This window comes from Nitrincola lacisaponensis (assembly GCF_000691225.1).
GTDB classification, from domain to species: domain Bacteria; phylum Pseudomonadota; class Gammaproteobacteria; order Pseudomonadales; family Balneatricaceae; genus Nitrincola; species Nitrincola lacisaponensis.
The window spans coordinates 402,788-460,458 of sequence record NZ_JMSZ01000032.1 but is presented as its reverse complement, the minus strand read 5'-3'; the positions used below and the strand labels follow the sequence as shown (position 1 = coordinate 460,458).

Here is a 57,671-nt window from a genome sequence, read left to right as displayed (position 1 = left end):
TGAAGTTGATCTGTTAGGCGTGCTGTCGGCCTGCCCTGGCGGTGATTGCAGCAGTGAGCACTCCAGTGACCTCGCAACCTGCTATCCGCTCGAAGTACAGCTGCTGCAGCCTGAGCCGGGTATTTTGAAAGACTGGCGCTCTCCTGAAGTCTCCGGTTACCACCACCCGGATTAACGCAAGCGCTGATGGCGGCTGATCAGCTTATCCAGCTGTGCCGCAAAAGCCTGACGGTCACGCGCATGCAAAGGTGCCGGACCGCCGGTATGCTCACCACTGCTGCGCAGCGTTTCGAGAAAATCACGCATATTCAATCGCGAGCCAATTGAATCACGTGTAAACAACTCACCTCGAGGGCTCAGGGCATGCGCCCCTTTTGCAATCACTTCAGCAGCCAGGGGAATATCACTGGTAATCACCAGATCTCCGGCACTCGCCTGTCGTACGATCTCATTATCTGCCACATCAAAACCTGATCCAACGCGCAAACTGCTGATCCACTCCGAAGGCGGGACGCGGATAAATTGGTTGGCAACCAGAATCAATGGCAACTCAGCCCGCACCGCAGCCTTGAAGAGTATGTCCTTAATCACCACCGGACAGGCATCGGCATCCACCCAGATTTTCATAAATGTTCCTTACCCGTCACTCTGCCAAACTGTGCATGGGTCAACGCTTGCAGCCTGTCCGGAGCCAAACTGATCTCCAACCCACGCCGCCCTGCACTGACATACACCAGCTCAAAAGACTGCGCCGAAGCATCAATCACTGTCGGCAAACGTTTCTTTTGCCCAAGTGGGCTGATTCCGCCCAGAATGTAGCCAGTAGATTTTTCAACCTCAGCCTGATCTGCCATTTCAGCCTTCTTGGCACCCAACGCTTTGGCGGCCTGTTTCAGGTTCAAACGCTCCGACACAGGCAGCACGGCGACTGCCAACTGTCGACCATCAAGCGACACCACCAGTGTTTTGAAGACCTGCTCGGCTGGCAACCCCATTTTTTCGGCGGCCTCCAAACCATAGGAGGACGCCTGCGGATCATGCTGGTAACTATGAACCTGGTGCGGCACACCTGTTTTACGGAGTAGATTGATCGCGGGAGTCATGGCTCGTAAGACGCTCCATCGAATAGCCTGAAATGAAGTCAGCATGGTAAACCCTAACCTGCAGCATTTCACCCTCCCCTGTGGCCCTTCGAAAAATTTTCTGAAAAAACGCTTAGAAAACAGTTGCAGCGAGAACCAAAGCCTATATAATACGCGCCACAATATAGGACTATAGCTCAGTTGGTTAGAGCACCACCTTGACATGGTGGGGGTCGCTGGTTCGAGTCCAGTTAGTCCTACCAAATTCTGAAAAAGCCGCTCAGGGTAACCTGAAGCGGCTTTTTTGTGGATGCTGTCAATCTAATCTCTTGGCTCATACACCACAAACCGCTTAAGCGTCGTTTCGACCACTTCCCAGGTTCCCTGGAAGCCTCGTGGAATCACAAACTCATCACCGGCTTTTAGGGTAGTTGCATGACCTGCACTATCCGTCACAATGCTGATGCCTTCACGTATACAGCAATATTCTTCTTCCGTGTAATGAACCCGCCATTTACCCGGCTCACTTTTCCATAAACCGGAAAAGAACACTTCATGCGCATCACTGTAGTGCATCCACAGTGTTTGCAGAGGATTACCGCTGATCAGTTTTTCTTCAGCCAGATAATAGGTTTCAGGCTGCACATCAGGCTGGTTTAACAGTTTCAGGGTCGCTACGGTCATCATCAGACTCCAGTACACAAGGTCATGCGTTATTGTCGATCAATTCAACGCGGCTCTCAACTGATACACCCCATGCCCAAGCCACTCATGTAGTCCCTGAGCACTCTGACGGTAATAATAGGCTGTGGGAATCCAGCGTACCCAGCCTTCCGGCGGGGGTGTCGAAAACTGTATCGGTGCGGCAATCACCTCTAATCCCTGTTGCTCAAACACGGGGACGGCACGTCGCAAGTGCCAGGCCTGACTGATCAGCAGTACACGCTGAACGCCATCGGCCTGAAGCATACGCGCGCTGTAAAAAGCATTTTCATAGGTGGTGCGACTGCGATCCTCGACCCAGGTTGCCTGCAGTGCAAAGCTGGCCTGAAGTACCTGCTGCATTAATTCGGCTTCGCTCTGGGCTTCGTTATGTACCCGTCCGCCACTCACCAACACAGGCAAGCCCGTCTGTCGATGCAGAAAGGCTGCATAATTCAATCGACTCAGTGTCTGTTCACTGGGTGCATCCAGCCAGCCAAACTCTGCACCATCAAATGCTCGCCCACCACCCAATACCACAATCGCATCGGCATCCAGCGAATCCAGACTCACCGCGGGATAGATCTCCAGCGAGCGCTGCAGCTGATGACTGACCAAAGGCAGCCCCAGTATCCAGAGTGATACAGCAGCAAGCAGCACCATGCAGGTTCCGCTGCCGCGTCGTCCAAACATCCAGAGCAGAACACCCACTAACAGCATCAATACCTGAATACCCGGTGGCAACGCAAAGTACTTCAGCAAGCTCACGCAGATCTCCTGTGATAAAGAAGCAGAGTTTTCCGGATCTGCCTATAAGTTTTTCTTATGGATTTAAGGGTACAGTCTTGATACTACCTGTTGGTTCAGCTTTGATTCAACGCGTAGAATCGCTTTTTTGTATATTGGATATCTGCTCATGTCTGTTAGTCAGCGACCAACCACCTCATGGTTGATGATTTTTTTACCCTTCGCATTGGGCTATTACCTGTCCTATCTGCTGCGAACTGTAAATGCGGTCATTTCGCCTGACCTGACAGCAGACCTGGGTCTTTCTGCCTCAGACCTGGGGCTGCTCACCAGCGTATATTTTCTCACCTTCGGTATTGCACAGATTCCGTTGGGCATTGCACTGGATCGCTATGGCCCTAAACGGGTACTGGGTACATTGTTGCTGCTGGCTGCAGCCGGTTCTGCCGCGTTTGCACTCGGAGAGACCCGTAGTCAGCTTACCCTGGCACGCGGGCTGATCGGTTTCGGCGTATCCGCCTGCTTGATGGCTGGTTTAAAAGGGTTCGCGCTCTGGTATCCCCCTGAGCGGCAAAGCTCGATGACCGGCTTCATTATGGCTGCGGGTGCGCTTGGTGCCCTCACAGCCAGCACCCCCATGGAAGCCCTGTTGCCTGTATTGGGATGGCGTGGTGTATTCTGGCTGATTGCGGGATTGTCTCTGGCATTATCACTGGCGGTATTCAATACCCTGCCGGGTGATGCCGCACACACATCGAATGAATCGTTGGGACAAACACTGAAATCCGTTGCACAGATTTTCCTGTCCCCTGCTTTTTTACGCTTTGCCGGTTCTGCAACCTTTTTCACGGGGGGCTTCATGGCGATGCAGAGCCTTTGGGCAATTCCCTGGCTCATGCAGGTAAATGGTTTCTCCATCAGCCATGCAGCTCAATACCTGATGATACTCAACCTGGGCATGCTGACCGGACAGCTCTCTATTGGCCTGTTCGGCACACGGCTCAGCCAGCGGGGTATCACCCCCTTGAACTTCCTGCAATTTGGCTATGGCACCATGCTGGTGGTGCAATTGCTGATCCTGACACAAACAGGACCCGCCCTGCCTCTCTGGTTTATGCTGGGCATCCTGTCTGCAGCCAATGCGCAAACCTATATAGCAACGGCAACCCAGTTTCCGAAGTCAGCTTTTGGTCGTGTCAGTACAGCCATTAATCTGATGGCTTTTGCCGGTGCCTTTATCGTGCAATGGGGTATGGGAATTGCCCTGGATATACTTCAATTCCATGAGTACTCTATGGTTATAGCATTAAAAATAGCCTTTGCTGGGCTAATTGCTATACAAGTACTGTGCTATGTGCCTTTATTTATGAAAAATAAATCCAGACAATAAAGAATAATATTGAGTTTAAGATATAGACTCATTCATCTATAATGCTACAATTTTTACGGCATCCACTATTATTCAAATTAATAGTCGCATAAAGACAATTTCTAGTCGCATTGATACCATTTTATTTTAAGTGTCACGGTAGTCTGAAGGTGGACATTCACCTGAAGGACATTATCATGACTGATAGTTATATTTCTTTCACCCGCTCAAACATCAAGAAAACCTTAATTAGCTCTTTTGTTTTCGGAGCCTGTTTATTCTCCGGAGCACTCCATGCTCAGACAGTCAGCATGGATTTTTCCAATGAATATAATGCCAACTCAATACACGCACAGGGCGATAGCTACTTTATCGAACGTGTGCGTGAGCTGACTGATGGCAGTGTTAATATCACATTGCATACCGGCGGCGCACTGGGATTTAACTCTGGCGATCACTTCTATGCGGTGGCGGATGGGGCCGTTGAAATTGCGGACACCCTTTCCGGTACAATGAGTGGTATTGATCCCATCTTCCTACTCTCGTCCCTACCCTTTATCGTCGATGGTGTTGACGATGCACGCCGCCTGTATGAGATAGCCAAGCCTCATTACGAAGCAGTTTTTGAAGATAACGATCAGATTCTGCTGTATGCATCGCCCTGGCCAGCCAGTGGTGTCTGGTCAAAAACAGCCATCAATAGCCAGGCTGATCTACGCAACCTCAGAATACGGACGTTTGACCGTAATGGCACCGAAACTTTCCGCAATGTAGGCGCGGCACCTGTCAGCTTATCCTGGGGAGATGTCGTCCCACAGCTGGCTACCGGAGGTATCACGGCTGTACTCACCTCAGCGGAAGCCGGTGCAAACGGCAGCTTCTGGGAGCATCAGGATCACTTCGCAGCGATTCAATATGCGATCCCACTGAATATGGTGCATATGAACAAGCGTGCTTTTGATCGCCTGGATGCTGCACAGCAAAGCGCGGTGCTTGAAGCCGCTCGTCTGACTGACCTGCACAACTGGAAGGCGGTTGAGACCCGTACAGAAGAAAATTATCAAACACTGAATCAGCATAATGTCACGATCAACGACCCGGTATCATCTGAGCTGTTCGATGCCCTGTCACAAGCCGCATCCAGCGTTGTTGAAAACTGGCTGAATTCGACCGGTGACAGAGGTCAGGCAATTTTTGCTGAATTCAGAGGTGAATAATGATTCTGTTACGTTTAGCTGAACGACTGTCAATGCTGCTCAACCGACTGGGCGCCTTGATTGCCATTGTGCTGATCATCTATATGCTGGGACATATTCTGCTTGAGATCCTGATGAGATCACTGGGAAAGTCCACCTTCATTATGGATGAGTACATAGGTTACGCCGTTGCAGCCATGACGTTTCTGGGTCTGCCTTATGTCTTGGAGAAGGGAGGCCTTATCCGGGTCTCCCTGATCCTGGATCGCATCCCCAAGAAATATCTCTGGCCGCTGGAATTGTTCAGCAGTCTGATCACCGCAAGCTGCTTTATCTGGATATCGATCTTCTGGTTTCGCAATGTACAACGCAGCTACAGCCGTGGTGTCATCAGCGAAACCCTGGCTGAAACACCTATCTGGATACCGGAAGGGGCTGTTTTACTGGGTATGTGGTTGATTTCTTTGTCGCTAGTCGTTAGAGCACTGAAGATTCTGTGTCTCCGCTCCCATTATCTATCGGAATCCAATAAACCCTAACCGACAAGGTACATGTCATGGATATACTCTGGGTTGCAGTTGGCGTTGCTGTGCTGCTGCTGTTTTTTCTATCGATGGGCACCTGGATTTTTGCATCCATGCTGGCCGTCTCGATCGGCTCACTCTGGTTACTGGGAGACTTTAATCCGGACCGGATAGGACTGATTTTTTCCCGTATTCTCTATCGTGCCAGTAACAGCTGGGAACTTTCAGCCATCCCGCTGTTTATACTGATGGGGGAATTAATTTTCCGTTCCAATCTTTCTGAACGCCTGTTTAAAGGACTGGTCCCCATTACCAGCCGTTTCCCTGGCGGGATTTTGCATACTAACGTACTGGGATGCACCTTGTTTGCAGCCGTCAGTGGCTCCAGTGCAGCGACAACAGCAACGATTGGCAAAATCACCACACAAGAGCTCAAAGCTCGAGGGTATAACCGGAATCTGTCCATCGGCTCTCTGGCAGGCGCAGGCAGCCTTGGCTTGCTGATCCCGCCTTCAATCGTGATGATTGTATATGGTGTTCAGGCTGAAGTGTCGATCAGCCAGCTGTTCATGGCAGGCGTGATACCGGGTCTGCTGATTGCAGCGCTATACAGCGGGTTTATTATGTTTAAAGCCTGGATGAACCCTGCACTGGCACCCAAACAGGAGATCCCGGGACAGACAATACTCCAGTCGCTGCAACTGCTGTTTCCCATCTTACTGCTGATTTTTATTGTTATCGGCTCTATCTACAGCGGTATCGCCACACCATCAGAAGCAGCTGCCGTAGGTGTTGCAGCCACACTGGTTTTACTCATTCTGGAACGTCAGATCAGTATCCCCTTACTGATACAGGCATTTCGTGGCACCCTCATCACCACCATCATGGTCTGCAGCCTGCTGGTCACTGCCATGCTGCTGTCAACCGCGATGGGATACCTGCACCTGCCTCGTGAACTGGCAGGCTGGATTGCCGCGCAAAACCTGAGTCCAATGATGTTGCTAATGGCACTGGCATTGTTCTATATCGTTTTGGGGCTGTTTCTGGACGGCATATCCATCACAGTGATGAGCTTGCCCATCACCCTGCCGATAGTTCTGCTGGCTGGTTTTGATCCGATCTGGTTCGGTATTTTCCTGATCATCATGATAGAACTCGGTCAGATCACACCACCTGTTGGATTTAACCTGTTTGTATTGCAAAGCCTGACAGGCGAAAGTATCAGTCGTGTTGCCTGGGCATCTCTGCCCTTCTTCCTGCTGATGTGTTTTGCGGCCTTACTGGTCAGCATCTGGCCAGAGATCGTACTCTGGTTACCTCAGGTGATGACGCGCTAATCCTCCCTGCAAAAAAAAGAGGGAACCTTAACCAGGTTCCCTCTTCCGCACCACCTCTGGATTGCCCCCCTTAACTTAACGAGTAATCCATAGAATAATCTCTGGATACATCGTAAACACCGCCACCGAACCAAGCAGGATTAACCAGTAAGGCAGAGATGCTTTGGCTGCATCAGTAATATTCACTTCATTGTTTGAGATGGAAGACAAGACAAACAGATTCAAGCCAACGGGTGGAGTAATCATCCCTATTTCAATCAGCAGTGTCACAATGATACCGAACCAGATCGGATCGAAGCCCAGGCTGGTTACCATCGGGAATGTAATAGGTAACGTCATCAACAGCAGTGAGATACCATCAAAGAAGCAACCCAGAACAATGTACACGATGACAATCATTAACAGTACGCCGTAGGGCCCGAAGCCAAGACTGCCGATTGCATCCACCGCAGCTCTGGGAATACCCAGAATACTGACAGCCTGTGACAGAATCACCGTACCTACCAGAATCATGCCTATCGCCGCGAACATGAAGGATGCACGCTGAAAAGCGATCCACAGGCGTTTCATGGAAAGGTCGCCCCAGGTAAAGCCAATCAGAATACTGGCCATCACACCCAATGCAGCAGACTCAGTCGGTGTCGCGATACCCAGATAAATCGTACCCAGTACAAAGAATATCAGAATGGGTAACGGCCAAATCTGCAAAATACCACGCCCGACTTCTCCCCAATCCATAGGATCTTTATGCACCGGAGTGACAGGCTCACCCACCTTGGAACGAATCATAATCCAGACGGAAAAACTCAGCGCAATTAACAAGCCAGGCAACATTCCGGCAAGAAACAGCTGACCAATTGAAACGCTCTGAGTAGCACCATAAATAATCAGTGCCAGACTGGGTGGAATCAGCAATCCCAGCGTGCCTCCGGCAGCCAGAGAGCCAACCACAATACTGGGCTTGTAGCCCCGGCGCCGTAATTCAGGGTAGCCAACTGAGCCGATAGCCGCAGCTGTAGATGTACTGGAACCACTGACAGCACCAAAGATGGTGCAGACCGCAATATTGGTATGTAACAGCTGTCCTGGTACTCGCTTGAACAAAGGTGTTAATCCGTTATAAACACGCTTGGAAACACCACTGGCGAGCAGAATTTCCCCCAGGAAGATGAACAGTGGTACCGCGCTCAGGGTAAAATCCGTGAGCAGGTTCCATGTCGCCGTTATTGCCAAAGGTGTAGCGCCATTTGCCTGAAAGTGCAGCAAAATCATACCCGTGAGTCCCAAAGCTGCCCCCAGAACTGCACCGGTCGACAGCAGCACAAACAAACTGCCACTCAAAAGTAACCAGCTCATAAATAGGCATCCTCACTATCGGTCAATATGGCTACAGGCTGTCTGAAACCATGGCGCAGCTGTACTAAAAGACACAGCACCATTGAAAACGGCATGATTGCCATCCAGGGCCACAACAAAATGCCACTGATATCCGTGGTGGAATGAATCTCTCTGGAAAAATTCATAAAATCAAATGACTCATACAGGAAAATTCCACAGAAACTCACCAGCGCCAGAGTTGCCAGTAAATCGGCCAGGATGACCAGCTTTGCGGGCAGAACCTTCAGCAATATCTCGATGCGAATATGCCGCCCCTGATTGAGAATATGCGGCAAACAAAAGAAGGTCAGTGAAATAAACAAAAGTCCGGCCAGCTCATCGGAGAAGCGTACCGGGCGACCGCCGATATAACGCATCAGCGTGCTGACAAAAATCAGTAGCGTCATCAGGATTCCACTGACAACACCGACCCAGAATACTGACTGGGTCAGTCGATCAATACACTGTTTATAGAGTTGCATATACAGTCCTTACCTCTTCATGCGCGAGCACATGAAGAGGTGTTTAAGAGGCTATCAGTTCTGTAAGTGTGACGTCACTGTCTGATAATAATGCACACCATCCTCACCCGCGCTTTCAGCCATTCCCTGCCAGACTTTCCAGGCAGCAGTCACGAAGGTTTGCACATCGTCATCTGAGAAAGGCTCCAATACTGTGATTCCCAGTGTTTCACGTTCGGCTCTGGCCGCTTGCTCACGCTCAGGATCAACAGCCAAATCACGCGTGATTTCCCATACCTCCTGCGCAGCCGACTCAAGTGCCGCCCGCTGTGTATCGTTCAAACGTGCCAGACTGCGATCACTGATACCAAACTGCCAGGGTGATGCTGCCCAAGGATGCAGGTAGGCCTCATAGCGCGTTACTTCTTGAAGGGATACGGTTTTGGCCACAGTAGACAGGTAGTAAGCACAATCAACTACACCAGTTTGCAATGCCATATACATATCATTTTGAGGAATAACCTGGGCAGCAATACCCAGTTCTTCAAAGGTGTCCACCAGGTGGCGAGACCAGACTCGTACTTTTTTGCCTTTTAAACCGTCCAGTGAATTGATCGGCTCTTTACAGTGCAGACCCACATCAAATACAGGTGCCACTACACCACCAATTGTGGTGATACCCCATTTTTTATAACCTTCGTTATACAGCTCGGTAATGACAGGTAGAATTTCCAGGTGCTGTTCCGACTCGGTAATAGCCCCCTGAGCATACACAGTAGATAAAGCAGGTGCATCACGCGTGTAATACTCACCATACATCAGTGCCATATCCACCATTCCACGCTGTAACGTACGTAGAATATCGGCTTCGCGCAGACCTAAACCACCACCATGAAATACTTCAACTTTCAGCTCACCATTGGACTTTTCGGCAACCAGGCGGGCAAACTCATCAATATGCGCAGCTTCAGGACGACTTTGTGCCAAACCACTATGGAAGCGCAGGGTTGTTTCTGCAACAGCACTACCACAAAATGATAGAACACAGGCAGCTGACACTATTTTAAATAGCTTGTTCTTTAATACGACTGACATAGCTGTAACCCCAATTTAGTTAAATAACCAAATCATTAGAGGGTTTAATTAACGGGATTACAACTTTCAAAGCGACTATAAATTATACCTACACGACAGATATATTTTATACCGGCACGGAAATAAAGGTAATTATAATTAAACTAAGTTAATTTAACCAAGCCTTATAAATCTAAAAGTTTTATCAATTAAAATACATACCTGCTAAACCATATATATTATTCAGGATGAAACGGATCTATAGCTTTAAAACCTTCTGTTTCAGAATATTCCCGACGCAGTTCAAACTGCTCCAGTATTGCCTGAGGCTCCTGCTGATCCAGCTGAGTGAAATCAAGAGCTGAAAAAGCCTGACGTGAAGCGCGTACAGAAATCAGATAATCATCCTGCTCAAAACCTGTATCCGGGTTGATTCGTGGGGTATAACCGGATACAACGACCTGATCTATCGCAGGTAGACTGGCGAACAGAACACCCATCACGCGAACAAGACTGGCATGCAGATGACGGGCATATTCTCGCTGACGCTGAATGGCAGGCTTGTCCCGAACATGCAACATCTGTCCTTGAGCAGCAACCTGTGCCATTTTGGGTGAAATCAGATCGACTGTAGGCAGATCAAGATCCAGCCACACACAGCGACTGTCCAGATTCAACTGAAAATCGATCAGTGTCTGACGTGGCCAATCCAGCTGATCAAGCTCAGCCATCAACACTTCAGTCATCACACTTTCGTCATTCAGTAACAGCGTAGCGAACTGCTCAGCATAAACCTGCTGTTCAGTATCGTGAGCCAGCTTTCGTGCCTTCCAGACTGAAGCATATGCCTTGTAACGTTGACGCGCGCGATCAGACGCGGATTTTGCCTGATGTGTTTCTGCCTTCCAGCGCAGCTTCGATGTTTGCCACTCATGCACCGCCTGCTGGTGAGCACGCACCATTTGCTGCTGACGTCCAGGAACCAGTCTGTGCCAAAAACGAATTGCGGGAGGCTGCGGGTAAACAGGTTCAGCCGGGAGCTTCAGGGGGTCCGGGCGTTGTGGTTCTGGCTCGACAAAAGGCGCCGGAACATAGCTTGGCATCTGACTGTCCGGCTTCGGTGTTTCACTATGCAGTTGCAGGTACTCCGACAGCACACCATTGACCTCGGCAGCCTCCTGCTCCAGCCATAAACGCACCAGATCAGGCTGATCGGCACATAGTTTGGCAAGGTCAGCATCACTCAGCCTGTCACCTTCCGGCGTACTGATACACAACTGCCCGGCGTCACTGAAAGTTACAGACAACAGATGTGCAGGTACAGCACGTGCATTGTCCAGTTGTACGCTGGCCTCATAAGCCTGAGACTGCCATTTCTGTTGTTGCCGTAATTGAAAGGCACGATGCTGATGCGCTCGCGTATTATCAAACCGACAAACGTAATGCAGCCCGGTGGAGGGCATTGAAAGCGACACCTGTCCCTGCTGGTCATGTTCAAACAGCGCCTGAGCTCTGGCCATATCAGAAAGATTGATGCCTCTCTGCCCGGCTTTCAAGCGTACACCCGCTGCCACGCTAAAGTTGTGACGAAATCTAAATGTCAACGTTATATCCCTAATCTGACCTGCATTCAGGTCGCTAACTTTGCCAGCCAATGCGGTGATCGACAAGCCATCTGTTCACTTTTATGTTGCCACGGCTTGTTCTGGATCAATACTGAAACGCCGTATTCTGTCTAGTATTGAATGTCGATCGCCCTGTCAACCTGGAGTCACCTGATGTCTATCTTCGCGCAGTTTTCGAAGGTTCGATTCACACTACTGATCATGCTGTTCAGCCTGATATCAGCACACTCGCTTGCCACAGACACACCCGCGATTGTCAATGCAGACTGGCTACACGAAAACCTGGGACGAACTGACTTACGCATTATAGATGTCCGTGCCCCTGAGCAATTCAATCAGGGCCATATCGAAGGTGCTGTTAATATTTACTATATGCGGCTGTTTGATGAGAATTTCAACATTCCTCGCCTTGATCAGTTGCGCCAGCAATTCAGTGAAGCGGGTATAGACGCATCCACTGAAGTGATTGCACTTGATGATGGCAGCTTTATCTGGGCAGCTCGCCTCTACTGGCTACTGGAAACTCTCGGTCATCCGCGTGTCAGCATGCTCAATGTCGGCCACGGTGACTGGCCCGAAGGCCTGCTACCTGTCACTACCGAGGCCAAACAGCCTGAAATGGCCGAATTTATTCCTCAGGTAGACAACAGTCGCTTGCAAACAAAACTTGGCACACTCCTGGCCATCGACAAAAAGCCCATTCTGGATGGACGCAGCAGTCGTCATTATCTGGGACAGGAATCCACAGCAACCCGATTTGGCCATATTCCCAGCGCACAGAATTTTCCCTGCTCCCAAAATTTTGAAACACAGGGTGAGTTTACCCGGATGCGGGATTTAACTGCTCTGGCTCCTGTTTATGAAAGCTTGCCCAAAGATGAAGAGATCATTCTCTATTGCGATGGCGGTGCTGAAGCAGCGCTGAACTATGTGGTCATGCAGGCACTTGGATACCGTGTATCGGTATATGATGGTTCCTGGCTGGAATGGGGGAACGATGCTGCACTGCCGATTCACAACCCATCCGCTGAACAGGCAGGCGAATGAAAGAACCGCAGTTCAAGGGTTCTATCCGGTATCAACTCATTGTCATGATTATGCTATTGGTGACAGTGACCGGAGGCACAGGCTATACCTTGTTTCTGTACTGGTTCATGTCCAATCAGCAACAGACAGCTCACGAACAGGCAGAAACAGTCGCCAGGGTTCTCAGCCAGGACTTTGCCCGCTTGCAGCTATTAAATGATGTTACAGTCGCTGCCGATATTTCAGCCAAACTGACATCCTTTCCTGAACTGATTTCCATGGTGCTATACACACCGGCAGGACAACCCATCCATCAATACCAGCGTAGCCAGTCGCACCCCGGCACAACGGATCATCAAGTTCAGTTTCGACTGCCAGCAGCCTATCAGGGTACAGCCCTGGGAGAAGTAGACATCGTTTTTCAAGCTGCCAGTCTCAGTGAAATACTCCGACGGGACAGTCTCGCAGTGGCTCTGATCGGTCTGCTGATGCTGATTGCATCATATCTGCTCGCATTCAGCGTTGAAAAACGCTTCAGTGGACCCTTATTACGGCTGGTACAGTTTCTCGAACAGATCAGCAATCGCCACCAACTGAGTCAGCGTATCAGCACTAACCAGAACAATGAGTTTGGCAAGCTCTACTGGGAAGTCAACACCATGCTGGAACGACTCGATCTGTCGCTCAGTCAGCAAAAATCAGCTGAAGCCAAGCTGGAATACCTGTCTCTGCACGACCCATTGACGGGTCTGGGAAATCGCAAGCTCTTGCTGGATACTCTGGAACAGTCCAGGCTGTACAAATCGGCAGGAGCACTGCTGTGCTTTGATCTGAATAACTTCAAGCTGGTCAATGACTCTTTCGGCCACGAAACCGGCGATCACTTGCTGTTGCAGGTTGCACACCGGATGCGCAAGGATTTCAAAGACGCTCAGTTACTGGTCAGACTGGGTGGTGACGAGTTCGCACTCTGGTTCGACAACCTGAGCAGCGCGGCCCCCTTGGCGGCACTGGAAGCAGAAAATCTGGCTGAACGTATACTTGAACAGCTCAGCTTTCCTTTTTATTTGAATGACCGCAACATATCCTGCAGCGCCAGCGTGGGTATTGCCATCTCAACCCCGATGGAACCCGTTCTGCCAGTACAACTGATTCAGCAGGCAGATGCAGCTCTGCATCAGGCCAAACGCGATGATCATGCCCATATTGCCTTTTATGATGCCCGCGCAGAACAGATTGCCCGTGAATACATCGAACTCCATACAGCTTTACGACAAGCCCTGGATGAACAGGAGTTCCAGCTTCACTATCAACCGCAAACATTGGCTGACGGCCAGGTTGTCGGGGCAGAAGCACTGATTCGCTGGCAGCGTCCTGGTCATGGACTGATTTCACCCTTGAGCTTCATCCCGGCAGCGGAGCGGTCAGGATTGATTCTGCCCCTGGGTGAGTGGGTGTTGCAGGAGGCCTGCCGGACATTACAACGATGGCATAAATCACCGGCTACTGCCTCCCTCACACTGTCAATCAACGTCAGTACACGACAATTCCATCAGGATGATTTTATTCATCAGGTTGCTCAGGCATTACAGCTCAGCCAGGCAAACCCCAGACAGCTGAAGCTGGAGCTGACCGAATCATTACTCGCCGAAGATCTCGACAAGGTCGTCGACACCATGAAAGCACTCGCTAATCTAGGCGTACAGATTTCACTGGATGACTTTGGTACAGGCTACTCTTCACTGCAGTACTTACAACGCCTGCCCCTGCATCAGATCAAGGTGGACCAATCCTTTATTCGGGAGTTATTGAATAAAAACAGCAAGGATACCGCGATTGTTCGTACTCTATTGTCACTCGGAGAAGCCTTCGGCTTTGCGGTGCTGGCTGAGGGGGTCGAAACCCGTGAGCAACTCAACTACTTGTGCCAGTTGGGCTACACCGAATTCCAGGGCTACTATTTCAGCCCCCCCTTGCCATTGACCCAGTTTGAAACCTATTGCCAACGGCACATCGACTGATCAGCCAAATCTGTCCCAGGCAATGCCGGACCAGATCAGCACAGTGACCAGCAACGAGAACAAGACTGCCGCCGACCCCAGATCCTTGGCCAGTCCAGCCAGCGGGTTATATTCCGTACCAGCCCGATCCACCACTGCCTCAATTGCGGTATTTATCAACTCCAGTGTTAACACCCAAAGCAGCGAACTGATCAGTAACGCCAGTTGCAACCCTGTTTCGGCCAGCCAGACCGCAATAGGCAAGAGTACAATGCTAGCCCATACCTCATAGCGAAATGCCGGCTCAGTCAAGTAAGCGGAACGCAATCCTTTCCAGGAATAGCGGGTTGCATGGTAAAAGCGTGCCAAGCCACGGGCTTTACTGACCGGCATAGCCAATCCTCGGTTGTCATGATGATCACTCATAATACATTAGCGCTATGCTTCAAGCGCTCCAGTTCATCACGATAACCGGCTGCTTTTTCAAACTCCAGATTACGGGCGGCCTCATACATCTGATCTTCCAGACGCGACAGGGTACGGGCAAGCTCTTTCGGTGTCAGCGTGGCTTCATCAACACGATACTCGGCAGCAGGCTCTGCCACTTTACGTGCACCACGGGACGATTTGCGTGAACCGGGTGCCTGCGCACCTTCCATAATATCGGCAACCGACTTGAAGATACCTTTAGGCGTGATGCCCTGTGCCTCATTATGCGCCAGCTGTTTCAGGCGTCGACGCTCGGTTTCATCCATTGCCCGTTGCATTGAGCCGGTAATCCGGTCGGCATACAGGATCGCCCGGCCATTCACATTACGTGCGGCACGACCGACTGTCTGAATCATCGAGGTCTCTGAGCGCAGGAAGCCTTCTTTATCCGCATCCAGAATGGCAACAAGGGAAACTTCAGGCATATCAATACCTTCACGCAACAAATTAATCCCTACCAACACATCAAATTCACCGATTCGCAGATCACGGATAATCTCAACCCGCTCAACCGTATCGATATCGGAATGCAGATAACGGACACGTACGCCATGCTCAGCCAGATACTCGGTCAGGTCTTCTGCCATGCGCTTGGTCAACACAGTGACAACAACACGCTCACCACGCTTGGCAACCTGATGAATTTCACCTAACAGATCATCCACCTGTGTCGTAGCCGGTCGCACTTCAATTACCGGATCAACCAGACCTGTAGGACGCACTACCTGCTCCACTATCTGCTGAGCATTCGCAGCTTCGTATTTGCTGGGCGTAGCTGAAACAAAGATCATCTGGGGCGCCATCTGTTCCCACTCTTCAAACTTGAGTGGCCGGTTATCCAGTGCCGAGGGCAAGCGAAAACCATATTCGACAAGTGTTTCCTTGCGCGAACGATCGCCCCGGTACATGGCACCGATCTGCGGTACGGTGACGTGTGACTCATCAATCACCAACAAGGCATTATCCGGCAGGTAATCAAACAGTGTTGGCGGGGCCATCCCCATGTCACGCCCGGACAGGTAGCGCGAATAGTTTTCGATACCGGAGCAATAGCCCAACTCCAGAATCATCTCGATATCATAGAGAGTACGTTGCTCCAGTCGCTGAGCTTCCACCAGCTTGTTGTTCTCTTTCAATTGCGCCAGCCGTTCAACCAGCTCTGCCTTGATCTTCTGGGTTGCGTCTACCAGGGTATCGCGAGGTGTTACGTAATGCGTTTTGGGATAAATAGTTGCGCGTGGTACACGGCGCAGCACTTCGCCAGTAAGGGGGTCGAAATAGCTGATCTGATCGACCTCTTCATCAAACAACTCGATCCGTATCGCCTCTTTTTCCGATTCAGCCGGAAATACATCGATCACATCGCCACGTACCCGGTAGTTACCCCGATGCAGCTCCACATCATTGCGGGTGTATTGCAGCTCGGCCAGACGACGCAGCAGCGTCCGCTGATCAATCTGGTCTCCCCGGTCCAGATGCAGCATCATCGACAGATAGGACTCCGGGTCACCCAAACCATAAATGGCTGAAACGGTGGCGACGATGATGGCATCGTCACGCTCAAGCAGAGCCTTGGTGGCCGACAGGCGCATCTGCTCGATATGATCGTTTATAGAAGCATCTTTCTCAATAAACGTATCAGACGACGGCACGTAGGCTTCCGGCTGGTAGTAATCGTAGTAGGAAACGAAGTACTCAACCGCATTGTCGGGAAAAAATTCCTTGAACTCACCATACAGCTGCGCAGCCAGTGTTTTGTTGTGCGCCATGATGATAGTTGGCCGCTGGATCTGGGCAATCACATTGGCGATGGTGAAGGTTTTACCTGAACCGGTAACCCCCAGCAAGGTCTGTGCTGCCAACCCGGAGTCGATGCCGTCAACCAGCAGTCGTATCGCTTCAGGCTGATCACCCGCCGGTTGAAAACCGGAATGCACTTTAAAACGCTGCTTCACCTTGAACTCCTGTATTTTTTCATCAATTTCGACCTTACGGGGATTTAGAGAAATTCAACTATACTGTATGCTTTAGCCTGTTTTTTACACCAGACAACCATGAGGGTTATTAGCTTGGACGTTCAGCTTTCCGACCGTGTGAACAGCATCAAACCATCGCCCACCCTGGCCGTGACCAACCGCGCTGCCGAACTGCGTGCAGCGGGTAAAAATATTATTGGCCTGGGTGCTGGTGAGCCTGATTTTGATACCCCGGATCACATCAAGGCTGCCGCTATTGATGCGATCAATAACGGCTTCACCAAATACACGGCAGTGGACGGTACTCCCGGCCTGAAAAAAGCCATTATAGCGAAATTCAAGCGCGATAACGGCCTCAGCTACGAGCCTAATCAAATTCTGGTCTCCAGTGGTGGCAAACAGAGCTTCTTCAACATGGCTCTGGCACTGCTGAACGAAGGCGATGAAGTGATTATTCCGGCACCTTACTGGGTTTCTTACCCTGACATGGTACTGGTAGCAGACGCACAACCCGTGATTCTGGAAACCACCCAGGAAAACCGCTTCAAAATCACACCTGATCAGCTGGAAGCTGCTATCAATGAGCGCACCCGTGTGGTGGTACTGAACAGTCCATCCAACCCGTCAGGTGTCGCCTACACGCTGGAAGAACTGAAAGCGCTGGGTGAAGTACTGAAACACTACCCGGATATCATCATTGCAACCGATGATATGTACGAACACATCCTGTTTGGCGATCAGCCATTCTGCAACATTCTGAATGCCTGTCCGGAACTCTACGATCAAACCATCGTACTCAACGGCGTATCCAAAGCCTACTCCATGACAGGATGGCGTATCGGTTATGCTGCCGGCCCTGCCAAGCTGATTGGCGCCATGAAAAAAGTGCAGTCTCAAAGCACCTCCAACCCCAACTCCATCGCACAGGTAGCTGCAGAAGCTGCGCTGAACGGTGATCAGGGCTGTGTTGCAGAGATGGTCAAGGCGTTCAAAGCACGTCATGACTTCGTGGTGAAATCTCTGAATGAGATTGAAGGTGTCGAGTGCATTCACGCCGATGGTACCTTCTATGCTTTCCCGAGCTTCCAGAAAGTCATCGACAGCCGTCCGGAGTTTGCCGACGATATTGCGCTGGCGGAGTATTTGCTGCTTGAAGCAGGCGTCGCACTGGTACCGGGCTCAGCTTTCGGTGCACCTGGCAACCTGCGACTGTCCTTCGCGACCAGCATGGACGTACTTGAAGATGCCATTGCACGTATCAAGAAAGCGTTGAGCTAATCCTTTACGGGCGCTTTGCGCCCGTTTTATGTTTCGGGTAACTGACGATGAAAACCAAGATCATTCCGGCCCTGTTTGATGCGGCAGAAGCACCCATGCTACTGATTAATGATCAGGTACATGAATGGTCGAATGCACGCTTTCGTGAGCTACCCGAATCACTGCGTCGCTCAGTACTGACCTGGGCTCAAAATCAGTCCGAAGACTGGTTGGAACTGGAAGGTTACCGTTTTCAACGGCTCCAGGTTGAAGAACATACAGCGATTCTGGGCTACATCGTGGATCGCAATCGCCTGCAGCGCACTCTGTTGCTGAAATTACTACCAGCACTGCAGATGGGTGGCGACCCCTACCAGAACACTGCCGCTGTACTGGGCCCACTGCTAGGCTGGAAAAACTGCCTGGCAGCCAAACGAAAGAGCAACCGAACGCTTGAGGTGCTGGGACATTGGCAAGACGGCCAACTGCTGTCACCCACCACCCTGCCGCTGACCGGTAATGCCGCGCAGGCCTTCTATGAAGGCGAGTCGCCAAAAGACCAGCAGAAAGGCCTGGCACGCGAGTTTCCACTGGATGAGTTGATCCAGGAGACGCCTTCGGCCCTGTGGATAGGACAACGCCTGGATCTGCCCGAGCAACAGGGTGTAGGTCATCTATGTATCTGGAACCCTCCGGAACATGTCGATATTGATCTGGCCGAGTGGCTACTGGGACTGGCAGCAGACACGCTGAGCGCCTGGCTGATGAGCCATGCCCAGGCTGCCAACAAGGATTATGAACCTTCCAATGAGCCACTGGATCAACTCACTGGCCTGCCTGGACCAAAAACCTTTGACCTGGCGCTGATCCATGCAGTCTCAACACACCAGCAAACCGGACAGGATTTTCTGGTTGCACTGGTCGATATCGATGGACTGACACATATTAATGACCAATACGGAAAACCAGCGGGAGACCGGCTGATTCACCGCTTTGCAGATGATTTGTTGAATATGTGCCGTCGCCGTGACCAGGTCTTCAGACTCGGTGGCGATGAATTCCTGTTACTTATGCCGATTACCCATACCCCGCCTCCAGTCACTAAACGACTCAATCGTATCAGCGCCCAGATTCGGGAAAAAATGCCCGAATTCGGCCTCAACCTGGCCACAGCAACCCTCTCAGAAGTAAAAGGTAGCGGTGAAGAACTGATGCTGACCATCGATCAACGCCTCAAGGCCCTGAAAAGCGCCAAATAACCGCTCTACCGCAGTGCATCATTTTTTTACGAGCCAATATTGTACTGACCGGTCAGTATAGGTATTATAGCTAACACCTTCTAGAACACTTGGTTTAAAAAACATGACGAAAGGCAGACCCCCAACGCACAGCCGCGAAAAACTGCTGGAAAAAGGCATTGAGCTGTTCCATCAACACGGCTACCACGGCACAGGCTTGACCACCATTCTGCAGGCCTGCCAGGTTTCCAAAGGCTCGTTTTACAACTTTTTCAACAGCAAAGAAGAATATGCCGTTGAAGTAATTGAGTTTTATCAAGCCTTGGAAATTGATCGATGGAATCAGGAGTTTGCCCTGCTTGAAGGGAATCACTTTGTAAAGATACGCAAAGCTCTGGACCACATGGTTGAAGAACTCGACAGCTGCCGCGAGAATGTAGGCTGTCTGATTGCCAACCTGTCAGGTGAAATCGGCAACGCGTCACCGGCATTACGCCAGGCGATCAGTCGTGCAACATCACGTGTACTGGGATTGATGGCTGAAGACTTCATGATCTGCCAGCAAGAAGGCAGCGTACGCACAGACCTGAAACCTGAAGTACTGGCCCAACTGGTCTGGGATTGCTGGCAAGGTGCTCTGTTACGCATGAAAGTAGAAGACTCACGCGCTCCACTTCGCCAGACACTGGCATTGCTATGGGAGCACATTTTACCCTCGGCCGCCCCCCGGGAATCTGATCGCGACTTCAACAAGGAACAGCTCGCATGAAACATTTTCGTACCGCATTATCATCATCTGTGCTCAGTCTGGGGCTGGCTTTCGTAACGCTTCCCGTCATAGCTCAACAGTCTCAGGGGCTTCCCGCCGAGGTACACCAGGTGGATACCACAGCACTGGACCAGGTACTCAACGCAGTTGGTACATTGCGTGCCAATGAGTCCGTCATTCTGCGTCCAGAGGTCAGTGGCCGCATCTCTGCCATTCTGTTTCGTGAAGGCGAAGCCGTCAGCGCAGATCAGCCGCTGATTCAGCTGGATAGCGCTTCCTATGAAGCTGAACTGGCCCAGGCTCAAGCTCAGGCGAACCTCAGTCGAGTTGAATACCAGCGCGCCGCTGACCTGCTGGAGCGACGCGTAGGCTCACAGACGGATCGTGATACACGTCTGGCACAACTTCGCGTCAATGAGGCGCAGGTTGAGCTGGCACGCACCCAACTGGCTAAAACCACCATTCGGGCACCCTTTGATGCCATGGTTGGTCTGCGCCACGTCAGCCCGGGTGACTTTGTTTCAGCCGGACAGGATCTGGTTGAGGTCGTAGACAGCCACGAAATGAAACTGGATTTCACTCTGCCTGAGCGTAACCTGAGTCAGATTCAGGTTGGTCAGCGCATTGAAATCAAGGTCGATGCACTGCCTGACCAAACGTTCCAGGGCGAGATCTATGCCATTTCACCCTCGTCTCGCAGCGGCAGTCATAACCTGAGCATTCGTGCCCGTGTACCCAATGATGAAGGACTGCTGCGTCCTGGCTTGTTTGCGCGCATCATCATTATCACCGGTCAGGACCCTCAAGCCATGATGGTGCCAGAAAGCGCCATCATCCCGGAAAATAATGAATTTTTCATCATGCGCCTGAATGACGAAAATCAGGTCAGCCTGGTCCCCGTGACGATTGGCAGTCGCCGTATTGGTGAAGTACAGATTCTCAGCGGTCTTGAAGCTGGCGATATCATCGTCACCGCCGGACAGATCAAACTGCGCCCGGGCATGCCCGTCACACCTATCTTCCCGCAGACTGACAATCAAGGATCCGATGCATGATACTTTCTGACATCAGCATAAAACGGCCCGTTCTCGCGACCGTTATCAGCCTGCTGGTACTGCTGGTCGGCCTCATTTCCTACGACCGTCTGACGGTACGAGAGTACCCTCGCACCGACACCCCGGTTGTTACCGTGGATACCATCTATGCAGGTGCCAGCGCGTCGATTATTGAATCCCAGGTTACCAAAATCATTGAGGACTCGCTCTCAGGGATTGAAGGTATCGACTTCATGAGTTCGATCAGCCGTTCAGAGCGTAGCCAGATCACCATCAACTTCCGCCTGGACCGTGATCCGGATGCAGCGGCCAACGATGTACGTGACCGCGTCAGTCGTGTACGTGGGCAGCTCCCGGATGATATTGATGAGCCGATTGTCGCCAAGTCCGAAGCCGATGCTCAGCCCATCATGTGGATTGCACTCTCCTCCGATGTGCATAATCCCATGGAAGTCACCGACTTCGCTCAGCGCCGTGTACGTGATCCGCTCCAAACCGTAACAGGTGTTGCCAGCGTACGTATGGGTGGCGAGCGCCGCTATGCCATGCGCCTGTGGCTCGACCCTGAAAAAATGGCCGCCTACCAGGTCATCCCTCAGGATATTGAAGCCGCCCTGCGCGCCCAGAATATTGAGCTGCCCGCAGGCCGCATTGAAAGTGTTGACCGGGAATTCACCATTCTGGCGCAAACCGATCTGAATGAAGCCGAAGAATTCGAACAGGTTATCATTCGTCAGGATGGCGACTATCTGGTTCGCGTCTCGGATGTTGCCCGTGTCGAAATTGCCCCTGAAGCTTCACGCAACTATGCCCGCTTCAATGGCGTCAATGCCCAGGGCCTGGGGGTTGTGCGTCAATCCACAGCCAACCCGCTGGATGTGTCTGCAGGTGTCAGGGAAATGCTGGCCACTATTGAGCCGACCCTGCCGGAAGGCATGAAGATTCAAGTCGCTTACGACTCTTCAATCTTTATCGAGCGCTCCATTGAATCCGTTTATCAAACCCTGATGATCGCCGGCGCTCTGGTGGTACTGGTTATTTTCTTTTTCCTCAGAAACCCTCGCGCCACCCTGATACCGGTTGTGACAATACCACTGTCATTGATCGGTGCCTTTGCGATGATGTACTTGATGAACTTCTCCATCAACACCCTGACACTGCTGGCACTGGTGCTGGCAATCGGATTGGTGGTGGATGATGCCATCGTCATGCTGGAAAATATTTTCCGACACGTTGAAGAAGGCTTGCATCCAATACAGGCCGCCTTTAAAGGCAGTCGTGAAATTGGCTTTGCGATTGTCGCCACCACCGCAACACTGGTCGCAGTGTTTGTCCCGGTGAGTTTTGCCGGTGGTCAGACAGGTCGCCTGTTTACCGAGTTTGCACTGACACTGGCCGGTGCTGTTGTCGTGTCCACGTTTATCGCACTGACACTGTCACCCATGCTCTGTTCACGACTGCTGCATCACGAAAAGAAGCACAGTGCCATTTTCAACCTGATTGAAGGCTGGCTGGTTGGTCTGAGTAATGGGTATCACTGGCTACTGGAAAAAACGCTCAATGCACGCGTATTTGCTCTGCTGTTGATGGCCGCCAGTCTCGGTGGTGCAGCGTACTTCTACACCCTGTTGCCACAGGAGCTGGCGCCTATCGAAGACCGCAGCACCATTATGACCTTCTCGGTAAACCCGGATGGCTCATCCGTAGAGTACGTCAACCGTTACGCCAAACAGGTAGAAGCCATCATTAGTGGAGTGCCTGAGCGTACCCATCACTTTGCCATTACCGGCTTCCCCAGCGAAACCAACTCACTGACGTTCGTACGCCTGGAAGACTGGGAAAACCGCAGTCGTTCACAGCAGGAAATCGCTGCTGAGTTGACAGGCCAGCTGTATGGTGGCGTACCCGGCAACATGTCCTTTGCCATCAACCTGCCCTCTCTCGGTCAAAGCTTCATCTCCCGTCCGGTTGAGTTCGTCATCAAGACAACCGGAGATTATGAAGATCTGAAAGAGATCACGGATCAGATGCTGTCGCGCATTGCCGAGAACCCCAACTTCCAGCAGGTCGATACAGATCTCAAGCTGAACAAGCCGGAACTGCAGTTAACGCTGAACCGTGAAAAGGTTGCTGAAGCCGGACTCAGTATTGCAGAGGTGGGCCGCAGCCTGGAAACCTACATGTCAGGACGTTCGCTGACGCGATTCAAGCGCGGCGGCGAACAGTATGATGTCATCCTGCAAATTGAAGATGACTTCCGTCGTACACGCGACGACCTGTCACGTATCTATGTGCGCTCTACTGATGGTGAAATGATTCAGCTGAGTAACTTCATTACGGTTGAAGAAACGGTCGCACCACGTGAGCTGAACCATTTCGACAAACTGAAAGCTGTAAAGATCCAGTCCATGCTGACACCCGGCTACAGCCTGGGTGACGCTCTGGACTTCCTGGAGCAAACCCTGGCAGAAGTAGCGCCTGAAGCCCTGTTTGATTATGCCGGTCAATCACGCGAATTCCGTGAGTCCGCAAATACCATGCAGGTCACCTTCGTACTGTCGCTGATCTTTATCTTCCTGGTATTGGCCGCACAGTTCGAAAGCTTCAAAAACCCGTTGATCATCATGCTGGCTGTGCCTCCCGCACTGGCAGGTGGACTCATTGCACTCTACTATTCAGGTGGCAGCCTGAATATCTACAGTCAAATTGGTCTGATTACCCTGGTGGGTCTGGTCACCAAACATGGTATTCTGATTATCGAGTTTGCCAACCAGCTACAGGACAAAGGCCTGGAACTGAGAGAAGCCATCATCGAAGCCGCGTCCTTGCGCCTGCGTCCGATCCTGATGACCACGGGTGCAACAGTTCTGGGAACACTCCCACTGGCCATGGCCGTAGGTGCCGGTGCCGAGTCACGCCACCAGATCGGCTGGGTCATCGTTGGCGGCATGTTGCTGGGAACCTTGCTGACACTGTTTGTCATACCCACCATCTATAGTATTTTTGGTAAACGTAAATTTAAAGTCATTGAGCCTAATTATGAAAACTAAGGACTGCGCTGTGAAAATGCTGAAAAGACTTTTATTACCAACCCTGGTCAGCTCAGCCCTGACAGTATCCGGGCTGGCGAGTGCCGGTCCACTGGCAGATCTCTACCGGCTGGCACTGGAAAACGACCCGCAGCTAAGACAGGCTGAAGCCGAGTTCATGGCCGGCCAGGAGGCCCCGATTCAGGGTCGTGCCGCCCTGCTGCCTCGCGCCAGTCTGAATGCCAGCACCAGCGACACCTCCGGTGGAGATCACACCACCGGATATAGCGTCAGTCTGGAACAGCCGGTGTTTGATGCTGCCAGCTACTACAACTTCAAACGCACCGAACTCATGGCAGAAAATGCATCAATCGTATTCGATCAGGCTCAACAGCAACTGATTTTGCGTAGTGTCAGCGTATATCTGGATGTATTGCGTGCCAGAAGCACGCTGGAAAATGCCCAGGCACAGGAGCGCGCCCTGCAAAGACGTCTGGATCAGGTCAATGCACAGTTTGAAGTCGGCCTGATTGCGATTACCGACGTACAGGAAGCCCAGGCCGCTTACGATCTGGCAGTCGTGGTCAGAATTGATGCTGAAGGTGACCTGGAAAACAGCTACGAAGCGCTTGAGCGCCTGACAGGACAACCTTTTAATCAGGTCGCGTATCTGAATCCGGAGTACCCGATTGTAGGTATCCAGCCTGCTGAACCTCAGCCCTGGCTGGAAAAGGCACTACAGGACAACCTGGGACTGCGCATTGCGGACACCCAACTGGAAATGGCCAGACGCAACGTGCAGAGCAAACGCAGTGATCATCTTCCAACCGTTTCGGTGGGTCTGACCCACCGCAACAACCGCATACACGGTGCAGGCACTGGCTGGAATGACAATAATACAGTCGCACTCAGCATGAACCTGCCGCTCTATGCCGGTGGCAGCATTGACTCTTCACAACGTCAGGCCGAGCATGAGCAGATCGCTACAACACATCTGCGAGAAGACACTCGCCGTGCAGTGACTGAAGGGACACGTTCACTGTTGCGCACACTGCAAACCAGCGTACAGAGTGTACGTGCACGTCAGCAGAGCATCGTCTCCCGTGAAACAGCACTGAGAGCGACAGAAGAAGGCTTTAATGTCGGTACACGAAATGTCGTTGATGTACTGCAGGCGGAACAGAACCTGTTCGAAGCACGTCTGGCTTACGAGAATGCGCGTCTGGATCACATTAATGCACTGTTCCAGTTCAAACAGACTATCGGAACACTGAATCCCGATGATATCTATGCACTGGATGAGTGGCTGATTGACTGAGGCCTGAAGCCTCTGCGGGATGACCCTTCACCTCAGTGAAGGGTAATTCCCAGGGGTTTTACCTGTTCCTTGATGGCATCAAAGCGCTCCCGCAACTCTTCCAGCGGGAATAAACCGAAGTCCAGTGGGTCTTCCGGCAACTCATACCAGTCCAATGACCAGATACGCGTCATCAACTCAAACTCACCGATCAGCGCATCCATGAAAATCATCACCGCTTCAACACGCGGATCGAGATCCAGAATTTCGGGTAAATCTTGCAGATAAACCGCCAGCTGCAGCTTGCCGTCAATGAGTCGCAATGAACACCAGAACTCATCAATCAGACAGATCTCATCACCCAGGTTGACACGAGCCGGTACCGGATTACAACGCTCATTGAACGCCTTGAACTGAATACCGGTCAGGGAAGGTGCCATACTGACAAGACTTAACACAGAATGGATAGACTCAGGATAACCATCACAGCCGAACACCATTTCGACCGGCCCCTCCCCTTCATCCCTTTCAAAATGAAAGGTCAGATTGCGATCAATTTTTTGCAGTGATTCCCGGTACTCATCCAGCAATCGGTCAGCATCAAAATAGTTATCACTCTGACTCTCCAGCAGCTTGTCCAGGGTCTTTTCAAGCTGGCTCCAAAAAGCCTGTATCTGTTCGAAATCAGTGATCATAGATCCTCGGATGCGTATCATCAGGTTCTCGGTACCACAACACCTGTCTGTCCCTGGTATTTACCCGCTCGATCCTTGTAAGAGGTTTCACAGACTTCATCAGCACCCAGGAACAACATCTGCGCCACACCCTCATTGGCATAAATACGGGCAGGCAGCGGCGTGGTATTGGAAAACTCCAGCGTCACATGTCCTTCCCATTCTGGTTCCAGCGGCGTGACATTGACGATGATACCGCAGCGCGCATAGGTGCTTTTACCCAGGCAGATGGTCAACACATCGCGTGGGATACGGAAGTACTCGACCGTCCGGGCCAGCGCAAAAGAGTTTGGCGGAATAATGCAGACATCGGACTGCACATCGACAAAGCTCCGGTCATCGAACTGTTTCGGATCAACAATACTGGAGTTGATGTTGGTAAAAATTTTAAATTCGTCTGCACAGCGGACATCATAGCCATAACTGGATGTGCCATAAGACACAATGGGCTGATTGTTCGACCGTCTGACCTGATTCGGTTCAAACGGCTCGATCATCTGTTGCTCCAGCGCCATCTTTCGGATCCACCGGTCTGATTTGATACCCATACACGCTCGCATTCGTTGGTGACTGAAAAATATGTCTCAGTATAGAGAACTGAACTAACCCGCTATTTTAACCCGAGACGCAAAAAAAAACCGCCCCTTTTTACAGAGGCGGCAATCACCTGATACTTAACTCGCTGGGAACAAACTTCTTACTCTCTCAGGTATCAGTCATTATAGACTGCGATCGACGGACCGGAGTTCCCGGCCGCAGCGATTTTTTTCGTCAAATCGGCAGTTTTTCGCGCAATCTCACGGTAGATCGCGGCAACACGGCCCTCTGGTTCAGATACAACCGAAGGTACACCGCTGTCGGTCTGCTCACGGATCGACGCCACCAGGGGTAACTGGCCCAACAATTCAGTCTGATACTCACGGGCAATACGCTCACCACCCCCGGTACCAAAAATAGCCTCTTCATGACCACAGGAACTGCAGATATGCAAACTCATGTTTTCAACGACACCCAGGACCGGAATATCAACCTTGCGGAACATTTCGATACCTTTCTTGCAATCCAGCAGCGCAATATCCTGAGGCGTGGTCACAATCACGGCTCCGGTTACCGGCACTTTCTGCGACAATGTCAGCTGAATATCACCGGTTCCTGGTGGCATATCCACGATCAGATAGTCCAGATCTTTCCAGCGCGTCTGCGTCATCAGTTGCTGCAAGGCCCCTGCTGCCATCGGGCCACGCCAGACCATCGGAGTGGAATCTGTAACCAGAAAGCTCATCGACATCACCTGAATGCCATGGGCTTCCAGTGGCAGGAAATGCTTGTCCTCATCAGCCTGAGGCCGTGTACCCGATGGAATACCCAGCATCATCCCCTGACTTGGACCATAAATGTCTGCATCCAGAATACCGGTACGATAGCCTTCAGCCGATAACGCCAAAGCCAGATTCACTGCGGTTGTTGATTTGCCTACACCACCCTTGCCGGAGGCGACGGCGATAATCTGTTTTACCCCTTCCAGACCTGGCGCTGCGCCCATCTGCTGTACTGCTGACATAGTTTTCTCCTGTGCACGTGCATTGACAGTGTGCTTTATTTCCTACTAATTTACTTGGTTATACCGCGTAAATCAATCACGACGCACCAGCCAGACACCGCACTCAAGATGATCGGTGTAGGGAAATTGATCAAACAACGCAAAACGCTCAATACGGTGCGTCCGGCAAATCGAGTGTAAATTCTGCTCCAGAGTGTCCGGATTACAGGAGATATAGAGGATGTGATCGTATTCCATCACCTGCTCTACCGTTGCCGGATCAAGGCCACTGCGTGGAGGGTCAACCAGAACCGTACTGAAACGGCACTCTTCCAGTGCCAGTCCGGCCACTTTACGGGTCTCTTTCTCCCCCCGTAACACCTTGACCAGGTCTTCAGAAGGCATCCGCAGCACATCAATGTTATCAATACCATTATCGCGAATATTGTCGCGCGCAGCCTGAACCGAGGTTTTGGATATTTCCGTCGCCACGACACGGCGGAAATTCTGCGCCAGCGGCAAGGTAAAGTTACCATTACCACAGTAGAACTCGACCAGATCAGACTCACCCGCCATACCGGCAGTCACATCCAGTGCCCATTCAATCATATGACGGCACACCTGCGCATTCGGCTGGGTAAAGCTGTTTTCCGTCTGAATATAGCGGTACACGCGATCACCCACTGGCAAGGCTTCAACAACAAAGTCCCGATCCAGCACTATTTTGGTTTTGCGGGCGCGCCCGACCAGATCAATATTGAAACGGGCTTTCAGTTCACGGGCCGCAGCTATCCACTCATCACCAATCTGACGGTGATACAGGAGTGAGACCAAGAGTTCACCTGACAGGGTACTGAGAAAGTCCACCTGGAACAGGCGATAACGCAGCTCTTTCACTTCCCGAATCGCTGCCAGCAAGTCGAACATCACCGCATGAATGGTTTCCGACACCATCGGACACTCAGTCAACTTGACGTGTACATGCTTGCTGCCCGGCTCAAACATGACATAGTCCAGCGCATCACCATCATGCCAGGTACGAAACTCGGCGCGCATGCGATAGTGCGTCCGAGGGGATTCAAACACCTCGACAGACGGCAATTCAAATGCGGAAAACTGCTGCAGCAAACGCTGTTTTTTCAGCGCCAGCAGCTCGGAATAACGATCAGGATCAACCTGAGGAAGTGACATAGAAAGCCTCTGCAAGGATCAAACACAAAGGCGGAATTTTATCAGTTGCGCAGCGCGCGGGCCACTTCATGCGCAGCCATCTCCCATTTGGGTAATTGATCGATCACCCCGATCGACGTCAGATAATCCCGTGACAAACGCCCGCCCAGGTTAACCCCCATGGCATTGAACAAGGGAGGTAACAGGGAGTCCGCCACATGCACAGCAGTCAGCGCTGAAAAAGCGGTATCACCCGAAGCACCCGGCACATGATGAAACAGCACGGCATGTACCATTTCCGGTGCCAGATTCCAGCGATCCAGCAAAAAGGCTCCTGCTTGTGCATGTGTTGCGCCAAGCAGCATTTTTTCAACCACATACAGCGGCTGGTTCAGTTCCTGAGCCCGAATCATCACCTGGTGATACTGGGCACCATCTCCCATCGCCAACAGAATCATGCCAACATCCTGCAACAGCCCTGCCAGTCGAGCCTGAGCCTGCATCGTACGATCATAACCGGCATCACGACAGATATCTGCCGCCAACTGGCTCACGATCACAGAGCGCTCTTGCAGTTGCTCAAACGAGAAACCTCGCCATTGCGGGGTTTGCGGCATAGCCTCAAACAGCTGTGCTGTCAGCACCAGATCACGGATGGTACGTAACCCCAGCAAATTCACAGCCTCTTTGAGGGTAAAGAAGTTGTGCGAAAACAAACCAAAATACGCCGAATTCACCAGCTGCAAAATTTTGGTGGATACCCCCGGGTCCCGCTGAACAATTTCCGAGACCTCTTTAATACCTGCAGTTTCTGAGCGCAACGCCTCATCAAGGTCACTCAGAATTGCCGGAAAAGACGGCAGATGCCCCAAAGATGAGATATAATCCCGCAATCTGGGTTGAGTCAGTAATTGTTCTGCGCGAATGGCGCGATCAACCGCTTCATGTAAAGCGGCTTCACTATAGCTGAGCGGCAAACAACGATGCGCAACTTCAGCAGCATGCCCGGCCTCGAAGGATTTGAGCGGATGCGTGATCAGAATACGGCCCAGACCCGGGTAAGTTTGACGTACTTTTCGGAGCAGTTCGATCGACTCTCTGACATGTGATTCTGTTTTAATAACCAGTACGTGATAGTCCCGATTGGTGTCAGCAAGCGCCAGCAAGGTGTCCTCAACACTGAAAACCTGGCTTTGATCCACAGGTAAAGGCAGCGATGTATCGGCCTTTTCATCACGTAAATCGCAAAACAGAACACGGGTGTCATTTAGCGTCGCATTCATTTCGAAAACCTTTCGCCACTGCCTGAGGAGCTTATTGTTGTTTGAAAATGACCTTAAAAAAAGCACGGCCTCTCACTGAGGTTCATTAGGCAAAAAAATCAGCGTAGAATCAATATACAAATAGTCTCTACTTAAACAGTTAACCGAATTTTTTTGAGCCCGATATGACCGCAACCTCTCGCAACATTCTTGTTACCAGCGCGCTCCCTTACGCCAACGGCCCCATCCATCTGGGACATATGGTCGAGTACATCCAGACTGACATCTGGGTCAGATTCCAGAAACAACGTGGCAACACCTGTATCTATGTCTGCGCCGATGATGCCCACGGCACCCCCATCATGCTCAAAGCCAATCAGATGGGACTGACACCGGAGCAGCTGGTCAGCAAGGTGAGTATAGAACACCAGCGTGACTTTGCCGGATTCATGGTTAATTTTGATAATTATCACTCAACGCATTCAGATGAAAACCGTCATTATGCCTCGCTGATCTATGAACGCTTGCGCGATGCAGGGCACATTGCCCGCCGCACCATCACTCAGGCCTATGACCCTGAAAAGGAAATGTTCCTGCCGGATCGCTTCATCAAAGGTGAGTGCCCGAAATGTGGTGCAGCCGACCAGTATGGCGACTCCTGTGAAGCCTGTGGTGCGACCTACAGCCCGATTGAACTGAAAAATGCCTATTCAGCGATCTCCGGTGCCAAACCGATTGAGAAGGAATCTGAACATTTCTTCTTCAAGCTGGAAGATTTTGAAGAGTTCCTGCGCACCTGGGTAGACGGGCATGTCCAGGAGCAAATGACACACAAACTAAATGAATGGTTTGAAGCCGGTCTGCAGCAGTGGGATATTTCCCGTGATGCACCCTACTGGGGTTTTGAGATTCCTGGCGAAAGCGGCAAGTATTTCTATGTCTGGCTGGATGCACCTATCGGTTACATGGCCAGCTTCCGTAACTGGTGCGACCAGAACCAGGTCGATTTTGATCGTTACTGGGCACCCGATTCCGATGCAGAGCTGTATCACTTTATCGGTAAAGACATCGCCTACTTCCACACCCTGTTCTGGCCAGCCATGCTCAAGGGTGCAGGTTTCCGCACACCGACAGGGGTATTCTGCCACGGCTTCCTCACCGTGAATGGACAAAAAATGTCCAAGTCACGCGGCACCTTCATCATGGCTGAAACCTATCTGAAGCATCTGCGTCCGGAGTACCTGCGCTACTACTTTGCCGCCAAACTCGGCTCCGGCATTGATGATATCGACCTCAGCCTGGATGATTTCCGTCTGCGCGTGAATGCTGACCTGGTCAATAAAGTCGTCAACATCGCCAGTCGCTGCGCAGGCTTCATTCAGAAAAAATTTGATGGGCAACTGGATAGCCAACTGGCTGACCCGGCACTGTACCAGCAGGCAGTTGATCTGAGCGAAAGCATAGCCAACGCCTACGAATCACGTGAATATGGCCGCGCCATGCGTGAAATCATGCACCTGGCAGACAAGGCAAACCAGTACATCGATACCGCTGAACCCTGGGTGCTGGCCAAACAGCCAGGTAAAGAAGCCGAAGTACAGGCCTGCTGTACCCTGGGAATCAACCTGTTCCGCGTGATTATCAGCTATCTGGCACCAGTACTGCCTGCAGTCGCTGAAGAAGCGGCTGCGTTCCTCAATATCGATGGATTCACCTGGGATGCCATTCAGCAACCCCTGCTCAATCACCGTATCAACGCATTCAAGCCGCTGATGCAGCGCGTAGATCCGGAAATGATTGAAAAAATCATCGAAGACTCCAAGCAGGATCTGCTGGAAGCCCAGGCAATGACAGCCAAACCTCGCGAAAAGTCTGAACTGGAAAAGGAACCCATTGCTGACACCATCGATTTTGCCGATTTCGCCAAACTGGATCTGCGTGTCGTGCGTATTGCTAAAGCAGAGGCGGTTGAAGGCGCTGACAAATTGCTGCGTTTGACGCTGGATCTGGGCAGTGAAACCCGTAACGTCTTTGCCGGCATCAAGTCCGCTTACCAGCCTGAAGCACTGGAAGGCAAACTGACCGTGATGGTTGCCAACCTGGCACCGCGGAAAATGAAGTTCGGTGTTTCTGAAGGCATGGTGCTGGCAGCAGGTCCCGGTGGCCAGGATATCTGGATTCTGGAACCCCAGGAAGGTGCCCAACCGGGTATGCGTATTCGCTGATTCGGGAGTCTGAATGACCGATAAAAAGCTGCAAAAAACCTCAGATCGCCAAGCTGTTGACCTGTTTATCCAACAGGTTAACAGCCTGCCTCAGGTGCACACCGCCGGAGGGCGTCTGATCTTCGCTCTGGATGCAACAGCCAGCCGTCAGGCCAGCTGGGATCAGGCCTGCCAGCTGCAAAGTGAACTGTTTCTGGCCACGCGGGAGCTGGGCGGTCTGAGTGTGCAGCTCTGTTATTACCGGGGCTTTGGTGAATTTCATGCCAGCCCCTGGATCAATGATACCCGCGAACTGCTGAAACAGATGAATAGAGTCAGCTGTCTCGGCGGACACACCCAGATCGGCAAAGTGCTCAATCAGGCACGACTGGAAACTCGCCAACGCCCCGTACGCGCGGTCATACTGGTGGTTGACTGCTGTGAAGAGGACGTCGATGCACTGTGTCAAAAGGCCGGAGAACTGGGCATGTTAAACACCCCGGTGTTTATCTTCCATGAAGGTCAGGACGCAGATGCCGAACGCATCTTCCGACAAATCTGCAAGCTTTCAGGTGGTGCCTACACCCCCTTCGACAGCCACAGCCCCGATATTCTCAGAGACCTGCTCGCTGCTGTCGCCGTGTATGCCAGTGGTGGTCGCAAAGCTCTGGAACATTTTTCAGCCTCTCAGGGTCAGCATATAAAACGACTGACACAACAACTGGGTAAATAGGAGTCGCCGTGCACCCGTTTGGTTTGATTGTACTGGCCCTGATCGGTCTTATCGGCTTGCTCTGGCTCAGGGCTCAGCCCAGTGGTCAGAAAACACTGGCTCTGGCCAAACTGATCCTGGTGATGGCTATTCTGGGGCTCGTCTATCTCAGCATCAGCGGCCGGATACACCTGCTCGGAGCTCTGGTGGCTCTGGGATTACCCTTCATTCAAAAGCTCCTGCCCCTGCTCTTAAGACTGTTGCCTTTTTCCGGTATTTTTCGACCAAGACAGCCAGCAGGTCCCACAGGCTCATCCGGTAACCGCTCCCGCGTCACCACCGCTCTGCTGGAAATGACACTGGACCATGATACCGGTGTCATGGATGGCACGGTCCTGCAGGGCGACCTGCAAGGCCGGTCCCTCAGTGACCTGAGCGAATCTGAGTTTATACGTCTGCTCAAGACCTGCCGGGCGCAGGATGGCGACTCCGCGAGATTGCTGGAAACCTATCTGGACAAGCGCTTTGGTGACAGCTGGCGTGCAGATGATACCGACACTCAGGGCCCTCAGAGCCCGGAAGGCTCCGGTGAACTGAGTCGTGAAGAAGCCTATGCCATTCTAGGCATTGAACCCGGTGCCAGCCGCGATGAAATCATCCAGGCACACCGTCGCCTGATGCAAAAAATGCACCCTGACCGTGGTGGCAGCACCTGGCTGGCCGCACGCATCAACGAAGCCAAAAAGTGCCTGCTGGACTGATCTGTATAGACAACGGACACTGATAAACTAAGGAGTATCACCAGGATTATTGGCCAGCTTCTGCAATAGAGCTTTCGATCTGGGCAGTAACCCTACCTTCAACCCCAGGGGTCTAAAAACGCGGTTCATCACGGTTAACGTCAGCTGTGCCTTGTCACGCTCAATATCCGACAGGGTTCGACGACTAATACCTACCAGTGCCGCATACTGCTCCTGAGTAAGCCCCAGCACCTGCTTGCGTAACTGTTTTAATAACATCCCTTCGGTAATTTCATCCTTATACAGCTGTTGCACCAGTGTCAGCAGTAGTGCTTCTCGTGCGTTACCCGACAGGTTTTTCAAATTAACCCCCATCGCTGAAGTCGCGACTCAATACGCGTCATACCCATGGCTGGCATCGTCAATAACTGCTCTGACACTCCTCGGTCCTCCAAACGCTGCCGCAATCCAATAAGCTGTACAGCCAGGCTGCGAAGGTCATTCATAAGACGCTCAGCATCCGCTATCGACTCCAGCTGTTCGGTAATGGCTTGCCAGTTGAACTCCCCGCCCTGCTCATAAGGCGCTCCCCACTTCATTGTCCGTATAACGCCTTCAGGGTCAGCTTTCATGGGAGCAAAATCATAAACAGGTGCCAAGTTGATACCCTCTGGTGTCTTCAGAAAAGCGATGTTTCGGCCATGATTATCAGAGTTACCAAATATCACATTAAGCAGATCACGCTGTAACCATTGACTGACAAAGCCCTACTGATCAAAAGAACCACCCTTTTCGACCACTCGATGCTGACTGGAAAGCTTTACAACCAACTGCTGTAAAACATCAAAGTGATTTAAAAAGCTACCTGCTTCTTTGTTGAGATGAGCTGGATCATCTTGCCAGGTATCTATCCAAACTTTGTCGTCCTCAGAGCAGCGCAATATCAACTTGGGTGCCTCTCCCCCGGCACCTGTTGCACCACCACTTGCCGCCCCCATTTCCTGGGCATAATCAAGAAAATCAACCTGACGTTCGACGACGTCATCAAGATCAAAGCGCCTGTTTTCAAGCAAATCAAAGGCTTCACGTGAGGGCAGCGCATTACGAATACGCATATTACCAACAGGTGCGATACTGCCTTTCTCCAGCAACAGGCTATCTTGCGCTCCCTGAGATAAATGACCTATCCCCAGGCGCGTTATCCAGTATCGTCGACTGGCACCCGCCGGAACTATATCTTCCATAAAACCAAACCACTGATCAGAAGTATGGTGCAGCATCAACTCCACTGGCAGATTCAAGCTGCAAGCATGCTCATCATCCCTGAACATCCAGTTAAGAGCATATGCCTGATCATAGATTAATCTTACAGCACCCTGGCGACCTTTATCGGCCTGTAACAACTCCAATACCGCCGCTTGATGCCATTGACCAGAATGGTAAATTTCAACGTAAAGCTCCATCAGAAATCCTGATTGAGTAAATATTTGCTCAAAAAATAGCAAAGGCTATCTATTTTGTGAAATATATTGCTCAAATTTTCTTTGGTAGTGTTATGACCCAAACAGCGAGGCAGGAAGTGAGTTGACTCTACAAACTAAAGAAATTAGGATTTCATCCAAGAAGTAAGGATCATTTCTGCAATTAACGTGCTAAACACGACAGGGAATCAGTCATGCCACATCTCCACTTAAGCAGCCATGAGGCCCCTACCCTCTGCCTCCTCGACCTCTATGTCGCTTCAGTCGCGCTACCCATCTACAGAAGAAGGGTGCCGTACACCTTATGACATCCTTCCTTGGCCACTGTTATGCTTATCGTTCGAACAAACAGTTTCACCTGGTTGCGGCCGTATTTTGTTCAGACCGAAATGATTATGAAACGCTGGTCTCGACCGCACTGAAGGCTAAAGGTTATCAGTTTTACTGGGCCGAAGATGTCCTGCTCACAGCCGACTGGGTGAAACAGTTTCCCGCAGAGGCCGCGGACGGTGTGGCGCTGGCGCGTATAGTGAATGAGGAGAGTTGCATTGCACTCGGGCAGATCACGCGGCTGGCTGGCTCAGATGATGAAGCAGCACAAGCGCAGAACTGGCTCCAGATAGAAGAGTCAGACCCTTTCACGCCACTGGACACACAATTCGGCGTGCACCCGAAAAAAAATGTCCCTGAAGAGCTGCGTGAGGCACTGTTTGGCCAGCCATACCCGACAGACACCCCGCCGCTGACCACCTATGCCGTGCTGGACGCAGCAAAAATGCCATATTTGCTGACAAGCCTGCTGATGAGCTCTGATCTGCGCTATCAGTCGCTGTTTCAGGGCGAAGCACAGGAAGAACTGGCCGAGCACGCGCCCTATCTGGTAGAGCTGACCGAAGACAGTGGCTTTACCCGACGCCTGTTCACTGGGCCCGAGGGTATATGTGGGCTGTGGGAAAAAGATCTTGGCATTTTTCTGCGCTCCTGCGCTGGATTTGAAGCGCTGCGCAAACACCTGCGCAAGTTCATAAAGGTGCAGAATAAAGATAGAAAATGGTTCTATTTCAGATTCTGGGAAAGGCGCTATGCGCACCTTTTTTTCGGTACAGCCTGTGCCGAAACCTGCTGGATGATGACGATCTCTAAACAACACACCCTCACCCTACTCTGGTCACAAGGGTCGTCTTTATTCACTGCCCGGGCGCTAAGATCAATGGATGATGATATCGTCATGACCAGACCAACGCAGGAATGGGTGGCCGCATTAGCCGAACAAGAGAGTATGACCACCTTTCAGAACAAAATTATCCACCAACTGATCCTGCCACACCCACAGCACGGACACATGACTTCAGAGCAAGCACAAGCGCTTGTAAAAGCACTCATTGCACAAGCTCAAAGTTTCGGGTTTAAAAGTGAATATGCTTTGAGCAGCTATGTCACTGTTGCGCTGGAACTATCGCGCTTTCCGATTACTAACCCGAATTACCTCAATATACTTCAATCGGCCAAACACCCTGATACCAAAGCCGAGTTAATGCTCAAGTCAATTATCTCTACAAAAGGTAACACTGATGAGTGAATTTTCACGAGACCGTATTCCGGGTGAGGTGTGTACACCTTGCCAACAATTCAACCTGTTTCGTTTCTCTATTGCCGACGGCATCGAATGCGATAGCGTGATCTCCTGTACTGTGGGTGGCAAAAACACACATAGCTTGCCCGAGAACTACACCTTACGTTTCCCCAATAGCCTTGCCGAAACCTCAGGCCCGCTGGATGTAAGCGTTGATGGCAAAACACATCGTATTTTTGATGATGTCAGTGCGTTCGGCCCCCTGGCTGCCCCCGAAGATTTGCGATTTCATGTCATTCTTGAACCTGCACCCGCCCCTCCAGTACCCATCCGTCCAGAGGTACAAGCGATAGCAAACCGTCTTTCCTCTCAGACAGATCCAAACCGGCAGACGGATTTAATCCTGAATACCTATCAGCAGGAGATGTCTTGTCGTGCCGATGGGCAGTATGACGAAAATGGAATGCCGATGGCACTGCCAGCAGGGGGTGATCCTTATATCATTACACTTGAAGTACCGGATGGCGGTCTCAGAGATGGTGAATATAACGTCTCTGAGCTAACAGAGGAAGAGGCAGCCTGGTTACGCCACGCTATTTATCAAACGCTCAGCGATGATGCCATCGGTGTAATGACGCGTGAAACAGGCGCTGCTGCCATCGGCTATCAGCAGATGCTGCGCGAAGGCAATAACCGGCGCTTTTTGCGGGAAATGGCGGGTCGAAAATTGACGGTAAAATGCCTAAAAAACGGCACACGTGTACTCGCCTTTGAAGGCAACTGGCACAAAGCCATGCTCTGGCACCGACCTCATTTACAATACGGTGCCGCAGGTATGGGACGGCTACAGGTCACGGCCATGACTGTTGCTGTACAGGGCGTTGGCCCCAATGTATCACAGGCTGTCAGAAGCTTAGCCTCACGGGGTGGCGCATTAGGAATGTTATTTGTATGCACACTGGATGTTGCCGAATGGTTGAGTGCGGACGGTGAAAAAGAGCTGGATGAGTTGTTAATCTCTTTGGGCTTTACGCTGGGTGCGGTTGTCGTTTCAACGATTGTGGGGATGGCGGTGGCGGCGCTGGCGGTTGCACTTGCAGCTGCAGGCAGTGTTGCACTTGCACCAGTGATCATTGCAGGATTAGGGGTTGGTGCCGTTTTTCTCGTGGGCGTCGGAGTCGGAATAGCAATTGACACATCCGGTGTAAAGAATAAGGCACTTAAAGCTTTTCGGGAATGGAGTTCAAACGCAACCATCAACCAGCCTGATTTTCAAAATTCTGATTTGTATCAGGGGATGATGGTAGCCCCATGAAGAGTAATCAAGAATTGCATCAAGCTCCTGAAGATGCTTTTGGTACTAGACCTCACTGGGTAAAAAACCCAAAATCTGAAATCGGAAGTCTCAAGGAAGTAGTTAAGCTATTTTTAGTCTTATTTCTAGTTGTGCAGTCAATCGTACTTTTTACAAGCTTCTTCATTGGGCTAATACATCCATTGACTTTATTCAACACTGCCTTAGCAGTTATTGTTCCGAGTATTGTTCTGGGAACTGCATTTTTACAATCCAAAAGATCAGATCCGGATGACTTGTATATAAGTCACCTTGTAACCTGGGGTTTTAGATTCTTAGCTGCTTTTGGTGCAAATATCGCACTCATTGCATCAATCAATTTTGATATTTTTCCTTTTATATTCAGCGCACTTCTTATTGCCTGTGTAGTTATAGAGTTGATGTCCTACCTAACCTATCGCTCCTATTCTGATGACATGATCCGAGAGATCATCGAAGAAAGAAAAATGTTCTCCCCTGTCAATGAGAACAATGAATTCTGGTTTTTAAATAGAGGGGGGGATGTCGGATCAGATCGCTTGTTTATCAAAGGCAAGTGGCACCTACGTTTATTATATGTTTTAGCTTACATTGCACCTTTCGGTGTACTCAGCGGTGGTAAAGCCATAGGTGCCTTCTTGGCAGCTTTTGCAGCGATTGCGATTTATGTTATGGCTCATGGACTATTTACCGGCTATTACGTCACCCGTCGTGGTTTGCAGATGCGGCTGGAAGGAAAACTCTGAGGTGAGGTTGCAAAACGGAGTAGCGATCGGTTATCAGCAGATGCTGCGCGAAGGCAATAACCGGCGCTTTTTGCGGGAAATGGCGGGTCGAAAATTGACGGTAAAATGCCTAAAAAACGGCACACGTGTACTCGCCTTTGAAGGCAACTGGCACAAAGCCATGCTCTGGCACCGACCTCATTTACAATACGGTGCCGCAGGCATGGGACGCCTACAGGTCACTGCCATGACCCTTGCTGTGCAGGGTGTTGGACCCAATGTATCACAGGCTGTCAGAAGCTTAGCCTCACGGGGTGGCGCATTAGGAATGTTATTTGTATGCACACTGGATGTCGCGGAATGGTTGAGTGCGGATGGTGAAAAGGAGCTGGATGAGCTGTTAATCTCCTTGGGCTTTACGCTGGGTGCGGTTGTCGTTTCAACGATTGTGGGGATGGCGGTGACGGCGTTAATTGTTGGCGCTACTGGTTTCGCTCTTGCACCAGCAGCTATAGCTGTAGCGGGGTTCGCAATTGTCGCTGTTGTTGGTATTGGAATTGGAATAGCAATTAACACATCCGGCGTTAAGGATAAGGCACTTAAAGCTTTTAGGGAATGGGGTTCAAACGCAACCATTAACCAACCTGACTTTCAAAATTCTGATTTGTATCAGGGGATGATGGTGGCACCATGAAGATTGATCAAGAACTGTATCCTGCTCCCGAAGATGCGGGTGCCGCAGGACCCCGCTGGATAGAAAATCCAAATCCAGAGTTTGCTGGTTTATGGGTAGGGATAAAAAAGTTTTTAGGTATTTTTCTGGTGCTTCATTCCATACCGCTCTTACTAAACCTAAATTTAGGCTTAACACATCCACTAACTTTATTCAACATCGCTTTAGCAGTCATTTTTCCGACAATCATTCTTGGGAGTGCATTTTTACAATCCCAAAGACCAGAGCCGGATGACTTGTATTTAAGCAATTTAGGAACTTGGATACTTAGATTATGTTTCGCTTTTATTGCAAATATAGCCCTTGTTGTTTCAATCGCTTTTGATATTTTTCCTTTTATATTCAGCGCACTTCTTATTGCCTGTGTAGTTATAGAGTTGATGGCCTACCTAACCTATCGCTCCTATTCTGATGACATGATCCGAGAGATCATCGAAGAAAGAAAAATGTTCTCCCCTGTCAATGAGAACAATGAATTCTGGTTTTTAAATAGAGGGGGGGATGTCGGATCAGATCGTTTGTTTATCAAAGGCAAGTGGCACCTACGTTTATTATATGTTTTAGCTTACATTGCACCTTTCGGTGTACTCAGCGGTGGTAAAGCCATTGGTGCCTATCTAGCGGCTTTTGCAGCGATTGCGATTTATTTTATGGCTCATGGCCTATTTACCGGCTATTACGTCACCCGTCGTGGTTTGCAGATGCGCCTGGAAGGAAAGCTATAGTGACTCTTACGTACTTATTAGCCATTGAGTGCGTCTGTGATACACATCTGTGTCCTAAAAAAGGACATGACTAAGGAACTATTCTCAGTAGTGGCACAGGGATCCTTACACCACTATAAGTTTATAGAAACTGACTACTGGCAGTTCAAAACTCAAACGTAAAACAGGAAAAAACTCATGACTGATACAACGACAAAGAGTACCCACATGACATACGGCGAGTTCATAAATTCTCCTGAGATTAAAAACTATTTTGGAAGAAGATACGTTAACTGGGCACCAGAATTGGAGGCGATAGCCACTAAAAAGTCCATATTAGACGATGATATTTCTGATCAAACGGCATTCGCAAAAGTTTTTCAATCCATTAAATTTTCATGGCTTGGGTTGCTTTTTGGCCTGTTTTGGTACGCCTATCATAATGGTAAAGGATGGCAGGCATTTTTAGCTGTAGTAGTGGCAATAAACCTGATTGATATAGTATTTCTCGAAGGAGCCTACGGTGGTTACATTGCAGTTAGTACAGCCGCCTATTGCGCACTTTTCATGAAAGGCTGGATTTTTGCATCTAAATCAAACGAGATGAGCAAAAATGGCCAGCTTACACTTGGGAGCTGGGGGCGTGTCTTTTTGGCCATTGCGTTGTTTTTTGTACCACTGTGTTTAGCCATCATTTTCTTGACATGATTAAAAGACATTAAGGCATATATGCATGCTTTCAGTAATTTCGTCATTGCATAATGGCTTGTGTACCCCGCCTTTATGTTCACGAAATGCTTATCAAAAAGTGCCTGCTGGACTGATCTGGCGGCACTCGGGATGACGTAACGCCTGTAAACAGATCACAGGGGTTACGGATGAAAATTACATTGAAACAGTTACAGCAGGGTCACCCGGTCAAGCAGCTGATTCTGCAGTCGATGGAGTGTGAACTCTATCTGGTGAATATTTGTGACCATACAGATCAGCGCTGGATTGTCTGTGACGAGCAGGGCAAGCCGCTCAGTTATCGCAGCCAGCTGGATGCCAAGAAACCCTTCAAGGGCCTGGGCATTCAGCAGACCCTGCTGGAGCACCAAAGCCCCTACAATGAGATGATTGGCATTGAGCCGGCACAGGTAGCCGCGCTACAGGTACGGATCGCCAATCCGGATCAGGATTACTCGTAATTCAGTCGGATATCAGGGGACCAACCGCCGTCCACTTTCCCAGGGCATGCGTGTGCCTGTTGCATGGAGGCGCAGGCCATCCCGTCCATAACGCGGGTGAAAGCCGGGTAACTGGACTGCACCGCCCTCCTGAATCATAAACAGCAGTGCTTCCTGCTGTAACTGAGGATCAGGCTCATCCAGGCTCACCAATAAGCGTCCTCCCGACAACAGCTGCCATTGGCCACGACTGACCAGCGGCGGCTGTTGGTTCAGGTAATCTTCACTGAGCATGGCTTTCCCGTCCGGAAGCAGCTGCAGGCGTATATCACGCGTTGTCACGCTCGGGTCCAGTCGATACTCCCGAAACAATGCGAGACGTTCAAGACTGCCCCGCTTCGCACAACCGGTGTACTCCTGACCATCCAGCTCCATCACTGCGGTTAATCCATACCAGTTGTGGCCATCCTGGCAGGCTTCAGGCTGAATACGCAGTGACAATCGATGGCGGCGCTGACGGCCCTGAATATCACTCTCCCACCACCAGTCAGAACCCTGACGTATCACCGATCCGACAGGAAAAACAAGGGTACGCCGTTGCTGTGGCAGAAAGACGCGTATCTGAGAATCGGTAATATCCGCCTGCCAACCCGGACTGGGCCCTTCGGCTCGCATCAGTATGCCACTGAGGTGCTGGCGACACGCTCCCGGATCAGGTGAGACATAGCGCAACTGATCAATTTGAGTCGGTTCACCAGCCATACCCGGCTCACCTATCCACTCAATATAGAGTGGTGCAGAAACGCCGCGTTGACGAAACAGGCGCTGCAGGTGTGCTGGTATCCGCTCTACTGGCTGAGCTGCCAGATCCTGACAACCTCGCAGGTAATATTGATCCTGTTCCAGGCTAACCCAGCCCCGTTGGTACTGAGACTCCGAACTACTGCCACCAAACGGCAAACTGGCACAGCCAGACAGCAGCAGCAAACCTCCCAGGCACACGCGTCTCAACATTCTGAATACTCCTGATCCATCTGCCGCTCAACGTCTAATAATTCAGCAACCAGGTGGCGTAAACGCTGTAACTGCGCCTGCTTGCCCTGAATGGCAGAGGCTTCAGCCACCTGCCCTGCTGAATGCAACTGCCAGACTCGCCCCATCAATAATGCCTGATCGGCGTAGGACAGTTCCTGTACTGCTTTCATAAGCTTAGCAGATCTCAGCCAGTCCCTGAGTACCAGCATTGAATCCTCAAGGCTGCGCTGCTGAAAAGCAAATCCGTAAAGCGCCTCAGGATCTGCCGAAGCCAAAGAATCAGGCTGCGGTAGCACCGCCAGACAGCGCTGCACAAACGCTCCCTGTTGCTGTAGCTCAGGCTGGTCTAAACGCAATGCCAAGCGTCGGGCAAACAGCTGTTGAGCCGACAACGCCACCTGTTCTGCAGCCACCGACAGCGCCCGGAATACCAGCAATGGCCAGCCGGCTGTCACCCGATCACAACGCTCGCCCAGGCGCAGCGGGACATAGTGATAACGCTGCCAGAAGCGCAGCAACGCCTCACTAGCCGCAAACGAGGCACCACAAAAATCCAATCCGAGTTCAGTCGCTTCATTCGCCACTGCGGTTAACAGCTGCCCGCCCAGGCCTCTAGCCTGCCACTGGGGGTGTACCGCAATACGCATGACGCGCCAGCCTCGCAACCTTGCCGCAGAACGCAGCCCTTCACGGGACAGCAGAGTTTGTGGAATCAGATCACCTCCGGGACGACGATACCCGCCCCAGATCGGCTCAATCAAGGCTTCAGGCACCGGGCCTTCATCCACCAACAAGGCCACAGCCAAGGGTTGTGACTGCCATGACAACACCCGAATCTGCAAATCCGGGCTGTCCAGCAACTGACGCAAGTCATTCGGTGTGGTGCGATAATGTGCAGCAATCAGCAACCCAAACACCTGGCGCAATAACCGCTCATCGGCCAGCAACTCGCGCACCCCTATCGACTGATAAGCAACCGTCACATCGGCGGCAGGCAAGGTGTCCGGTTCAGGCAGCAGCGGTGGCTCGGCATCCAGCAACAACACCCGATAACTGAGCGCTTCCAGTGGATCGCCACTGGCCCAGCGTACCGGATCTGTCAGACAATAGCGTTTCCAGCCCGGCACCTGAGCAGCTAGCGAAGACAGGAACCGCAACTCAAAGCCCCGACCATTGCCCTCATAGCCATGCAGGGTGGTCGCGAACCACTGGCGACTGCACAACTGCCGAATCGATTGCAGCAGGGATACCGGAATAGCAGCCGCCTCATCCACAATCACCAGATCTGCCTCGGGAGACTTCTGCAACAACACCGCGGGTGGATAAAAACGCACCTGCAGACGTGGATGATCAAAGCCACTTCCGACAAACCTGCCATCAGGGCACTGGCGCAATAACGCACTGAACAGCGCATCAACAGCCGCGCGACTCGGTGCCGTCACCACCACCTTAAGGGATTGCTCAGTCAGCAACTGGCTCAGAGCCAGACCCAGCGATGCTGTCTTTCCTCGCCCGCGGTCAGCAGTAATAACGGCAGTGAGCGCTGTGGTGCTAAAGTCAGCAACCAGCTGTTCCACCAGATGCGCCTGCTGCTGGCTAAGATACGGAGGTTCACAGAATCGTGTCTCAGGAACACAGGTGGGTGGCCAGGGTGAGGCCAACTGACTTACGAGTCGTTGCAGAAAATAGCCGGGAAAAACCATTGACTGGTAGCGGCTGCCACGTAACGCTGCATACTCAGGGTCAGCATAGCCTGGCCAGGCACTCGCCTCAGGAGACAGCAAAATCAGCTCTCCGCCCCCTTTCAAGGTGCCACAAATCTGTGCAAATGCGTTTGGATTGAATCCGGCAAAGGCATCCAGAATCACACGATCCGTTTCTCTGCCCAGCCACTCAGCCGCCTGACGCGAAGCTATCGGTGGAAAACCGGCACGCGACTGATCGGAAATCAACAGCGTTACCTCAACCTCCGGCCGCTGCCTCAAGCAGGCACACAAATCAGCTTCAGCGGTTTCCGCGCAGGTCTGTAACCAGGTGAACTGACGATGCAGGTGACGGGACGCGGATAACGACATACTCAGGCGTAGGTCGGATTAAAATCGTGGCTGTACTCGGCATGAAACAGCACCTGCCCAGGAGCTTCATGCAGCGCATGCACCAGGGTTTCATCCACCAGTTGCTGTGCCATGACGCCATTCAGCGAAGCACTGGGCTGAAAGGTACAAGCGGCAAGAGTCAACTGTACCGGAATGGATTCAAAATGTTGCTGCAACGCCTGATGGCAGCGCTCCGCAAAACTGCCGGCATGTTCATTGGTCGAGGGTAACAGCAATCCCAACTGTTGCTCGGCATAACGTCCGAGCTGATCACCCGGCCGGGAAAGCTGGTGTTTCAGGATGGCAACCATCTCCCGCATGGCTTCAGCCGGTAAACCACTACCATCCGTCATGCGTATATCAAGACACATCAGCGTCAAAGGTGTGAATTCACGTACGGCGCGACGACACTCATTATCCAGTTGCTCCGCGAAGGCAGACAACTTGAGGGCGCCGGTTTCCGAATCACAGCGATTCACCCGTTCGATCTCGCTCTCAGCCCAGTCACGGAACTCGGTATAGCGCTGGTTCAAACGGTTCAGACGCAGCGTTAGCACGATCGATAACACCGTCAACAAGACCGTCAATACAATGAATAAAGTCAGAACCACACTTTCTCCGCAACACAAGTTGGATTATCCTGCTGATCTGATTCAAGCTTATATGCTCACACGGGTAATGAAAAGCCCGATAACAAAAACCTTACGGAGCGTGGGATGATTGATCTCTACACTTGGGGCACGCCCAATGGCCGGAAAGTTTCCATCATGCTTGAAGCCTGCCGGTTGCACTACTCTGTTCACCCCATCGACATTCTCAATAATGCCCAGTTTGATGCCGATTTTCTGAAAATCAGCCCAAACAACAAAATCCCCGCCATTGTTGACCCGGACGGTCCGGGTGGTGCGCCGATTCAGCTGTTTGAAAGTGGTGCCATTCTGATCTATCTGGCAGACAAAACCGGAGAGTTCCTCCCCACCGAAGGCGCTGAACGCTATGAGGTGCTGCAGTGGCTAATGTGGCAAATGGGCGGCTTTGGTCCGTTTCTGGGACAGGCCCACCATTTCAACCGTTTTGCAGCTGAAAAAGTCCCCTATGCGATTGAACGCTATACCCAGGAAGCGCAACGTCTCTGGGGAGTACTGAACACACAACTGAGTAGCCGCCGTTTCGTCTGCGATGAACTGAGCATTGCAGACTTCGCCATCTACCCCTGGGCCACACGTTACGAATGGCAGGGTGTTGACAAGAATGCCTTTCCGGCAGTCAGCGTCTGGATGGAACAGATGGCTGACCTGCCCTTCGTGGATCGGGGTATGCAGGTTCCATGAAACAGGTAGCCATTATCGGTAGCGGCCCGGCCGGATGCTTTCTGGCCGAGATACTTGCACTGAAGCTACCCGATGTTCAGATTGATCTCTATGAGCGGCTGCCCCACCCGTTCGGACTGGCTGTGAGTGGTGTAGCGCCCGACCATCTGCACACCCGCAAGGTGACCGAGCAGCTGCAACGGACGCTGGATCGTGATCAGGTCAAATTGATCTGCAATACCGAGTTGGGACGGGATATCCACTACGATGAACTGAAAGCCCGCTACCATCGGGTGATTCTGGCAACAGGTGCCAATGAAGACCGGCAACTGGGCATTCCCGGAGAGAAGCTCACCGGGATCTATGGTTCAGGCGCTTTCACCCGCTGGTACAATCAGCACCCGGAAGCGGCAAATCTGCGCCCTCACCTGGGCGAAAGAGTCGGTATTATTGGCAACGGCAATGTCGCACTGGATATCGCCCGTATGCTCGCCAAAACACCTGCAGAGCATCAGCAGAGTGATTTATCAGATGCTGTCAGAAACCATCTGGCACAGAGTCCTGTGCGTGAAATCCATATTCTGGGGCGCCGTGGCCCTGCAGATGCCAGCTTTACCTTGCCAGAGCTGACCGAGCTGGGAGCACTGGCACAAGCCAACGTTCAGGTTTCGCGCGAAGCGCTGGAGAGTATTGATCGACAAGCCTTGCCACCCTCGCAACAGAAAGTACTCAACCAATTGCAGCAGTATGCCGAAACCCCGGTAAACCAGCAGGCCTCAATTCAAATTCATTTTCACTTCTATAGCACGCCAGTTGCGGCACAAGGCCACACACAGCTTGAAGCACTCAGTATTCGTGACAGTCGCAGCCAGCATTCCTGGACTCTACCACTCGATACACTGGTAACGGCCATCGGCTATCGCACACCGGCTATCGACGGTGTACCTTATGATGAAATCGCGGGCCGTTTCGCACACCAAAACGGCAAGATTGAACCCGGAGTCTATTGCACAGGATGGTGTCAACGCGGCCCGCAAGGCGTCATTCCCACCAACCGCAGCGAAGCCATGCAGCTGGCACGCCAACTGATTCGTGAATGGGAGCAGACCGATGCTGATTGATCGAAAACTATCCCGCCTGCTAGTGGTAGACCTGCAGGAAAAGCTGATGCCAGCCATCCATGACGGAGAGAAGCTACTGCAGAACTGCCGATGGATGACACAGGTCGCCAGCACCCTGGACGTCCCGATTCTGGTATCGGAACAGTATCCCAAAGGGCTGGGACCAACAGTTGAGCCGATTCGTTCACTGCTGCGTGATGATGCGTTTATGGAAAAGACCTATTTTTCCTGCCTTTCAGATGATGGCTGCCGCACCACCCTGCTGGACAAGCACTACCCGCAAGTCGTCATCATCGGCACCGAAGCCCATGTTTGTGTCATGCAAACAGCGCTGGAAATGAAAGAAGCCGGTATCCATGTATTCGTTGTCGAAGACTGTATCGGCTCTCGTGACCCACACAACAAACACCTGGCCATTGAACGCATGCGTCAGGCCGGTATCACGCTGGTCGCCCGTGAAATGGTCGCATTTGAGTGGCTGCGTCGCGCGAACACTCACGTCTTCCGCTACGTCAACCGCACCTTTATTGCCTGAACCGGGTTAACGTAACCGCCCGATCTGAGTTAATAAGGGCTGCGGTGCAATCACACCATGCACCGCGAGGTCACGACGCTCTTCACCCTGCTGATCAAAAAACACCAGTGCCGGTGGGCCAAAGACCTGATAGCGCTGGTTTAATGCACGTGAATCGCTGTCATTACGGGTCACATCCACCTTGATCTTCATGAATCCGGACAAACTCTCCTGCACCTCGGCATCCGCAAAGGTGACAAACTCCATCTCGGCACAGGTGACACACCAGTCAGCATAAAAATCCAGCATCACTGGCTGCTGTGCGGCCTTGGCCTCCGCCAGCAGAGGCTCCAGTGCATCCAGAGAGGTAACGGTTTGATCAAACACCAGCGTTGAGCCTGACGCAGCACCCACCGTACCAGCGCCCAACCCCATACCCTGCAAGGGGTACACCAGGCTGCGACCGCCCGAAAGCACGCCCAGCAGCAAGGCGACACCATACACCAGCAACACCAGCCCCACTCCCTTCCAGAAGCGATGCCAACCGCTGATCGGCGAAGGCAAACGATCCAGTGCACTGAGATAGACCGCTGTCACCAGCAAAATAACTGCCGTCAGCGTCATGGTCACCTGTACCGGCACAATACGATCCAGCATCCACACGGCCAGCAGCAACAGCAACACACCGAATCCGGCCTTGATCGCCTTCATCCAGCCACCGGCATGTGGCAGCAGCTTGCCTGCCGAGGTACCGACCAGTAGCAGTGGCACCCCCATCCCCAGTGACATGGAAAACAGTGCTGCACCACCCAGCAAGGGGTCACCTGTCTGACCAATATAGATCAACGCGCCCGCCAAGGGTGCCGCCATGCAAGGCCCGACAATCAGTGCTGACAGAAATCCCATCACCGCCACACCGGTCAGCTGTCCGCCTTTTTGACTCCGACTGACCTGATTGAGTCGATTCTGCAATCCCGAGGGCAGTTGCAACTCATAAAAGCCAAACATCGACAGCGCCAGCAGCACAAACACCAGCGTAAAGGCCGAAATGATCCAGGGGTTCTGGAAGCTGGCCTGCAGATTGGCACCAAACAAACCGGCCAGCACGCCCGCCAGCGTATAGGTCAGCGCCATCGCCAATACATACACACTCGACAAACCCAGTGCCCGCCGCGTCGACACCCGGCCCTGCTGCCCGGCAATAATGCTCGACAGGATCGGAATCATCGGAAATACACAGGGAGTCAGGGACAACGCCAAACCGGCCACAAAGAATGCACCCAGTATCAGTGGCAGGCTGCTGCCACTCAGCATCTGAGTGAAACGGCCATGCTCGCTGACAAAGTCTGAACTGCCCGCCGCATCGGATACAGTTGCAACCTCAGGCGGCATACCCTCAGGCCAGCTTAAACCGGCAGCAAGTGGCAGGGATGCCAATGGAATGGTTTCTGTAACGGGCGGGTAACAGATACCACCTTCCCAACAACCCTGATAGGTCACGGTTAGACCAGCCTCGCTGGCACCCTCTCCTTCCGCACCGACCAACAGCGCAGCAACCGCCTGCTGCTGCCAGATATCGACCAGACCAAACAGCTGATCCTGCTTCGGCGTGCCCGGTTGACGCCACAGCTCAACCAACTCAACACCGTCACTGACTTCTACTTTAAGGTGGTCGCGATACAGGTAGTAATCATCGCGGATGGTCCAGTTCAGCTTGTAGACACCCGGTTCCTGAACCTGAGTGTAAAACTGAAACGCCTCTTCAACCGGTACTGGTCCCTGGGCCTTATTTGAGCCACCCCAAATCGAAAATTGAGCCACCGCCAGACCCGGTAGCCAACACAGCACCAGCAGCAACCCTGTCAATACACGTTTCAACACAATGAATCCTTACTTTACTTGCGCTTCAGTCTGCTGAATCAGACCATTGAGCCGCCCTATTGTTCCAATAGTCGATATTATACCCGTTTCCCCTTATAAGCCGTGCAGGGATATGGTAAAAATACCCCCACGAATCTATCTGCTTTCAGGAAAAAACGAGATGACCGATACACGCTTAGAAGACCTGCACATTGAATCAATCAAACCCATCATCACACCACGTGAGCTTAAAGCCCAGTTGCCGCTGAGTGAAGAGGCCATTGAAACCGTGATCCGTGAGCGTCAAGTCGTCAAGGATATCCTTGACCGCAAAGATAAACGTTTGATGGTTGTCATCGGCCCCTGTTCCATTCACGACCCTGAAGCAGCACTGGAATATGGCCGTCGTCTCAAAGCCTTAGCAGAAGAAGTTAAAGATTCGCTCTATCTGGTCATGCGTGTCTATTTTGAAAAACCGCGTACAACAGTGGGTTGGAAAGGCTTGATTAACGACCCGCGTATGAATGATTCGTTTGAGATCGAAGAAGGTCTCAAGATTGGCCGCAAGCTGCTGATCGACCTGTCTGACATGGGTCTGCCGCTGGCGACCGAAGCACTGGACCCCATCTCACCCCAGTATATGCAGGATCTGATCAGCTGGTCAGCGATTGGTGCGCGTACCACCGAATCACAAACACACCGGGAAATGTCATCCGGCCTGTCGTGTGCTGTCGGATTCAAAAACGGCACCGATGGCGGCCTCACCGTGGCCATTAACGCCATGCAGTCAGTTTGCCACCCGCACAATTTCCTCGGCATTGACGAAGATGGCCAGGTTGCCATCGTCAAGACACGCGGCAACGCCTACGGTCATGTAGTATTGCGTGGCGGCAATGGCAAACCCAACTACGATTCCGTCAGCGTACGCCTGTGTGAGCAGGAACTGGACAAGGCCAAGCTCAGCAACAACATCATGATCGACTGCAGCCACGCCAACTCCAGCAAAGACCCGGCACTGCAGCCACTGGTCGCGGAGAACGCTGCCAACCAGATTCTGGAAGGCAATCAATCCATCATCGGCTTGATGATCGAATCCAACCTGGAATGGGGTAATCAGTCCATCCCGGCTAACCTCTGCGACTTGAAATACGGTGTATCCGTGACCGATGCCTGCATCGACTGGAAAACCACCGAAGACTGCCTGCGCGGTATCCATGCAAAACTGAAAGACGTTCTGCCAAAGCGGTAATACCCTTCAGGGGTCGCTACAGACCCCTGAAATCGCTGATCAGCTCCGTGACAGCATCGGCTGTCACGGGTCTGGACAACATATACCCCTGAACCTGATCCACGCCAATCGAGCTCAGCAAATCGTACTGTTGCCGGGTTTCAACGCCCTCAGCCACTGTTTTCAAGCCCAGACTCTGACACAGTGGTGCCAGCGCCCTGACGATCGCCTGCTCCTTGCTGCCCTGAGCCAGATTCCAGATAAATGCGCGATCAATTTTCAGAATATCAAACGAGAAGCGCAGCAAATACTCTAACGACGAAAACCCGATGCCAAAATCGTCCAGCGCTACCTTGTAACCGGCTTCACGAATAGAAGACAGGGTTTTCGCCACCATCAAAGGTTTTTTAATCGCCAGGCTTTCAGTAATCTCGATACACACAGATGAGCGATCACATCCGGCATCAGCCACCATGCGCTCCAGCTGATCCAGTATCTTCCCCTGCTCCAACTGCACCGGTGATACATTGATACCCATCTGCAAACACACCCCCTGTTGCGCCCAGGACGCCTGCTGTCGCAATGCCTCCTGCATAATCCACTCCCCCAGCGGACGAATCAACCCCGAAGATTCCAGCGTACTCATGAACGCACCCGGCGCAATCAGTTCATTTTCCGAACGCTGCCATCGCAACAGCGCTTCCGCCCCCACAATCTGCTGGTCGCGGATATCCATTTGCGGCTGATACAGCAAGCAGAACTGCTGATGTTCAACCGCTTTTTTCAACTCAGCATCCAGGCTTAACTGCAAACGCGGTGACTGTGCCAATCGCGCATCAAAAACCGTAACATTGATTTGTTCCGACGGAACCACCGCATACAAAGCCAACTGGGCCTGTTTGATCAGAGTCTGCTCATCAAAATCTGGCTGAAAGCTATAGCTGACTCCCACCTTGAATGACAACAGAATTTCCTGACCGCCAATCTCCCAGACACCTTCCAGACACGTCAGTCGTTCACGCAGATTCAACTCCAGCCGCTGTGCATCCACATCACCCTGCAGCGTATCCCAGATCGCAAACAAACCACCATGAAACCGGGCGGCAAGACCATCTTCTGCCACCATCGTATCAAGATAACCTGCCACCCTGACCAGCAAACGATCCACCTGCTCCGGGTCCAGCACCGAACTGATATGATGCAAGCGTTGCACCTGTATCAGCATCACAAAGGTTGCCGAGGTGTGTGATGTCACTCTGGGAGACCAGCGCTTCAGTGATGCACAGAAGGCTTTGCGCGTTGCCAGACCAGTGAGCTCATCCTGGCCCACCTCACGTATCTGTGAATAGGACAGATTCAGCAGAGCTATATCCTGTAAAACGCCCAGAAGCACGCCACCCGACGAGTCCAGACGACCACTCATGAGCACACGCTGCCCTTTGCCATTCAGTAGCCCCACTTGTACCGAAAAGTTATGGCCACGAATGACGGCTCGGCGAATAACCTCCTTAAAATCCAACAACTCATCCGGCTGAACCAGAGCCTCGAAATCCTCCATGGAGTCCGGCAGCGTCTTTTCCCCACCCAATACATACTCCGCGCCGGATGACCAACTCAAATGGTGACTGTCAATATCGTACTGCCATGTCACCATCCCGGCGACTTCAGCAACTATTTTCTCCTGCTCACCCATGCGCCGCGTCTCTTCGACCCAGCCAGCATCCAGCACACTGTGCGATAGCTCTTTCATCCCTGCACCTCCGATCCACTCAAGCAATCCTGACGGATCTCACGTGCCAATAATCGCGCTGTACTACAGCTTTCATCCAGGCATTCCAGCTCAACTCCTGCAGCGATCCAGTCGCCTTGTACATACCGGGCACCCACCATTTGTGCATACCCAAATAGCGTTGGGTTATCGACACCCTCCAGTACAACCCGTTGATTCAACTGACTGGATAATCCCAACATACCATGTGCATAGCGACGACTGACCTGGCTGAACGGCATAGCCTGTATCACTGAATGTGGCAAGTGAAACGAATACACATCCCGTATGCCCATGGTTGAAAGCAGAGACATATCCCGGGCAAGGCAGTCGTACAGACTGAGGCGAACTCCCAGTGGCATCAGCGTATCGATGAATTCAGCCATATAACTCATGCTTTCCAGGGCGGTTTCGGAGAGCTGCAACACCAGTGGTGGTGAGGGCATTTCTGATACTTCAAGGCAGGTTTTAAGTCGATGCATAAACCCGGAGTCTGACACAACGGAAGCCGGAACCTTTACAATCAAAGGGTACTGATTAAAACAATTTGAATCTGAGGAGTGCCAAACCTTCATAAGCACAGACAGCCGTCCGAAAAACTGATTCACAGGATTGCTATCAGCCGGCTGTTTCTGCTCATCACCATGAGGTTCCAACAGATTTATTGCCAAAACATCACCAGCTTCCAGATCCACAATTGGCCGAAATCGCAATAGATTTATCCATTTTTCATCCAGACAAGAAGAACATTGGAAGGCTGTTTCATACATGTCCATATAACCATCCATTACGAAACATCCTATTAAACAACCATTCAGCGCACTCAGATTAATGCATTGAGAGCATTTTTTAAATAGGTTATATGCACATAATTCAAAAGCAGCACAACATCTTCTAAATCCCTGTATTTGTTGAGCAAGCCCGATATACTGAGAGTGAACATGGTTAACTGATGAGGAAGCTATGAGCTTGGGGCAATCCATAAGGATGCTTAGAAAGAACAAAGGGATGACTCTGGCTGAGCTGGCAAGGAAGGTAGACTCTCATGTAGGCAACTTATCCAGAATCGAACGCAATGCCGCCAAACCCAGCCTGGACCTTCTGTACAAAATTTCTGATGCACTAGACTACAGTCTGTCGGATATCTTTTTCATGGCAGACTCAAATTCGACAGGGTGCCACAAGCAGTCTGCTTTGCTTGCGGTGTTCATTTCACTAGTAGAGCAGGACAAGGACCTGATGCTGGAATTTGCCTATTTGCTGCAACAGCGCGGGCATAACCATGACAAAGACGGGACATAAAAAAGCCCGCAGAGTCAGCTCTGCGGGCTTTGTGCTACTCACTTACTGATCAATATTGATGTAACCACTCTCTACCAGGTGAGTAATAATTGCCTCATCACTGGTCATTGTGGCCGTATCAATACCCAGATCGGTGAAGGATACTCCCTGGAGAGTGATGGTCTGAGTGACGTCGCCACCCGCACCTGTCGGTGTCAGCGAAATCACGGTATCAGCACCACCATTAATCTCACTGATACTGATGTAATCCGTAATCAGGCCTGACTCTTCTCCTACCAGCAAATCGGCCACATCCAGAACGTCTCCCTCAGCCGGGTTGAAGTTCAGTACGGTGTCCTCACCTTCATCCCCCAGATTCCAGACAAAGATGTCTACCACCCCATCTTCACCCACCAACGTATCATCTGCGGGGGTGCTCTCCTGCACATTGACCGGCATATTCGGCTCACCCTGCAGGTTAATCGTGAGGGTAGACGCCACCTGATCACCATCTGCATCGGTCAGATAGTAGGTGAAGTTTTCCTGCCAATTGTCGTCCTGCGCCATGCCATCCCGAGCCTCACGGCTCATAACGTAGGTGTAGGTACCGTCAGCAGCGACCTCAAGGTGACCGTAACTGCCCGCAATCGTACCACTGGCAACCGCTGTATCAGCACCACCACCATTGTCCCAAAGAATGGCATTCACAAGCGCGGCACCATCGGCACCAAAGCCGGTTTCCACCTGCCCTTCAACTTTTGGCAAATCATCTGTTGAAGAAAGTTTTGCCAGCAGTTCAAAGGTACTGGATGCCCGCTCAGTCGTTCTGACTGAGTTGACTACATTACCGGTATTTTGATCTACAAAACCAACCACTTCAAAGTTATAGACACGTGCACCAACAGTTACCGAGGTCGTAAATCCTGCATTCAGAATGGTGACAATATCGTCATTATCCGGATGATCGACCTGAGGATTGGTGTTAGGCGTTTCATTATGTTTAAAGTTGATCGTATGGGTAATCGGTGTTACCACCCCATCAATCACTATATTGAAGGTCAACTGCAGATCCACCGCAGAAATGGAGGTACCACTCTGAATCGGGAAGTTATTATGCGTAAACGTTCCGATCACAAAGGGTTCATTCACCTGCACACCGTCACTGTGTATCAAGTCATTGTTATCATCAAAGGTGTAGTTGGAGAAGTTACTTCCTGAACCCCAACGCACCACGTCATCAATTCCCGGATCAGTATTGATCAGAGTGGAGCTGCCGCCAACAGGATTCAACCAGCTGGCCTCCAGACCACCGACCAGCATCTCACTGATGGCTACGGTCAGGTCGTTACTCAGACTGAACTGCTCAGGTATATCATCGACTACTGTCACATTGATCGTGCCATACGCATAATGACCGTTGGTATCCAGCAGAGCCAGATCAATACCAGCCTTATCCAGCAGGTTTGTTCCCTCACCTTCGGCATGCTCAAGCGCACCCGTCAGTACGAAGGTATAACTCACCTCACCGGTGACTGGATTATAAGCAGTCAGTTGCAGCTCATTGCCTTCCGGTGTTTGTACCACGACCGGTGTCGCACTCGGCAAACCAAGCACGGCCAGATCCGCAGCACTCAGCGCTACCTGACCACCAGACTGAGCGGCCTGACCCGACAGGAGCAGCCCACTGATCAACAAGGTTTGCACGCCAGCCGAAGCCACCAGTGTGAAGCTATTACTATCAACCGGCAAAGCGCCTGTAGAAGCACTCGAGCCATTTTCCAGATAGGCTTCGTTAACCAGAACATCACTGTCGGTAAGCCCCAGAATACTGGGCAGGTCAGGCAAGTCACCAGGGCCTGCAGGTTCAAAGGTAATCAGGAAGCTGGCGTCATCCACATCGCCATCGCCATCCTTAGCGATAACATTGACAGGTAAGCTGTATTCCAGCTCGCCGTCCAGATACTCGCCACTAAAGCCCTTGATACCGTACTTCTGGTTACCCTGACCTGAACCGGAATTTTCAAACACAACCTTATCAAATACCACTGCACCCGGTGCAAAAGCATCAATCGTCAGCCCGGTACCTGTGAAGGACTCACCGGTCTGAGTATTAATTGCTGTCCAGGTAACGAAGCTGGCATTACTGGAAGGCGACAGCTCGATAACCAGCTCACTCAGGAACTGATCAAAGATTGCAGTCAGGCTCTCACCCGCTTCAATGTGCTGATCCGCCACCCCAATGCTTTGAGGAGAGAAGTTGACAGAGCCGCCAACCGCTGTAAAGGCAACATTCAGATTGGGAGAATCCAGCTCCAGACTGCCATCGATACCACCGGTAGTGGGGTTCAGAGCCGAAGTCGAGAACTGCTGAGCCACTCCATCCAGAGGTTGCAACACAATCAGTGTATAGCTGTCAGTCTCAACACTCATATCGATCGTAAAGACTGGGTCATCAGCTGTTTCACTAGCCTTGTAGGCAATCAACTGCTGAGTCGCTTCATCATAGGTGTAGTTCAGTTTTTCGCCACCCGATGTCAGGAAAGCTGTTTTCAACACACCCTCATCCAGGAACTGCACCTGAATAAAGCCATCTTCAGACAGCAACTGCACATCTGAAATCAATCCACCCGCCTCATCAGCACCGATGTTCAGATTCAGATCACCTGACACCTCTCCACCGGCAGCACTGACACTGACGTCATCAGGGGTACCAAAGTCCGGTACATCATCAATGATGTTCACACGGAAGTTCCCAGTGACCACATCATCATCGATGTCTGTCACCACTATTTCCAGATCAAACTCTTTGGTATTGGTTCCCTGTACTGGCGGATGATCATAGCTGGAATCAAGAACATACTCATAAGACACCAGGCCAGTATCGGCATCAAATCCAGTGATGGTCAGGGTACCTCCACCAACGGTCAGACTGACGCCCGGCTGATAGACACCCTCCTGAATAATGTATTCCCCATCCAGTGTCACATCCTTGATGCCGTCCGCAGCCACAACCGAGAAAGTACCGGTGCGTGTCAGTTCCGACAAATTGGTTTGTGTACCATTTGGAAGATTCGCCTCATCCAGCGTAATTTCAACCGATTCAACTTCCGGCTGACTATCAGCGCGCACATTGAAGGTAATCAATGCAGTGGCTGTATCACCATCACCATCTGTCACGGTATAGCTGAAGGTTTCACTGACATTCTGCTGATCGACACTGGCAGGAGGTGTATACACCAACTCTCCATCATCATTAATCAGCAGCTGACCACCCTGACTGCCAGTACCAAAACTGATACTCTGCAAGCCATCGGGTCCAGCGTCAAAGCCCAGCAACTGCTGAATAGCGTCCATACCTGTTGCCAGTACCACAGGATCAGCTCCGGCTCGAACCGTATCATCATAGACAAAGTCGGTAGCATCCGGGCCAGCATCCTGGAAGTACATCACTGGTCCGATATCGATTGTTGCCGTATCCGTATCGCCATCCGAATCGTAAACAGTCTTACTCAGATCGATGGCGCCAGCAGCCACGTTGACGACATCCGATGCGCCGACCACACCACCAAGCGGATGCTCAACAGCACGTAACTGATCCAGCGTAACAACGCCCGTAGCGCTGTCAACCGTCACGGTAAACACCGCTGTTTCAACGCCATCCACCATGACATAACCGATGACATCGGGACCTTCCATGCGCAGCAACACCGCTTCACCCGTCAGCGTATCCACCAGCCCTGAATCACTG

At 51.6% G+C, this 57,671-nt stretch carries 52 protein-coding genes, 1 tRNA gene and 2 pseudogenes (2 of these 55 running past the window's edge); 30 read left to right on the top strand and 25 right to left on the bottom strand.

Going from position 1 to position 57,671, the window contains the following annotated elements; translation table 11 throughout:
* Positions 1-175 carry the end of an urea carboxylase-associated family protein gene (locus ADINL_RS12205; RefSeq protein ID WP_036548263.1) on the top strand. The gene continues 683 nt to the left of window position 1, outside the view, so 175 of the gene's 858 nt are visible here — the last part of the coding sequence; its start codon lies beyond the left edge, outside the window; it ends in the stop codon at positions 173-175.
* Here the strand turns inward: ADINL_RS12205 and ADINL_RS12200 are convergent.
* Together ADINL_RS12200 and ybaK are read right to left on the bottom strand one after the other, a co-directional pair.
* Complete coding sequence (locus ADINL_RS12200; RefSeq protein ID WP_036548257.1) at positions 172-627, bottom strand: YaiI/YqxD family protein; 456 nt, start codon at positions 625-627, stop codon at positions 172-174. The two genes, ADINL_RS12205 and ADINL_RS12200, sit on opposite strands and share 4 nt — an antisense overlap.
* Positions 624-1,148, bottom strand: coding sequence for a Cys-tRNA(Pro) deacylase (gene ybaK / locus ADINL_RS12195; protein ID WP_161667752.1), 525 nt, complete (start codon positions 1,146-1,148; stop codon positions 624-626). The genes ADINL_RS12200 and ybaK overlap by 4 nt, the downstream gene beginning before the upstream one ends.
* A gap of 120 nt (positions 1,149-1,268) precedes the next feature.
* Between ybaK and ADINL_RS12190 the strand changes: the two genes are divergently transcribed.
* Positions 1,269-1,345 (top strand) — tRNA-Val (locus ADINL_RS12190).
* Between the two features lie 58 nt (positions 1,346-1,403).
* On the opposite strand, the gene ADINL_RS12185 is transcribed toward ADINL_RS12190, so the two are convergent.
* Complete coding sequence (locus ADINL_RS12185) at positions 1,404-1,766, bottom strand: cupin domain-containing protein (RefSeq protein ID WP_036548253.1); 363 nt, start codon at positions 1,764-1,766, stop codon at positions 1,404-1,406.
* 39 nt (positions 1,767-1,805) lie between these two features.
* Complete coding sequence (locus tag ADINL_RS12180; protein WP_036548250.1) at positions 1,806-2,552, bottom strand: YdcF family protein; 747 nt, start codon at positions 2,550-2,552, stop codon at positions 1,806-1,808.
* Positions 2,553-2,700: 148 nt separating this feature from the next.
* Here ADINL_RS12180 and ADINL_RS12175 point away from each other — a divergent pair, with 148 nt between their 5' ends.
* The 4 genes from ADINL_RS12175 to ADINL_RS12160 all read left to right on the top strand — a co-directional run bounded on the left by ADINL_RS12175 (position 2,701) and on the right by ADINL_RS12160 (position 6,957).
* Positions 2,701-3,921 carry an MFS transporter gene (locus tag ADINL_RS12175; protein ID WP_036548248.1) on the top strand — a complete coding sequence of 407 codons (1,221 nt, stop codon included), beginning with the start codon at positions 2,701-2,703 and terminating at the stop codon, positions 3,919-3,921.
* A gap of 290 nt (positions 3,922-4,211) precedes the next feature.
* Complete coding sequence (locus ADINL_RS12170; protein ID WP_239644383.1) at positions 4,212-5,117, top strand: TRAP transporter substrate-binding protein; 906 nt, start codon at positions 4,212-4,214, stop codon at positions 5,115-5,117.
* On the top strand, positions 5,117-5,635 hold the full coding sequence (locus tag ADINL_RS12165; RefSeq protein WP_036548245.1) for a TRAP transporter small permease: 519 nt from the start codon (positions 5,117-5,119) through the stop codon (positions 5,633-5,635). The genes ADINL_RS12170 and ADINL_RS12165 overlap by 1 nt, the downstream gene beginning before the upstream one ends.
* A 17-nt stretch (positions 5,636-5,652) precedes the next feature.
* Positions 5,653-6,957, top strand: coding sequence for a TRAP transporter large permease (locus ADINL_RS12160; protein WP_036548241.1), 1,305 nt, complete (start codon positions 5,653-5,655; stop codon positions 6,955-6,957).
* A gap of 75 nt (positions 6,958-7,032) precedes the next feature.
* On the opposite strand, the gene ADINL_RS12155 is transcribed toward ADINL_RS12160, so the two are convergent.
* The 4 genes from ADINL_RS12155 to ADINL_RS12140 all read right to left on the bottom strand — a co-directional run bounded on the left by ADINL_RS12155 (position 7,033) and on the right by ADINL_RS12140 (position 11,473).
* The gene (locus tag ADINL_RS12155) at positions 7,033-8,313 is read right to left on the bottom strand and encodes a TRAP transporter large permease (protein ID WP_036548238.1); all 1,281 of its coding nucleotides are present in this window, start codon (positions 8,311-8,313) and stop codon (positions 7,033-7,035) included.
* Positions 8,310-8,816 (bottom strand): TRAP transporter small permease, encoded by a 507-nt coding sequence (locus ADINL_RS12150; protein ID WP_036548235.1) that lies wholly within the window; start codon positions 8,814-8,816, stop codon positions 8,310-8,312. The genes ADINL_RS12155 and ADINL_RS12150 overlap by 4 nt, the downstream gene beginning before the upstream one ends.
* A 54-nt stretch (positions 8,817-8,870) precedes the next feature.
* Positions 8,871-9,890, bottom strand: coding sequence for a TRAP transporter substrate-binding protein (locus ADINL_RS12145; protein ID WP_051632770.1), 1,020 nt, complete (start codon positions 9,888-9,890; stop codon positions 8,871-8,873).
* 218 nt (positions 9,891-10,108) lie between these two features.
* Positions 10,109-11,473: a DUF4236 domain-containing protein gene (locus ADINL_RS12140; RefSeq protein WP_152547672.1), complete on the bottom strand. Its 1,365-nt coding sequence runs from the start codon at positions 11,471-11,473 to the stop codon at positions 10,109-10,111.
* 174 nt (positions 11,474-11,647) lie between these two features.
* Here ADINL_RS12140 and ADINL_RS12135 point away from each other — a divergent pair, with 174 nt between their 5' ends.
* The gene (locus ADINL_RS12135) at positions 11,648-12,541 is read left to right on the top strand and encodes a sulfurtransferase (protein WP_036548229.1); all 894 of its coding nucleotides are present in this window, start codon (positions 11,648-11,650) and stop codon (positions 12,539-12,541) included.
* Entirely contained in the window at positions 12,538-14,541 is a 2,004-nt protein-coding gene (locus ADINL_RS12130) for a putative bifunctional diguanylate cyclase/phosphodiesterase (RefSeq protein WP_051632769.1), read from the top strand. The genes ADINL_RS12135 and ADINL_RS12130 overlap by 4 nt, the downstream gene beginning before the upstream one ends.
* Here the strand turns inward: ADINL_RS12130 and ADINL_RS12125 are convergent, their stop codons facing one another.
* Positions 14,542-14,913 (bottom strand): diacylglycerol kinase, encoded by a 372-nt coding sequence (locus tag ADINL_RS12125; RefSeq protein WP_051632816.1) that lies wholly within the window; start codon positions 14,911-14,913, stop codon positions 14,542-14,544. It lies immediately after the preceding gene.
* Between the two features lie 29 nt (positions 14,914-14,942).
* Positions 14,943-16,964, bottom strand: a complete 2,022-nt coding sequence (gene uvrB / locus ADINL_RS12120) for an excinuclease ABC subunit UvrB (protein WP_084154495.1) — start codon at positions 16,962-16,964, stop codon at positions 14,943-14,945.
* A 114-nt stretch (positions 16,965-17,078) separates the two neighbouring features.
* Here uvrB and ADINL_RS12115 point away from each other — a divergent pair, with 114 nt between their 5' ends.
* From ADINL_RS12115 to ADINL_RS12090, 6 genes are all read left to right on the top strand, one after another.
* Positions 17,079-18,263, top strand: a complete 1,185-nt coding sequence (locus ADINL_RS12115) for a pyridoxal phosphate-dependent aminotransferase (RefSeq protein ID WP_036548224.1) — start codon at positions 17,079-17,081, stop codon at positions 18,261-18,263.
* A gap of 47 nt (positions 18,264-18,310) precedes the next feature.
* On the top strand, positions 18,311-19,501 hold the full coding sequence (locus ADINL_RS16045) for a GGDEF domain-containing protein (RefSeq protein WP_051632767.1): 1,191 nt from the start codon (positions 18,311-18,313) through the stop codon (positions 19,499-19,501).
* Positions 19,502-19,604: 103 nt separating this feature from the next.
* Positions 19,605-20,249: a TetR/AcrR family transcriptional regulator gene (locus ADINL_RS12105; RefSeq protein ID WP_036548219.1), complete on the top strand. Its 645-nt coding sequence runs from the start codon at positions 19,605-19,607 to the stop codon at positions 20,247-20,249.
* A complete protein-coding gene (locus tag ADINL_RS12100; RefSeq protein ID WP_036548215.1) occupies positions 20,246-21,304 on the top strand; it encodes an efflux RND transporter periplasmic adaptor subunit in 1,059 nt (352 codons plus the stop codon). Before ADINL_RS12105 ends, ADINL_RS12100 begins: the two co-directional genes overlap by 4 nt.
* Positions 21,301-24,354, top strand: a complete 3,054-nt coding sequence (locus ADINL_RS12095) for an efflux RND transporter permease subunit (RefSeq protein ID WP_036548212.1) — start codon at positions 21,301-21,303, stop codon at positions 24,352-24,354. Before ADINL_RS12100 ends, ADINL_RS12095 begins: the two co-directional genes overlap by 4 nt.
* 16 nt (positions 24,355-24,370) lie before the next feature.
* Positions 24,371-25,651, top strand: a complete 1,281-nt coding sequence (locus ADINL_RS12090; protein ID WP_036548801.1) for a TolC family outer membrane protein — start codon at positions 24,371-24,373, stop codon at positions 25,649-25,651.
* 32 nt (positions 25,652-25,683) lie between these two features.
* Here the strand turns inward: ADINL_RS12090 and ADINL_RS12085 are convergent, their stop codons facing one another.
* The 5 genes from ADINL_RS12085 to ADINL_RS12065 all read right to left on the bottom strand — a co-directional run bounded on the left by ADINL_RS12085 (position 25,684) and on the right by ADINL_RS12065 (position 30,357).
* Positions 25,684-26,325, bottom strand: coding sequence for a hypothetical protein (locus ADINL_RS12085; RefSeq protein ID WP_036548210.1), 642 nt, complete (start codon positions 26,323-26,325; stop codon positions 25,684-25,686).
* A gap of 20 nt (positions 26,326-26,345) precedes the next feature.
* Positions 26,346-26,912 (bottom strand): dCTP deaminase, encoded by a 567-nt coding sequence (dcd, locus tag ADINL_RS12080; RefSeq protein ID WP_036548208.1) that lies wholly within the window; start codon positions 26,910-26,912, stop codon positions 26,346-26,348.
* Positions 26,913-27,076: 164 nt separating this feature from the next.
* The gene (apbC, locus tag ADINL_RS12075; RefSeq protein ID WP_084154494.1) at positions 27,077-27,925 is read right to left on the bottom strand and encodes an iron-sulfur cluster carrier protein ApbC; all 849 of its coding nucleotides are present in this window, start codon (positions 27,923-27,925) and stop codon (positions 27,077-27,079) included.
* A 72-nt stretch (positions 27,926-27,997) separates the two neighbouring features.
* Entirely contained in the window at positions 27,998-29,095 is a 1,098-nt protein-coding gene (gene trmA / locus ADINL_RS12070; protein WP_036548205.1) for a tRNA (uridine(54)-C5)-methyltransferase TrmA, read from the bottom strand.
* Positions 29,096-29,136: 41 nt separating this feature from the next.
* A complete protein-coding gene (locus ADINL_RS12065; protein WP_036548201.1) occupies positions 29,137-30,357 on the bottom strand; it encodes an HDOD domain-containing protein in 1,221 nt (406 codons plus the stop codon).
* Positions 30,358-30,521: 164 nt separating this feature from the next.
* On the opposite strand from ADINL_RS12065, the gene metG reads away from it, so the two are divergent.
* The 3 genes from metG to ADINL_RS12050 are packed head-to-tail and all read left to right on the top strand — an operon-like array spanning position 30,522 to position 34,013.
* Complete coding sequence (gene metG / locus ADINL_RS12060) at positions 30,522-32,561, top strand: methionine--tRNA ligase (protein ID WP_036548198.1); 2,040 nt, start codon at positions 30,522-30,524, stop codon at positions 32,559-32,561.
* Between the two features lie 13 nt (positions 32,562-32,574).
* Positions 32,575-33,273: a VWA domain-containing protein gene (locus tag ADINL_RS12055; protein ID WP_036548196.1), complete on the top strand. Its 699-nt coding sequence runs from the start codon at positions 32,575-32,577 to the stop codon at positions 33,271-33,273.
* Positions 33,274-33,281: 8 nt separating this feature from the next.
* Positions 33,282-34,013, top strand: a complete 732-nt coding sequence (locus ADINL_RS12050) for a DnaJ domain-containing protein (protein ID WP_036548193.1) — start codon at positions 33,282-33,284, stop codon at positions 34,011-34,013.
* Between the two features lie 27 nt (positions 34,014-34,040).
* Here the strand turns inward: ADINL_RS12050 and ADINL_RS12045 are convergent, their stop codons facing one another.
* The 3 genes and pseudogenes from ADINL_RS12045 to ADINL_RS16900 form a co-directional block, all read right to left on the bottom strand.
* Positions 34,041-34,355 (bottom strand): helix-turn-helix transcriptional regulator, encoded by a 315-nt coding sequence (locus tag ADINL_RS12045; RefSeq protein WP_239644382.1) that lies wholly within the window; start codon positions 34,353-34,355, stop codon positions 34,041-34,043.
* Positions 34,352-34,738: pseudogene (locus ADINL_RS16905) on the bottom strand (HipA domain-containing protein); the annotation flags it as partial. The pseudogene ADINL_RS16905 and the gene ADINL_RS12045, both read right to left, overlap by 4 nt.
* A 21-nt stretch (positions 34,739-34,759) precedes the next feature.
* Complete coding sequence (locus ADINL_RS16900) at positions 34,760-35,497, bottom strand: hypothetical protein (RefSeq protein WP_239644381.1); 738 nt, start codon at positions 35,495-35,497, stop codon at positions 34,760-34,762.
* A 280-nt stretch (positions 35,498-35,777) separates the two neighbouring features.
* Between ADINL_RS16900 and ADINL_RS12035 the strand changes: the two genes are divergently transcribed.
* The 7 genes from ADINL_RS12035 to ADINL_RS12005 all read left to right on the top strand — a co-directional run bounded on the left by ADINL_RS12035 (position 35,778) and on the right by ADINL_RS12005 (position 41,731).
* Positions 35,778-37,052: a DUF4123 domain-containing protein gene (locus ADINL_RS12035; protein WP_036548186.1), complete on the top strand. Its 1,275-nt coding sequence runs from the start codon at positions 35,778-35,780 to the stop codon at positions 37,050-37,052.
* Entirely contained in the window at positions 37,045-38,361 is a 1,317-nt protein-coding gene (locus ADINL_RS12030) for a hypothetical protein (protein WP_036548184.1), read from the top strand. Before ADINL_RS12035 ends, ADINL_RS12030 begins: the two co-directional genes overlap by 8 nt.
* Positions 38,358-39,125 carry a hypothetical protein gene (locus tag ADINL_RS12025; RefSeq protein WP_036548182.1) on the top strand — a complete coding sequence of 256 codons (768 nt, stop codon included), beginning with the start codon at positions 38,358-38,360 and terminating at the stop codon, positions 39,123-39,125. Before ADINL_RS12030 ends, ADINL_RS12025 begins: the two co-directional genes overlap by 4 nt.
* A gap of 7 nt (positions 39,126-39,132) precedes the next feature.
* Positions 39,133-39,798, top strand: coding sequence for a hypothetical protein (locus ADINL_RS12020; protein ID WP_152547671.1), 666 nt, complete (start codon positions 39,133-39,135; stop codon positions 39,796-39,798).
* Entirely contained in the window at positions 39,795-40,562 is a 768-nt protein-coding gene (locus ADINL_RS12015) for a hypothetical protein (RefSeq protein WP_036548177.1), read from the top strand. The genes ADINL_RS12020 and ADINL_RS12015 overlap by 4 nt, the downstream gene beginning before the upstream one ends.
* 177 nt (positions 40,563-40,739) lie before the next feature.
* Positions 40,740-41,249 carry a hypothetical protein gene (locus ADINL_RS12010; RefSeq protein ID WP_036548175.1) on the top strand — a complete coding sequence of 170 codons (510 nt, stop codon included), beginning with the start codon at positions 40,740-40,742 and terminating at the stop codon, positions 41,247-41,249.
* A 170-nt stretch (positions 41,250-41,419) separates the two neighbouring features.
* On the top strand, positions 41,420-41,731 hold the full coding sequence (locus ADINL_RS12005) for a DUF6482 family protein (RefSeq protein ID WP_036548173.1): 312 nt from the start codon (positions 41,420-41,422) through the stop codon (positions 41,729-41,731).
* A gap of 12 nt (positions 41,732-41,743) precedes the next feature.
* Here ADINL_RS12005 and ADINL_RS12000 read toward each other — a convergent pair whose 3' ends face one another.
* The 3 genes from ADINL_RS12000 to ADINL_RS11990 are packed head-to-tail and all read right to left on the bottom strand — an operon-like array spanning position 41,744 to position 45,452.
* On the bottom strand, positions 41,744-42,724 hold the full coding sequence (locus ADINL_RS12000; protein WP_036548170.1) for a hypothetical protein: 981 nt from the start codon (positions 42,722-42,724) through the stop codon (positions 41,744-41,746).
* Positions 42,718-44,820: a tRNA(Met) cytidine acetyltransferase TmcA gene (locus tag ADINL_RS11995; protein WP_036548167.1), complete on the bottom strand. Its 2,103-nt coding sequence runs from the start codon at positions 44,818-44,820 to the stop codon at positions 42,718-42,720. The genes ADINL_RS12000 and ADINL_RS11995 overlap by 7 nt, the downstream gene beginning before the upstream one ends.
* Positions 44,821-44,822: 2 nt before the next feature.
* Positions 44,823-45,452 carry a GGDEF domain-containing protein gene (locus ADINL_RS11990; RefSeq protein ID WP_036548165.1) on the bottom strand — a complete coding sequence of 210 codons (630 nt, stop codon included), beginning with the start codon at positions 45,450-45,452 and terminating at the stop codon, positions 44,823-44,825.
* Between the two features lie 105 nt (positions 45,453-45,557).
* Here ADINL_RS11990 and ADINL_RS11985 point away from each other — a divergent pair, with 105 nt between their 5' ends.
* From ADINL_RS11985 to ADINL_RS11975, 3 genes are read left to right on the top strand one after another with little or no spacing between them, the layout of a single operon-like run.
* Entirely contained in the window at positions 45,558-46,172 is a 615-nt protein-coding gene (locus ADINL_RS11985; protein WP_036548163.1) for a glutathione S-transferase N-terminal domain-containing protein, read from the top strand.
* A complete protein-coding gene (locus tag ADINL_RS11980) occupies positions 46,169-47,272 on the top strand; it encodes an FAD-dependent oxidoreductase (protein ID WP_051632764.1) in 1,104 nt (367 codons plus the stop codon). Before ADINL_RS11985 ends, ADINL_RS11980 begins: the two co-directional genes overlap by 4 nt.
* The gene (locus tag ADINL_RS11975) at positions 47,262-47,807 is read left to right on the top strand and encodes a hydrolase (protein WP_036548161.1); all 546 of its coding nucleotides are present in this window, start codon (positions 47,262-47,264) and stop codon (positions 47,805-47,807) included. Before ADINL_RS11980 ends, ADINL_RS11975 begins: the two co-directional genes overlap by 11 nt.
* Before the next feature lie 6 nt (positions 47,808-47,813).
* On the opposite strand, the gene dsbD is transcribed toward ADINL_RS11975, so the two are convergent.
* Positions 47,814-49,667: a protein-disulfide reductase DsbD gene (gene dsbD / locus ADINL_RS11970; RefSeq protein WP_239644380.1), complete on the bottom strand. Its 1,854-nt coding sequence runs from the start codon at positions 49,665-49,667 to the stop codon at positions 47,814-47,816.
* A gap of 160 nt (positions 49,668-49,827) precedes the next feature.
* On the opposite strand from dsbD, the gene ADINL_RS11965 reads away from it, so the two are divergent.
* Entirely contained in the window at positions 49,828-50,895 is a 1,068-nt protein-coding gene (locus ADINL_RS11965; RefSeq protein ID WP_036548159.1) for a 3-deoxy-7-phosphoheptulonate synthase, read from the top strand.
* A 16-nt stretch (positions 50,896-50,911) separates the two neighbouring features.
* Here ADINL_RS11965 and ADINL_RS11960 read toward each other — a convergent pair whose 3' ends face one another.
* Both ADINL_RS11960 and ADINL_RS11955 read right to left on the bottom strand, forming a co-directional pair.
* Positions 50,912-52,624 carry a putative bifunctional diguanylate cyclase/phosphodiesterase gene (locus tag ADINL_RS11960; RefSeq protein ID WP_036548155.1) on the bottom strand — a complete coding sequence of 571 codons (1,713 nt, stop codon included), beginning with the start codon at positions 52,622-52,624 and terminating at the stop codon, positions 50,912-50,914.
* Positions 52,621-53,217 carry an EAL domain-containing protein gene (locus ADINL_RS11955; protein ID WP_239644387.1) on the bottom strand — a complete coding sequence of 199 codons (597 nt, stop codon included), beginning with the start codon at positions 53,215-53,217 and terminating at the stop codon, positions 52,621-52,623. The genes ADINL_RS11960 and ADINL_RS11955 overlap by 4 nt, the downstream gene beginning before the upstream one ends.
* A gap of 388 nt (positions 53,218-53,605) precedes the next feature.
* On the opposite strand from ADINL_RS11955, the pseudogene ADINL_RS16865 reads away from it, so the two are divergent.
* Both ADINL_RS16865 and ADINL_RS16695 read left to right on the top strand, forming a co-directional pair.
* Positions 53,606-53,779, top strand: a pseudogene (locus tag ADINL_RS16865) (helix-turn-helix domain-containing protein); the annotation flags it as partial.
* Between the two features lie 15 nt (positions 53,780-53,794).
* Positions 53,795-53,944 (top strand): hypothetical protein, encoded by a 150-nt coding sequence (locus tag ADINL_RS16695; RefSeq protein WP_239644379.1) that lies wholly within the window; start codon positions 53,795-53,797, stop codon positions 53,942-53,944.
* A 42-nt stretch (positions 53,945-53,986) separates the two neighbouring features.
* On the opposite strand, the gene ADINL_RS11945 is transcribed toward ADINL_RS16695, so the two are convergent.
* Positions 53,987-57,671, bottom strand: the 3' portion of a protein-coding gene (locus ADINL_RS11945; protein ID WP_036548146.1) for a retention module-containing protein. Its footprint extends 3,671 nt past the window's final position; only the last 3,685 of its 7,356 coding nucleotides appear in the window; its start codon lies beyond the right edge, outside the window — the gene reads right to left on this strand; it ends in the stop codon at positions 53,987-53,989.

Excerpts from the sequence above, each read along its gene's own strand:
- ADINL_RS12200 (WP_036548257.1), bottom strand. The coding sequence starts at position 627 with ATGAAAATCTGGGTGGATGCCGATGCCTGTCCGGTGGTGATTAAGGAC.
- ybaK (WP_161667752.1), bottom strand. The coding sequence starts at position 1,148 with ATGCTGACTTCATTTCAGGCTATTCGATGGAGCGTCTTACGAGCCATG.
- ADINL_RS12185 (WP_036548253.1), bottom strand. The coding sequence starts at position 1,766 with ATGACCGTAGCGACCCTGAAACTGTTAAACCAGCCTGATGTGCAGCCT.
- ADINL_RS12175 (WP_036548248.1), top strand. The coding sequence starts at position 2,701 with ATGTCTGTTAGTCAGCGACCAACCACCTCATGGTTGATGATTTTTTTA.
- ADINL_RS12170 (WP_239644383.1), top strand. The coding sequence starts at position 4,212 with ATGGATTTTTCCAATGAATATAATGCCAACTCAATACACGCACAGGGC.
- ADINL_RS12165 (WP_036548245.1), top strand. The coding sequence starts at position 5,117 with ATGATTCTGTTACGTTTAGCTGAACGACTGTCAATGCTGCTCAACCGA.
- ADINL_RS12160 (WP_036548241.1), top strand. The coding sequence starts at position 5,653 with ATGGATATACTCTGGGTTGCAGTTGGCGTTGCTGTGCTGCTGCTGTTT.
- ADINL_RS12155 (WP_036548238.1), bottom strand. The coding sequence starts at position 8,313 with ATGAGCTGGTTACTTTTGAGTGGCAGTTTGTTTGTGCTGCTGTCGACC.
- ADINL_RS12150 (WP_036548235.1), bottom strand. The coding sequence starts at position 8,816 with ATGCAACTCTATAAACAGTGTATTGATCGACTGACCCAGTCAGTATTC.
- ADINL_RS12145 (WP_051632770.1), bottom strand. The coding sequence starts at position 9,890 with ATGTCAGTCGTATTAAAGAACAAGCTATTTAAAATAGTGTCAGCTGCC.
- ADINL_RS12135 (WP_036548229.1), top strand. The coding sequence starts at position 11,648 with ATGTCTATCTTCGCGCAGTTTTCGAAGGTTCGATTCACACTACTGATC.
- ADINL_RS12130 (WP_051632769.1), top strand. The coding sequence starts at position 12,538 with ATGAAAGAACCGCAGTTCAAGGGTTCTATCCGGTATCAACTCATTGTC.
- ADINL_RS12125 (WP_051632816.1), bottom strand. The coding sequence starts at position 14,913 with ATGCCGGTCAGTAAAGCCCGTGGCTTGGCACGCTTTTACCATGCAACC.
- ADINL_RS16045 (WP_051632767.1), top strand. The coding sequence starts at position 18,311 with ATGAAAACCAAGATCATTCCGGCCCTGTTTGATGCGGCAGAAGCACCC.
- ADINL_RS12105 (WP_036548219.1), top strand. The coding sequence starts at position 19,605 with ATGACGAAAGGCAGACCCCCAACGCACAGCCGCGAAAAACTGCTGGAA.
- ADINL_RS12100 (WP_036548215.1), top strand. The coding sequence starts at position 20,246 with ATGAAACATTTTCGTACCGCATTATCATCATCTGTGCTCAGTCTGGGG.
- ADINL_RS12095 (WP_036548212.1), top strand. The coding sequence starts at position 21,301 with ATGATACTTTCTGACATCAGCATAAAACGGCCCGTTCTCGCGACCGTT.
- ADINL_RS12090 (WP_036548801.1), top strand. The coding sequence starts at position 24,371 with ATGCTGAAAAGACTTTTATTACCAACCCTGGTCAGCTCAGCCCTGACA.
- ADINL_RS12085 (WP_036548210.1), bottom strand. The coding sequence starts at position 26,325 with ATGATCACTGATTTCGAACAGATACAGGCTTTTTGGAGCCAGCTTGAA.
- dcd (WP_036548208.1), bottom strand. The coding sequence starts at position 26,912 with ATGGGTATCAAATCAGACCGGTGGATCCGAAAGATGGCGCTGGAGCAA.
- apbC (WP_084154494.1), bottom strand. The coding sequence starts at position 27,925 with ATGTCAGCAGTACAGCAGATGGGCGCAGCGCCAGGTCTGGAAGGGGTA.
- trmA (WP_036548205.1), bottom strand. The coding sequence starts at position 29,095 with ATGTCACTTCCTCAGGTTGATCCTGATCGTTATTCCGAGCTGCTGGCG.
- ADINL_RS12065 (WP_036548201.1), bottom strand. The coding sequence starts at position 30,357 with ATGAATGCGACGCTAAATGACACCCGTGTTCTGTTTTGCGATTTACGT.
- metG (WP_036548198.1), top strand. The coding sequence starts at position 30,522 with ATGACCGCAACCTCTCGCAACATTCTTGTTACCAGCGCGCTCCCTTAC.
- ADINL_RS12055 (WP_036548196.1), top strand. The coding sequence starts at position 32,575 with ATGACCGATAAAAAGCTGCAAAAAACCTCAGATCGCCAAGCTGTTGAC.
- ADINL_RS12035 (WP_036548186.1), top strand. The coding sequence starts at position 35,778 with ATGACATCCTTCCTTGGCCACTGTTATGCTTATCGTTCGAACAAACAG.
- ADINL_RS12030 (WP_036548184.1), top strand. The coding sequence starts at position 37,045 with ATGAGTGAATTTTCACGAGACCGTATTCCGGGTGAGGTGTGTACACCT.
- ADINL_RS12025 (WP_036548182.1), top strand. The coding sequence starts at position 38,358 with ATGAAGAGTAATCAAGAATTGCATCAAGCTCCTGAAGATGCTTTTGGT.
- ADINL_RS12015 (WP_036548177.1), top strand. The coding sequence starts at position 39,795 with ATGAAGATTGATCAAGAACTGTATCCTGCTCCCGAAGATGCGGGTGCC.
- ADINL_RS12010 (WP_036548175.1), top strand. The coding sequence starts at position 40,740 with ATGACTGATACAACGACAAAGAGTACCCACATGACATACGGCGAGTTC.
- ADINL_RS12005 (WP_036548173.1), top strand. The coding sequence starts at position 41,420 with ATGAAAATTACATTGAAACAGTTACAGCAGGGTCACCCGGTCAAGCAG.
- ADINL_RS12000 (WP_036548170.1), bottom strand. The coding sequence starts at position 42,724 with ATGTTGAGACGCGTGTGCCTGGGAGGTTTGCTGCTGCTGTCTGGCTGT.
- ADINL_RS11995 (WP_036548167.1), bottom strand. The coding sequence starts at position 44,820 with ATGTCGTTATCCGCGTCCCGTCACCTGCATCGTCAGTTCACCTGGTTA.
- ADINL_RS11985 (WP_036548163.1), top strand. The coding sequence starts at position 45,558 with ATGATTGATCTCTACACTTGGGGCACGCCCAATGGCCGGAAAGTTTCC.
- ADINL_RS11980 (WP_051632764.1), top strand. The coding sequence starts at position 46,169 with ATGAAACAGGTAGCCATTATCGGTAGCGGCCCGGCCGGATGCTTTCTG.
- ADINL_RS11975 (WP_036548161.1), top strand. The coding sequence starts at position 47,262 with ATGCTGATTGATCGAAAACTATCCCGCCTGCTAGTGGTAGACCTGCAG.
- ADINL_RS11965 (WP_036548159.1), top strand. The coding sequence starts at position 49,828 with ATGACCGATACACGCTTAGAAGACCTGCACATTGAATCAATCAAACCC.
- ADINL_RS11960 (WP_036548155.1), bottom strand. The coding sequence starts at position 52,624 with ATGAAAGAGCTATCGCACAGTGTGCTGGATGCTGGCTGGGTCGAAGAG.
- ADINL_RS11955 (WP_239644387.1), bottom strand. The coding sequence starts at position 53,217 with ATGAAGGTTTGGCACTCCTCAGATTCAAATTGTTTTAATCAGTACCCT.
- ADINL_RS16695 (WP_239644379.1), top strand. The coding sequence starts at position 53,795 with ATGGCAGACTCAAATTCGACAGGGTGCCACAAGCAGTCTGCTTTGCTT.